Annotated in this window: 37 protein-coding genes and 2 pseudogenes; 7 read left to right on the top strand and 32 right to left on the bottom strand. The window is 59.1% G+C overall.

Features of this window, described 5'->3' with window-relative positions; all coding sequences use genetic code 11:
* From F561_RS0117850 to F561_RS27990, 5 genes are all read right to left on the bottom strand, one after another.
* On the bottom strand, positions 1 to 272 hold a 272-nt coding region (locus F561_RS0117850; protein WP_019011328.1), incomplete at its 3' end, for a transposase.
* A 366-nt stretch (positions 273 to 638) separates the two neighbouring features.
* Positions 639 to 1,274: a bis(5'-nucleosyl)-tetraphosphatase (symmetrical) YqeK gene (yqeK, locus tag F561_RS25895; RefSeq protein ID WP_019011327.1), complete on the bottom strand. Its 636-nt coding sequence runs from the start codon at positions 1,272 to 1,274 to the stop codon at positions 639 to 641.
* Positions 1,274 to 1,717, bottom strand: coding sequence for an NUDIX hydrolase (locus F561_RS0117840; RefSeq protein ID WP_019011326.1), 444 nt, complete (start codon positions 1,715 to 1,717; stop codon positions 1,274 to 1,276). Before F561_RS0117840 ends, yqeK begins: the two co-directional genes overlap by 1 nt.
* Before the next feature lie 352 nt (positions 1,718 to 2,069).
* Positions 2,070 to 2,480 (bottom strand): hypothetical protein, encoded by a 411-nt coding sequence (locus F561_RS0117835; RefSeq protein WP_157451982.1) that lies wholly within the window; start codon positions 2,478 to 2,480, stop codon positions 2,070 to 2,072.
* Between the two features lie 657 nt (positions 2,481 to 3,137).
* On the bottom strand, positions 3,138 to 3,515 hold the full coding sequence (locus F561_RS27990) for a cupin domain-containing protein (RefSeq protein ID WP_083922527.1): 378 nt from the start codon (positions 3,513 to 3,515) through the stop codon (positions 3,138 to 3,140).
* Positions 3,516 to 3,590: 75 nt separating this feature from the next.
* On the opposite strand from F561_RS27990, the gene F561_RS0117825 reads away from it, so the two are divergent.
* Positions 3,591 to 4,067 (top strand): MarR family winged helix-turn-helix transcriptional regulator, encoded by a 477-nt coding sequence (locus tag F561_RS0117825; RefSeq protein WP_040381120.1) that lies wholly within the window; start codon positions 3,591 to 3,593, stop codon positions 4,065 to 4,067.
* 122 nt (positions 4,068 to 4,189) lie between these two features.
* Here the strand turns inward: F561_RS0117825 and F561_RS0117820 are convergent, their stop codons facing one another.
* On the bottom strand, positions 4,190 to 5,497 hold the full coding sequence (locus tag F561_RS0117820) for an NAD(P)/FAD-dependent oxidoreductase (RefSeq protein ID WP_019011322.1): 1,308 nt from the start codon (positions 5,495 to 5,497) through the stop codon (positions 4,190 to 4,192).
* Positions 5,494 to 6,723 (bottom strand): semialdehyde dehydrogenase, encoded by a 1,230-nt coding sequence (locus F561_RS25885; RefSeq protein ID WP_211214833.1) that lies wholly within the window; start codon positions 6,721 to 6,723, stop codon positions 5,494 to 5,496. The genes F561_RS0117820 and F561_RS25885 overlap by 4 nt, the downstream gene beginning before the upstream one ends.
* An 866-nt stretch (positions 6,724 to 7,589) precedes the next feature.
* Here F561_RS25885 and F561_RS0117805 point away from each other — a divergent pair.
* Both F561_RS0117805 and F561_RS27985 read left to right on the top strand, forming a co-directional pair.
* Entirely contained in the window at positions 7,590 to 8,909 is a 1,320-nt protein-coding gene (locus tag F561_RS0117805) for a replication initiator protein A (protein ID WP_019011319.1), read from the top strand.
* 233 nt (positions 8,910 to 9,142) lie between these two features.
* Positions 9,143 to 9,334: pseudogene (locus tag F561_RS27985) on the top strand (methylated-DNA--[protein]-cysteine S-methyltransferase); the annotation flags it as partial.
* A gap of 237 nt (positions 9,335 to 9,571) precedes the next feature.
* On the opposite strand, the gene F561_RS0117795 reads toward F561_RS27985, so the two are convergent.
* The 18 genes from F561_RS0117795 to F561_RS0117715 form a co-directional block, all read right to left on the bottom strand.
* Positions 9,572 to 9,799, bottom strand: coding sequence for a hypothetical protein (locus F561_RS0117795; protein WP_019011317.1), 228 nt, complete (start codon positions 9,797 to 9,799; stop codon positions 9,572 to 9,574).
* Between the two features lie 8 nt (positions 9,800 to 9,807).
* Positions 9,808 to 12,114, bottom strand: coding sequence for a tetratricopeptide repeat protein (locus tag F561_RS0117790; protein WP_019011316.1), 2,307 nt, complete (start codon positions 12,112 to 12,114; stop codon positions 9,808 to 9,810).
* Entirely contained in the window at positions 12,114 to 12,833 is a 720-nt protein-coding gene (locus F561_RS0117785) for a carboxypeptidase-like regulatory domain-containing protein (protein WP_019011315.1), read from the bottom strand. The genes F561_RS0117790 and F561_RS0117785 overlap by 1 nt, the downstream gene beginning before the upstream one ends.
* 480 nt (positions 12,834 to 13,313) lie before the next feature.
* The gene (locus F561_RS0117780; RefSeq protein WP_019011314.1) at positions 13,314 to 14,051 is read right to left on the bottom strand and encodes an SDR family oxidoreductase; all 738 of its coding nucleotides are present in this window, start codon (positions 14,049 to 14,051) and stop codon (positions 13,314 to 13,316) included.
* A 107-nt stretch (positions 14,052 to 14,158) separates the two neighbouring features.
* Positions 14,159 to 14,839, bottom strand: coding sequence for an aspartate/glutamate racemase family protein (locus F561_RS0117775; protein ID WP_019011313.1), 681 nt, complete (start codon positions 14,837 to 14,839; stop codon positions 14,159 to 14,161).
* Complete coding sequence (locus F561_RS0117770) at positions 14,829 to 15,851, bottom strand: DUF4352 domain-containing protein (RefSeq protein ID WP_019011312.1); 1,023 nt, start codon at positions 15,849 to 15,851, stop codon at positions 14,829 to 14,831. The genes F561_RS0117775 and F561_RS0117770 overlap by 11 nt, the downstream gene beginning before the upstream one ends.
* 61 nt (positions 15,852 to 15,912) lie before the next feature.
* Positions 15,913 to 17,088, bottom strand: coding sequence for a glycosyltransferase (locus F561_RS0117765; RefSeq protein ID WP_019011311.1), 1,176 nt, complete (start codon positions 17,086 to 17,088; stop codon positions 15,913 to 15,915).
* A gap of 318 nt (positions 17,089 to 17,406) precedes the next feature.
* Complete coding sequence (locus tag F561_RS0117760) at positions 17,407 to 18,708, bottom strand: hypothetical protein (RefSeq protein ID WP_019011310.1); 1,302 nt, start codon at positions 18,706 to 18,708, stop codon at positions 17,407 to 17,409.
* Between the two features lie 538 nt (positions 18,709 to 19,246).
* Positions 19,247 to 19,372 (bottom strand): hypothetical protein, encoded by a 126-nt coding sequence (locus F561_RS30360; RefSeq protein ID WP_281166602.1) that lies wholly within the window; start codon positions 19,370 to 19,372, stop codon positions 19,247 to 19,249.
* Between the two features lie 275 nt (positions 19,373 to 19,647).
* The gene (locus tag F561_RS0117755; RefSeq protein ID WP_019011309.1) at positions 19,648 to 20,169 is read right to left on the bottom strand and encodes a DinB family protein; all 522 of its coding nucleotides are present in this window, start codon (positions 20,167 to 20,169) and stop codon (positions 19,648 to 19,650) included.
* Positions 20,170 to 20,457: 288 nt separating this feature from the next.
* Positions 20,458 to 21,099, bottom strand: a complete 642-nt coding sequence (locus F561_RS25875; RefSeq protein WP_019011308.1) for an HD-GYP domain-containing protein — start codon at positions 21,097 to 21,099, stop codon at positions 20,458 to 20,460.
* Between the two features lie 493 nt (positions 21,100 to 21,592).
* Positions 21,593 to 24,358 carry a glycoside hydrolase family 18 protein gene (locus F561_RS0117745; RefSeq protein ID WP_169389538.1) on the bottom strand — a complete coding sequence of 922 codons (2,766 nt, stop codon included), beginning with the start codon at positions 24,356 to 24,358 and terminating at the stop codon, positions 21,593 to 21,595.
* A 667-nt stretch (positions 24,359 to 25,025) separates the two neighbouring features.
* A complete protein-coding gene (locus F561_RS0117740) occupies positions 25,026 to 25,814 on the bottom strand; it encodes a hypothetical protein (protein ID WP_157451981.1) in 789 nt (262 codons plus the stop codon).
* Positions 25,798 to 26,292, bottom strand: a complete 495-nt coding sequence (locus F561_RS0117735; RefSeq protein ID WP_169389537.1) for an SRPBCC family protein — start codon at positions 26,290 to 26,292, stop codon at positions 25,798 to 25,800. Before F561_RS0117735 ends, F561_RS0117740 begins: the two co-directional genes overlap by 17 nt.
* On the bottom strand, positions 26,258 to 26,653 hold the full coding sequence (locus F561_RS0117730) for a nuclear transport factor 2 family protein (RefSeq protein ID WP_019011304.1): 396 nt from the start codon (positions 26,651 to 26,653) through the stop codon (positions 26,258 to 26,260). The genes F561_RS0117735 and F561_RS0117730 overlap by 35 nt, the downstream gene beginning before the upstream one ends.
* Before the next feature lie 305 nt (positions 26,654 to 26,958).
* A complete protein-coding gene (locus F561_RS0117725) occupies positions 26,959 to 27,891 on the bottom strand; it encodes an ABC transporter permease (RefSeq protein WP_019011303.1) in 933 nt (310 codons plus the stop codon).
* A gap of 80 nt (positions 27,892 to 27,971) precedes the next feature.
* Positions 27,972 to 28,997 (bottom strand): ABC transporter permease, encoded by a 1,026-nt coding sequence (locus F561_RS0117720; protein ID WP_019011302.1) that lies wholly within the window; start codon positions 28,995 to 28,997, stop codon positions 27,972 to 27,974.
* A gap of 78 nt (positions 28,998 to 29,075) precedes the next feature.
* On the bottom strand, positions 29,076 to 30,794 hold the full coding sequence (locus F561_RS0117715; RefSeq protein ID WP_019011301.1) for an ABC transporter substrate-binding protein: 1,719 nt from the start codon (positions 30,792 to 30,794) through the stop codon (positions 29,076 to 29,078).
* Positions 30,795 to 31,572: 778 nt separating this feature from the next.
* On the opposite strand from F561_RS0117715, the gene F561_RS0117710 reads away from it, so the two are divergent.
* Positions 31,573 to 34,965 carry an ATP-binding protein gene (locus F561_RS0117710; protein ID WP_019011300.1) on the top strand — a complete coding sequence of 1,131 codons (3,393 nt, stop codon included), beginning with the start codon at positions 31,573 to 31,575 and terminating at the stop codon, positions 34,963 to 34,965.
* A gap of 559 nt (positions 34,966 to 35,524) precedes the next feature.
* On the opposite strand, the gene F561_RS25870 is transcribed toward F561_RS0117710, so the two are convergent.
* Together F561_RS25870 and F561_RS0117695 are read right to left on the bottom strand one after the other, a co-directional pair.
* A complete protein-coding gene (locus tag F561_RS25870; RefSeq protein ID WP_245556565.1) occupies positions 35,525 to 36,229 on the bottom strand; it encodes a GNAT family N-acetyltransferase in 705 nt (234 codons plus the stop codon).
* An 870-nt stretch (positions 36,230 to 37,099) separates the two neighbouring features.
* On the bottom strand, positions 37,100 to 37,390 hold the full coding sequence (locus F561_RS0117695) for a hypothetical protein (RefSeq protein WP_019011299.1): 291 nt from the start codon (positions 37,388 to 37,390) through the stop codon (positions 37,100 to 37,102).
* A gap of 86 nt (positions 37,391 to 37,476) precedes the next feature.
* Here F561_RS0117695 and F561_RS0117690 point away from each other — a divergent pair, with 86 nt between their 5' ends.
* Entirely contained in the window at positions 37,477 to 38,550 is a 1,074-nt protein-coding gene (locus tag F561_RS0117690; protein ID WP_026299025.1) for an IS4 family transposase, read from the top strand.
* A 144-nt stretch (positions 38,551 to 38,694) separates the two neighbouring features.
* On the opposite strand, the gene F561_RS0117685 is transcribed toward F561_RS0117690, so the two are convergent.
* From F561_RS0117685 to F561_RS0117670, 4 genes are all read right to left on the bottom strand, one after another.
* Positions 38,695 to 39,489, bottom strand: coding sequence for a carboxypeptidase-like regulatory domain-containing protein (locus tag F561_RS0117685; RefSeq protein ID WP_169389536.1), 795 nt, complete (start codon positions 39,487 to 39,489; stop codon positions 38,695 to 38,697).
* Positions 39,490 to 39,946: 457 nt separating this feature from the next.
* A complete protein-coding gene (gene trxA, locus F561_RS0117680) occupies positions 39,947 to 40,282 on the bottom strand; it encodes a thioredoxin (RefSeq protein WP_019011296.1) in 336 nt (111 codons plus the stop codon).
* A 600-nt stretch (positions 40,283 to 40,882) separates the two neighbouring features.
* On the bottom strand, positions 40,883 to 41,920 hold the full coding sequence (locus tag F561_RS0117675) for a hypothetical protein (protein WP_019011295.1): 1,038 nt from the start codon (positions 41,918 to 41,920) through the stop codon (positions 40,883 to 40,885).
* Positions 41,921 to 42,511 carry a DUF2269 family protein gene (locus tag F561_RS0117670; RefSeq protein ID WP_083922524.1) on the bottom strand — a complete coding sequence of 197 codons (591 nt, stop codon included), beginning with the start codon at positions 42,509 to 42,511 and terminating at the stop codon, positions 41,921 to 41,923.
* A gap of 548 nt (positions 42,512 to 43,059) precedes the next feature.
* Here F561_RS0117670 and F561_RS0117660 point away from each other — a divergent pair.
* Together F561_RS0117660 and F561_RS0117655 are read left to right on the top strand one after the other, a co-directional pair.
* Positions 43,060 to 46,080, top strand: coding sequence for an Ig-like domain-containing protein (locus F561_RS0117660; protein ID WP_019011292.1), 3,021 nt, complete (start codon positions 43,060 to 43,062; stop codon positions 46,078 to 46,080).
* A gap of 278 nt (positions 46,081 to 46,358) precedes the next feature.
* Positions 46,359 to 46,901 carry a GNAT family N-acetyltransferase gene (locus F561_RS0117655; protein ID WP_157451978.1) on the top strand — a complete coding sequence of 181 codons (543 nt, stop codon included), beginning with the start codon at positions 46,359 to 46,361 and terminating at the stop codon, positions 46,899 to 46,901.
* A 499-nt stretch (positions 46,902 to 47,400) separates the two neighbouring features.
* On the opposite strand, the pseudogene F561_RS0117650 reads toward F561_RS0117655, so the two are convergent.
* Positions 47,401 to 47,731, bottom strand: a pseudogene (locus F561_RS0117650) (IS4 family transposase); the annotation flags it as partial.

Genomic DNA, 47,731 nt, shown 5'->3' with positions numbered 1-47,731 from the left:
AAGATATCCCTTTCCTGTCGCGCAATGTCCAGTTCCCGCTCCAGTTCTTTCAGACGAGCCTCCTGTGGTGAAAGGGCGGGGATCCCCCGCCCAGTGAAGGCAGGGCGGCCGGCGGCCGTCTGGTTGTCCTGCTGGTGCTTCCATCGCACGACATAGTGAGGGGGAACGCCAAGATCGCGGGCAATCTGGGCGCAACTCTTTCCGGTCGTGCGAACCAGCCGGACGGCTTCGTGTTTGAACTCAGCGGTGAATTTCTGCTTGGGTACGGACATGGTGTCCTCCAGTGTGAATCACACTGAACTGAGCCTCCATCAAACTCTACTCACATCACCCGCATCACGAACCTTCACCATCATTCCCGCACCAGCGTTTCCGCCTCGACCAGAAGAAAAAATCAGAAACAAGCGTTCCAGACGTGGTCAGCCGTCGCGGCAGGGATGGCCTGAAATTCAGGCCACCCCTGCCCTCCCCATATCCAACCCCGAATTAAGGCAACACCACCGTCTGACGTTGAACACCTGCAACGTTCGGCAACACAACCCTTTCTGAGCATCTGCCCTCTTCTCGCTGGATGCTTATCCCGATTTTGGTGACAGTCCGTGACTCCAGTAATCAGGCCACTGAACGGAGCCAACGTTTTACTGCATGCCGTGAGCAGGCGCAATCCCATAACTTCGCCAGGCCTCCCGCAGGTCTGGATGCGGGATCAGCAGCTTGGCTTCCGGCAGCGCCATCCAAGACAACATCCACCGTGTTCCTGTCTCCAAGCTCTCGTTCAGGGCCGCTGACAACGCTGCAAAATACGGCGGTTGTCCACCCTGATCCCATTCCAGCTTATCTGCCAGGAACACCACTTGATCCAAAGCAGTGGACTGACCATGCAGCGTCGTGTGATAACGAATCGCCTGCAGGACCTCTGGAGACGTGATGCCCTGCCATTCCCGTGCCAATACGACACTCAGCTTGGCATGAAGCAGCATGGGCACGCGCCGTTCCTCCGGCTCAACAGGCAGCCCCAGCGCTTCACAGAGCGGCACCATCTGGTCGTATCGAAACACCCCCCCGATATCGTGGAGCAGCGCGGCGGTGCGGGCGGCCTGCACGTCCACGCCAAACTGGAGTGCAAGTTTCTCTGCCAAACGAGTGACTCGCGGAACATGCTCCCTCGTGATCTCGCGGCCAAAGGCGGCCAGCAGGTGATCAACGTCCCCTGCGAGGTCCTGTGCTTTGGAGAAAGCCGAGAGGAGACTCTGGATCTCATGTGGAAGATTCATCACACCATCCTTTCCAGAGGAATGATGCGCTGAACGGTGCGGATCACGCCCTGTTTTTGCATCTGAAGGTCTTCAAAGGCAGCAGAGACATCCCTCGGCACCCAGTCGGGAAGGGCCTGAAGATCCATCCACCGCAACTCCGCGATCTCCTGCGGATTCATAATTCGTGGCTCATCGTCCAGGATGTGTGCTCGAAACACATAGGCCTGAATGTCTGGCCAACCACCCCCCTGCAGGAGGTAGAGCCCCAGCACCTCCTGCAGCGCAATGCTGATCCCGGCTTCTTCGTGTGCTTCTCGGATGGCGGCCTGAAGTGGGGTTTCGCCGGGATCGACGACGCCGCCGGGAAGGCTCCAAAATCGTTGGCCATAATTCTGTTTGACCATCAAGATCTGTCCGTCGCTATTTTGGAGGAGGACGGCTGCGCATTGACGCAGGGTCATGCGGTCTGTTGACCAATCCAGCTGATCTTCAAGCTCACGTGAGTATCTTACTCAAGCTGCCGAGAGCAGAGCGCGTTCGCCAGCTCACTCACTCTTGATACTCCCTTGACTCCTGCAAGCAAGCCACTGAGTACAGCGTCCTGCTGGTCTGCCTGACGTTCTTCACGCCCAAAAGGACGGCTGACAGGCACGATGGGAGTTCGTTCACACTCCAGCAAAACAATGTTCAGCGCGCGAGAGCAGCAATCTTCTCAACCGACGAAAACCTCGTGTCGGGAATTTCCTTCTGAAAAGTCAACGGAGTACCCCTACGCCCGTTGCAAGAACGCGAGTAGGGGAGAGGCGGTGCAACTCAATGGCAGAGGTAGCCTTCCCGTTGCGCCAGCACCCGCAGGGCGTAACTCACTGCCGAGAGCAATATTGCAGTGGTTGTTCCCCCATCCAAGCCCAGATACGCCGCAGAGTGCAGCGCATGGTAGGCCGCCAGAAGAGGTTCATCCCGTCCAACCACCAATCGCTTGTACCAGCCTTGCCCCAGCGCCGGCAAATCTAAGAATCGTTCCCCTCCCAGCGCCGTAATGTCTCCCGCATGCCGATCGATTTCAACGCTAAAGGCTAACAGGGTTTCACGGGTCGGCTGCGTGTGATGTAGCGCTGGCGCAAATTCCACGGCGGCTAACACCTGCAACGTCGTCGCCATACACGTCTCAAAGGCCTGCTGATTCCGCAGCCGGGCTTGTGGAGGCTGGGGCACGGCCGTCATCCCCTTCAGCATGGCGCGGCCATGAGAGGGGGTCAAGGGATCGCAGATAACCTGAGGATGAACCTCTCCAGATGAATCATGGTATTTACTGCTCTGCCACCTGCCTAAGTCCCGCAAATGGTGAACGGCTTGATCAGGTGCTTAGAGCTCATAATATGCCGCTGACAAAGGGAAAAACCCTCCTGACATAGGATGAAGCCACGCCAGATTGGAGGTCAACGCTCAGCAGGGCCCGAACAAATGGAAGGGCTTTTGCAGCAGAACGCTCGAGTGCGGCTCGAACCAGAGCTCCCTGCTGTGCAGTCCACCGTTGCAGCGACACCAAGGCCGCCCCTGAACGCGCCCGAATCCACCACTCAGCCCGCAAGCCCAGCAATACGCCCTGCGTCTCACGGGCATCCTGAGGGCCACGCAACTCCCCTCTGAGCCAAGGGGGAGTCGTTTGCTGCTTTGGAGGCATGCTCGGGGTTTCACTCGCTTCAAAGCCTCACTTGCTGAGGTGGCACACCACATCCACCACTGAAGCAGATAATGATCGAGGCCGCACCGGCGACGACCATTCACCCATAAGGCCTACCTGAGTGCGCCTTTTAGAACCAGTATGAGGAAGGGAGACAGGGGGTCATACTGCTCGTTTCAACCCACTCAGGCCGGGAATCACCTGATCCACAGCGGGCTGGCTTCTTCGCCCGTTTCACGGAACAATTGCATCCCAGCGGGAGAGATAATCATCCACTCGGCGTCGGTATCCCCAGTATTGTCGACGCGGTGCGGGGTGTGGGCAGGCACAATCAACGTGTCGCTGGGGGACAGTTCAATGCGCTGATCGCCGCTGGTGACCGTAACCTGGCCCAAAAGCATCACCATGACTTCTTCTCGGTTTTGAACGTGGATAGGATTGAAGCCGCCAGGGGCTTGACGTTGACGGACCACCGTTACCTCAGTGGCACCGAGCCGGGGAGTCGCGAGGCTGGTACCGTAGTTACCGTTCGGGGTTGCCATGGCCTGTGTGTCTCCAGCGCGAATAGTAATCATCTGAGCCTCCTGGTCATGCCTGCTGGGGCACAACCAACACTATAGTAAGGTAACCTGTCCATTTAGACAAGGGGGATGACTAGTTTGCGAGAAGTGCCCAATACCACGACCCTAGAGCAAGCCCGCCAGCAGCACATTGGCCGCCTCCTGCACCGCGCCGCCCGCGCTTACAACGTTCTTGCTCTCGAAAAACTTCATGCCCAGGGGCACACCGTCTTAAGCCTCGCCCACACCAATCTGCTGCCCCATCTCGATACGGAGGGCACCCGCATTGTGACCCTAGCTGAGCGCGCTGGAATGACCAAACAGGCGGCAGGACAACTGGTGACCGAGCTAGAAGCCCACGGTTACGTTGAGCGCCAACCTGACCCCATGGACGGACGGGCTACCCGCGTGCAGTTCACGGCAGCAGGATGGCGGTATCTGCTGGACGCACAGGAAGCCAAACGTGCGATTGAAGACGAGTATCAAGCCGAACTGGGACAGCCTCTGTGGGAGCAGCTCAACGAGGCGCTCCACCGCCTTTTGGGCGACGCCTCTCCTTCCCGCTGATTCCTGCATCCAGTCCCCGGCCAGATGGCAGCGCCTGAATCTCAAGCTGGACACCCCTAAACTCCCCGTCTAGCAAAGGACCCGTGTGCCCGGCAGCTCAGCCCACAGCGTCTGCCCACACCCTACTGTTCAACGCGTCCCGGCCCCCGCCGCTCTCCTCGCAAGAGCGCCGGTGCGCTTCTCGGCTTGACCCCCGAGTTGTTCAGCGTGCCTTCGCCGTCAAGTCGCCGGCCGCGTGCTGCCAGCTGCCACCAGTCGCGCAGCACCCGCACGCTCTGCCTCCGCGACGGCATGTACCACGCAAAAAACCCCAGCCGCAACACCCACCCTGGCAGACCCGTGAACTGCACGCCCTTCAGTTCCGTCACTCCCCGCCCCACCCCAACGCTCGCCGCCTGGCCCAGCCCGCCGTATGAAAAGCGGCGCAATGGTCGCCCTTGGATAGACCGCGCCGCGTTGGCCCCGGCCCACATTCCGTGCTTCATCGCCCACAGCGCGTTCGTTGGGCAGACCCCACCCGACGGGCGCGCCACGACCGCCGCGTCCCCACCCGCGAACACATCATCACGGCCACTCACCCGCAAAAACTCGTCTGTGACGAGCCGGCCCTGTTCATCGCGCGGCAAGTCCAGGGTGCCCGGCAACACGTCGAACGCCACGCCCGCCGTAAACAGCGTCAGATCCGAGGCCACGACCGCCCCCGACGCGAGGCGCACCCCGTCCGCCGTGACCGCCGTAGCCCGCGGCCCAAGGTGCAGCTCGACCCCGAGCGCCCGGAGTTCCCGTTCCGCGTACTCCGCGAGGCGGGCGTAGCGGGGCCTCAACTCGTTCAGCAGCCGCTCTCCGCTGCCGATCAAGTGAACCTGAACCTCGCGGCCTCCCCGCGCCCTCCCTAACTCGGCGATCGCGGCGGCCATTTCCACCCCGGCGAAACCCCCACCGATCACTGCAACGCGCAGAGCGGGCCTCCCCAGCTGGTCTGCGCGCAGCTCCGCGTGCAGTTTCGCGCGGAAGGCGTGCAGGTCACCTGGCGTTTTAAGACACCAGCCGTGCTCTCGGACGCCCGCAAGACATTCCAGCGCGTCACGTGAGCCTGTCCCGAGCAGGAGACGGTCAAACGGAAGGACGCATTCGGTGTCATCGGGCAGGTGCACCGTGACCTTCCGGGCCACGAGGTCAGCGCTTACTACCCGCCCATGCACGAACGATGCGCGCGGCAGCAGGCCCACAAGGGAGGTCAACATATGTGCAGGGGCAACAATCCCGCCAAGCACCTCGCCTGTCCAGCCGTGAAAGGCGTGATGCTCGCCCATACTGACTACGGTCATCTGAATCTCGCCGCTCCGCACCTCACGGCCCGCCTCCCGTAACACCGCCCGGTAGGCGTCTACTCCGAAGTACCCGCCGCCAACGATGACGAGACGCTTCATGCACGCTCCAGGAGGCGCGGCCGCGGCGCACTGCCCAGGGCCCCGTCGGGCAGCAGGCGCCCGAAGGAACGGAACGGCGCGAGATGAAAGCCGAGGTGGGCGTACCGGGCAGCGAGGTCGAGCATGTGCGCCGCCTTGTGTGCGCCGGGCGCCCCGATGGAGAAATGCCCTTCATGCCCGTCCAAGGTGAGCAGCATGGTCTCGGCAAGGCAGGCGTACGCGACCTTGGAGGCGAGGCCAATGGTGCCGCGCAGCTGCATGCCGGGCACCTGAACGAGGCCGCCGTCAATGATGGTGACGTCCGGCCGGGTTCTCAGCAGGGACGCGTCTGTATTGCGGGGTTGCGTGTCGTCGAGGACAATCGCGCCGGGCCGGAGGTGCTCGTCGCGCAGCAGCGCTTCTGCGGCGCTGGTGAGGAGCACGACGAGGTCTGCGGCGCGTACGTCGTCCATGCGGGTGCTGGTGGTCACCCGCAGGCCTGGGCGGCTTACATCGGCCGCCAGAGCGTCCAGGCGGCCCTGATGCCGTGCGATGAGCATCAGGGCCGCGTCCGTGCGAGCGGCGAGGAGATGGGTGAGACAACTGCCGACGCTGCCAGTCGCGCCAACAAGAGCGATGGTGGGATGGGCAGGCAGGCTGGGCAGGAGGCGTTCAACGGCGAGGTGCGTCATGGCAGCGGTAAAGGCGTTGCCATTGGTGACGCCGATGTCGCGGCGTTCCTGCAAAACTTGGCCGCCGAGGGTGGCAGGGGCAGTGAGTGCACCGAGCCCGACGACACTCGCGCCGAGGTCACGGGCCCGGTCGACAGCCTGGTTAATCTTGCCGTGAACGTGCGCGCGTGGAAGGCGCAGCAGTTGGGAGGCACTGAGCGGCACGGTAATGAGCCACCCAGCCTGCTGGTCAGGCGCGTCGTCGTAGCGAATCCCGCCGGTGATCAGAGGTGGGAGGGGAAGGTGCTGGAGGGCACCTTGCAAAACACGGTCGGGGATGAGCCCAAAGGCGGGGTGGAGCAATTGGCGCAGATCGTCGCGTAGGGTGTCACGGGGGTGCAACAGAAAGGCAAACTTCGTTCTCATGGCATCTCCTTGAAGGCGGCGGGCGCTGCCGTGCCACATTCGTAAGGTGATGCTCTGCGCGTGACTGAGCTGTGACATGCGGGTTCGCGCAGCGTAAGAACTTCCGGTCAGAGCAGGTATGTGTTCGGCTGTGAGTGATTCCTCGCTCATCAGCGGCATCAAGCTTTACTGAGGTACACCTGAAGGCCCAACTGTTCTGAAGACTGCCCGGCCTCTGCCAAATGAAACGTAGAGTGATATACAACTCTTTACTTTGTGGATCTCGATTAATTTTTATCTCTCCATCTCGTTCCACACAGAAGCAGGACAGCAGTGAGGGACAGCTTAGTTTCAATTGCGCAGCGCTCCGAAACCGCTCCGTCTTGTGGCTGACGAGGCCTTCAGTTCATCGGTTAAAGCCCGCGGACGAAGATGTGGCAAAGCACAGCTGCTCTTCTCGCTTGCACATTGAGTTCATGCTGGTTACATGACAGCCAATGTCATGCAACGCAGGGTTCCTTCGGTTGGCAACGTGAACGCTCAGATCTCCAGCGAAGCTCTTCTGATTGTTGTTTTCTTTTATGGGTTTCTCTTTTAAAGATTGATACGAAAAACATCATCAGGCTACAGGGTTGAGGCGTCATACACGGGGTTTTTCAAGCATTTCCCCCCATTCAGAACGGTATTTCCCCCCATTCAGAACGGTATTTTCAGCTCATTTCCCCCCATTCATAACGGGGGGTTTGAGCCAGTTCCCCCCATTCAGAACGGTATGGATGCCCCATTCAGAACGGGGGTAGATCACCCATTCATAACGGCATCAACGGCTCAAACCCCCCATTGGGAACGGCATCTTTCCCTCTGTTTCCCCCATTCATAACGGCATCTCAACTTCAAACAGAGGATTCCCCTTAAACACGCGGTTTTCCGCAGCTTTCCCCCATCCATAACGGGATGCGGTGTCCAGACTTCCCCCATTCATAACGGCGTGGTGATCGTGTCCCTTTGTCGTTACACTGAACGCTCTGGGAGGAGCCGTGACAAAGCAAGCCGAGCAGGAATTGGTCCTGAGAGAAGATTTGAACGTCGGTCATCTCGGGCTGATCTCCATCCAACGCAAGATCGCTGCCGACTACGCCTCCTGGAAGGTGAGTTTCAACCGGGCGGGCATCCCCAGTGAAATTGAATGCAACGGCGCACAGAAATACGGCGTGCCTCACGGGATCGACAACGATTCGTACCTGGCTCTTCAAGAGTTGTACATTGAGCAGGGGTGTCCGGAACATGGGCTGATCGCTTTCACCATGTACCGCCTGTTGCAGATGTGTGGCCTGGACGACACCGGAGCCAACCGCCGCATGATGCGTGAGAGCCTGGAGCGCCTCAGCGCCACCCAATACTGGATCAGTGGCGCTTGGCGCAGTCATGAAGAGGACGATTGGGTCACTGTAGGCTTTCGTTTGATCGAAAAATTGGTCTTTACCCGGTCGCGGCGGGACATGGAGGGGGCTAAACTGATCTCCGTCACACTCCCCCGCGAATTGACTCGCAACATCAGAAACGGCTACTTTAAGCCGGTCAGCACAGCCCTCCTGCGCCAGCTGGGTCAACCGGCCCGGGCCGCGTACCGGGTACTTGACGCATTGCGGCATGATCCGGTTCAACATCAAGACCGCGCAGCGACGTTGCAAATCACTTTGATGGATCTGGCGCAGCGCTGCGGCATTGCCAGCGACAAACCGGACAAGATTCGCCGAACCCTAGAGCCGATTCACGAGAATTTGATCAAGGCAGAGTACCTCAGTGAGGTGAAAGTGACTGGGCGCGGCAAAAAGCAGCTGCTCAGCTACGTGTTCGGTCAAGCGGCGCCCGAGCCAGACACTGAACTGGTGGCCTTGCTGGTTGCTCTGAACGTCCCATTGGTGGCCGCGAAGAAGGCTGCAGCAGATTACCCGCAGTCTGTACAGGACGGCGCCGCGCAGGCGAGGGCCATCCTGGCACGGGGGTACAAACCGCAAAACCATGTGGGTTTTGTTCTGGATGTGGTGCGCTCTTACGGCAACGGCAAATACGCCTGGCCAGACGCTCCACCACAGATCAAGGGTGCTGGTGTTACCGGCGCCCCTCAAGCGAAGGTGAGGATTCAGGACCCTGCTCCTGAAGATCTGCCCGTGTCTGCTGGTGATCTGGCCCGAACCTTGGCGTTTTTGCTGCGTTCAGAAGGGGTGCGGCGAGAAGACCTGGCGCAGTTGCCCTTGGGAGTGCTCCAAGACATGCATGGCCGCATTCTCGGCCGTCCTCAAGACGAACGAACCGAAACGGTGGCCCACCTGAAAGCACTCTTGGCCCTGTCCTGACTCTGTGTCAGATGTTGATTCTGTGCACCGTCACGAATGGGGCGTATGAATCTCTGGGGCCCCAGAGGGCAGGCGGTCAAGCTGTGGAGCCGACTCGGCTAAGCCAGGGTGAACCACTGGGCGGAAAGACGTTCCGGAATACAAGGCCGCCATCGGCTGCGAGTACATTCCTGACAAGTTTGCACACGCGGGCCTGACCCCTCTCCCTGCAGAGCTGGTGAGGGCGCAGCGAATCTTGGAGTGCCCCGTCCACCGCCATCAGGCAGCCGACTGCCGTTCACGCTGTGGCCCCCGCCTGTGCCGCCAACCGCTTGGCCCTGCCCATCACCTGTCACCGCGTCGTCCCCAGCAAGGGCGGCAACGGCGGTTACCGCTGGGGAACCGAGCAAAAAACCAGATTGATCGCTTACGAACGTCAGCTGTGATCGAGGGCGCTGGACACCCTGACCGTCTGTTTGCAGCAAGGCCACCTCTGCCATTGAAGCGCCTCTCCTGACGTGGAGAGGTCTTCACTGCGGATGACGGTCGCCGTGATTCCTCCAGTCATCTGGCAACCACTGTGGATGACGTTCAAAAACTACGCCATTTCTTCGCGGTGAGTAATAGAGTCTTCAACTCTCAAGACGCAGGGGGCTGTGTTCTTCACTCCCACGGCCTGAGAGTCAGCGGCGCTGTGATTTTCGTTGTTTGGCTGCCCGCTCCGTCTCGCTGGAACTCAGGCCAGGCTCACTCCCAAAACCAGCCAACAGCAGGGTCAGCCAGTCCCAAACGCTCAAGCGGTCAGAGCGCTTCTCCTGATGTCCGGGCATGCGGCGCCGAAAGGCCTGCCAGATAAAGCAGCCTGCCACGATCAGCACCCACAGCAGTATCCATGCGCTTTCAAAATTCACGCCGCTCCTCAAGTTCCTGGCGCACTGGGCAGGAGGCTGATGGCGCCGCCTATGCCCTCAAATTCCAGACCGACCCCGACTTCTCCGATCCCCAGATCCATCTCGGCCCCTACAGTTGTCGACGTTTCGCCTTTCACGCCGTAGTCCACAATTTTGCCGGTGCTGTCCACCGTCAGGTACACGCCGTCTTTGGCCCCCACACCGTTGCCGGCCACCGACGTACTGGTGGATACGCCCGCTGTGACGGTGAAGATGCTGATCTGGCCTTTGGGTTTGTCGAAATCTGGAAGCTTTTCCGGACGTACGTTACCTGCGCCCAATGCTTTGATGAACCGGTCGCGAGCCGTTGGCGGAGTTTGCGAACCTGCCGACGCCTTGCGCTCCACGCTGATAAACGCGCCGATGTCCAGCCACGGAATCTCCTTGGCAACTTCTACCGAGACTTTCTCGCAGTTCATGCCGAACTGCACCAGCATGACCTTCACGGTCGCAGTGGCCACGGGCGCGCAACCGTTGGCGGTCAGTTCGGTAAAAGAGCCCATCTGGTCGTCCGGCACCGGTTTGGGCGGCGCGGTGCGGGCAATATACAGGCAGGGCTCGTTGAGGCGATCCAGATCTGAAAGGTGATTGACGAAGTATCCGGGCACGGTACCAATAAAAGCCTTGCGAATGATTCGGTGGTTCAAACGCAGCTCAGCCAACAGCCGGGGTTCAGAAGCGTAAGAGATGACGGTGGTGTAAAAGCGGTCGGTCTCCTCAACGAGTGGCCGAACGCTCTGCGCCAAAAAGGATGAGCCGCCGCGCCAGGTATTGTTCCAGGTCACCAGACTGGAACACTTCCTGAGGTTCTTGTCATACTCCGCTTTGTCACGGCAGTACCGGCCATCGCTATCGGCGTCGCAGGCCCGGTAGGCCTGGTCATACTGCACCTGGGCATTGGCAAACTCCACGTCTTTGAGGTGCCGCATGGCGTCCTGCTCATTTTTCTGATAGGTGGCCAGATCTTTTCCCAGTTGGGCGTAGAGCGCCTTGAACCGGGCCTCTCTGAACAGTTGGTATTGTCCGGTATTCAGTAAGCGGATTCGCGGCCCACTCAGGGCGTCGTTCCGCACGCTCAGCAGCAGGTCGCTGACGCCCTGACGAACCTTGGGCAATTGCTGCGCTTCATTTTTGATGTCAAGACTGGCCTGCATCGTGGCGTATTCCGCCTGCCGACGATCCAATTGAGCCTCGTCATAGGGATTGAAGATGGTCGCCCAATACGGCCATTTTCCGACCTTGCCACGAGAAAAATCCAGCACATCGCGTAAGTTGTACTCGGTGTCGCTGCCCTGAGGGCCGGAAGGAAGTGGGATGGGCAGCGTGGCAGGAGACGGAGGAGGAGAGGTGGTGGGAGGAGCCGATTTCTGCGGCACAGTATGACGGCTTTTCGAGCGCGCCACCGCTGTTTTCGCCGCCCCACACTTGCCTTGATTGCCCAGCGCTGCCGCCAGATTGCGCTGCGCTTCAACCAGCTTGGGGGCCAGCTTGACCGCCTGGGTCAACACTTGCTCAGCCTCCTTGTTGCGGTCGACCAGCATCAAGGCGTAGCCCTTGGCCGTGAGCAGTTGTGCAGTGGGCGAGTAAAAGGTGTTGCGCGGCCCGCCCTGCAGCTGTGAGGCGTCCAGCAGGGCCAGCGCTTCATTGGGCGCGCCCAGTGAGGCGGCCAGTGAACCCAAGTTGAACAGCGCGTTCGCGTCTTTGGGGATCTGTTCGAGCACCTTGAGATACGCGGCCACCGCCAGCAGCGGCTGCCCTTTGCTCACGGCCACCACCGCCGTCTTGTCTGCCTTGGTGCGGTCGGCCAATTCGGCATTGTTCACCCACGCTTTCCAGGCTTCCGGGGAGAGGTGGTCTGCAAGTGAGACGTACAGGTTGGCCAGGGCCTGCACCACGCTCATTTTCTGGTATTTCAGCAGTTTAAAGGTAGGCTGTGCCGCTTGCTCCTGCTTGACGCCCTGCTTGATGGCGTCCAACGCCGCCTTCATTTGCTTGTAGCCCTCAGACTGCGGCGGCAATTGGGCCAGCTGCTTTTCGAGCAGGGCCAGTTGCTGCTGGAGTTGTGGATTGCTGGTTGAGGGCACGTTCCCCGTCGCGGGCCGCTTGGGGAAGACCGGACAGGGCAGTTGCTCGGTGGACAGCGGCTTTTGCAAATCCATCAGGCCGCGAACAGTAGAACTGGCGTGGGCCGGAGAGGTCAGCAGACTCCAAATCAGCGCCTGGGTCAAGGCTCGGGCAGGCAGGCCCGGCACTCCCAGCTTCGCTTGCAGGCCCATCAGTGCTTGACCTCCAGAAACAACGCAGGCTTAAGGAGGTAAAAGCCTTTCACGAAGGGGCCGGTGTAACTGCTGCCCCACACATAATCCTCGTCTTCGCCGGGACGTGGGCGACGGCTGATCTGGAGGGGCCGGCCTTCATAGCTGGCGGTCACGCGGTAAGTGCCCCACATGACATTGGCCAGCAGGGCTCCTTCTGCGGCCTTGAGCGGCCGACCCTTGATCACGCGGCCTGCGCTGCCATCGGCGAGTTTGCCCACTGGAGTCAGGGTCAGTTCAATCTTGGTTTCGTCAATGTCATAGACGCCGACGGCTGAATTGACGATCACCCACCCCAGGCTGCCGTAAGGCTGCGCAGGAGTGGCGGGCTGGGGCTTGAAGGTAAAATTGCGAACGCCGCCTTGTGTGCCGGCCAGTAAGGCCGGATTGGTGGGAATCATCTCGATGTCGACGGTGTAGTCGCCGTACTTGATCTGCACCGTCGCCGTGACATTCCAGGTTCCCACTGGGCGACTGATGTCCAATTTGTATCTGCCGTTCGAGTCGGTGTACCCGATCACGTTGGTGTTGTAAAACAGCGTGTTGTCGGCAATGACTGTGGCATGTTTGACCGGCTGGCCCGCCGTATCTACGATCTGCCCGGTCACGCTGGCGGCTCTGACCACTGCGGAGGAGAGGGCGGTGAGAAGGACGAGGAAACGGAACAAGGTGGGGGTCATGGTGGCTCCTGTGGTCACGGTCTGGCCGGCGAGAAAGGGCAGAGGTGGCAGCGCGTCTTACCGACAGCAACGTTACGCACCAGGCTGTGACCCCCGTGTGACAACTCCGGCCTCAACCACTGCAGATGGATCAAGCCCACTGAGGAGCGGACGGATCAGACCGTTCAGTTGAAAACGGTGTGAATCTGAAATTTCACTGGGCTGAGAATTCTCGGCTGCCTCATTTCAGTTCTTAGCATTTGGGCCAGCAAACGTCCGACTCCGCCCAGCGAGCCGGGTGTTCTTTCTACAGAGAAAAGCTCAATTTAATAGACCGCCCACATACGGCAGAGGGTCAAGGTGAAGGCAGCCTCACTGTTTGGGCAATTCGCAGCCGCCCATACGGCGCTGAGAAGGGTTTGTACGAACCGGATTCCAATCCCGCCATGGCCTCAGGCACAGGCGGCATGACCAATTCAGGGGAGATCCAAGGCAGGGACATCACCATGGAACTTGGCCTTCATCATTGAAAAAACCGCCGTTGGGGCCGTCGTTGCCAATGGTGGCGAGCTTGATCGGCATGACTGCGCTGTCTGCAGGCGTGAGATCCCCAGCGTGCCCGGTCATGTCTGTCCGGGTGTATCCGGGCGCGACCGCATTCACCTTGAGGGCCGTGCCGCGGAGTTCATGTGCCAGCTGAACTGTAAAGACGTTGAGGGCTGTCTTTGACGTGCTGTAGGCGAGCATCTTGAATGAAGCGAGTTCCCACTCCGGGTCGCTGTTGTGGGTCAGGGATGCCAGCGGACTGGAGACATTGACGATCCGCCCCTGCGCCGCTCGGCGCAGCAGTGGCAGCAAGGCCCTGGTGAGGTTGAGGGCACCGTAGAAATTGGTCTCCATCACGCGCCGGATCACGTCATCCGGGACGTCGCTGACGAGGCCGTCCCGTGGATCGGTCATGCCCGCGTTATTGACCAGGATGTCCAGACGATTGAAGTCCTCGTGGACGCGGCGTGCCGCTTCACGGATGCTGTCCACCTTGGTCACGTCAAGGACTTGCAACGAGACATCAAGCCCTTCGCGTTGTAAAAGACGGACGGCGTCCGTACCGCGAGCGACGTCGCGTGCGCCGAGCAGCACCTGATGCCCTTGCTGAGCGAGTCCGCGCGCGATTTCGAAACCGATACCTTTGTTGGCGCCCGTCACGAGGGCAACTTGAGGTTGAGAGGGGTTCGTCATGGGGTCTCCAGAGTGCAGCAACGGCGGAAAAGCCGGAGCCGGGGTGGCCTGATAGGAACAGGACGTGGGGGACAGACCGGTGACGGTGGCCGTCACGCGCGGATCCGTTACCGGGAGAAGAGTTGAAGGACGCTTTGTACGGCGAGGCGTGGACTGCTAAGGATCGGCACGGGGGAACTGGCCCGTGCGGCGGCTCCGGCCATGCTGGCCTGCGCGAGCACCACCACCTCCACTTGGTCATTGACCTGGTCTACATGCCGGGCAATCGTGTCGAGGTAGGCGTCCGAGTGACCCTCCAGGAAGGCCGCCCAAGCCCTCAGTACCACGGAGGAGGTGATCTGGACGTCCTTTCCAGCACGGGCGCCCTCGTCATGCAGCAGCGACATCGTGGCGGGGAGGGTCTCGGGTAACGCTGCAACGACGTGGATCCGGCTGGCGCGCTCGACTGCGTGCCGCGCCATCGCCCGGTCGACCCGCACGACCCGTGCGCCCGGCGTGCTCTCCGCGTACGCGCCAATCGTCGAACATGTGCACAACACCACTGAAGCGCCCCGGGCCAATCTCGTGACTGCGTCCTGGACCTTCAGGGCGACAACATTTGGATGGTTGGCTTGCTCGACAGCCAGATCGAGCAGCTGCGGTTGGGTGGCGTGCTTCAGGGTCAGGTGCGGCGCAAGTTCCGTGAACAGCGCGGTGAACGTCGGCTCGTGAACGGGGGAGGTATGCAGCAGCGCGACGTCCCGCCGCTCGCTCACGTTTCCGGACGGCCCCCACTGTTCACCGGACACTTGGGTTCTCCGGGCGTGCGCTGAACGCGTAAGTTCGGGCCCTGCGGTCGTTCAACATGATCTGGTCGGCTTGCACGCCGTCGGCAATCTCAAAGTAAAACCGGATACGGGCATTCTCTCCTGGACGCAGCGTCCCCGTGGCGCTTTCGTCTTTTGTGGCTTTGAGCATCACTTTGTTGTAGGCCACGGTGTCGCCGTCCGTGTCTCTCAGTGTGGCGTCGAAGTTTCCCCAGTAGTAGTTGATGGGACGCTTGAGCGGGTTCTTGAGCGTAAAAACGGCGGTGAAAAATGTGTATCCCGCTTTGGGGCTCTTGTTCTGGATCAGGTCGCCCGTTGTCTCCAGGGTGTCCAGCCGGACGTCGTATTCCCCCAGGGGAACGAAGGTTCCGGGTGTCACGGGAACCGTCTCGAGCGCTGTCGCGCCGCTCAGGTCGGTAGGATCCGCGAAGGGGGCCGTGAGGCCTTTGACTGAGCCGTTCAGAGCGTACCGAAGGACGCCCGAGTCGGTGCTCCGCTGAACGATGAGTTTGGGGATGGAACCGGCCGCCGGAACCACGAGTACCGTCGTGACGTCGACCTTCTGTGCGGGCTTCAAGGTCACTCGGAGTGCCTCGGTGGTGCCTGAGCGCGCGATAGCTGAAGCGCCCTCGTAATTCCGATCCTGCGCGTCCACTGCCGTGAACTTCACGTCCCCCCAGTAATACCCGACCTCCCGCGCCTGTGGGTTCTGGATGGTAAACCGCAGGATCAAGAGCTTTTCATTTGCTTTTGGCAACCAGACATTGCTCCCGATTTCAAGTCGGCCCACGCTGTACTCAGCGGAGGTCAAGGTGAAGTTCAGCGGGGACGTCTTGCCAATCGTGAACGTCTGACCGACGCTGGCATTCTGTCCACTCAGTTGCGTGGTGCCCTGAACCGTGGGCGTTGCTGTGGGATTGGCGCTCGTAGCGTTGCCCGTCACGTTGAGTAGACCGGCAAGCGTGAGCAAGCCGAGAACGGATAAATGCTTCATGTGAACTCCTCTGTTGGACACCGCTTCTTAGGAACGGCGCAGGGTACCCGGCCTGATCAAGTCAGGTCGGAACGAATCTGCTGATGTGCTGCACCCACTCAGCGGCCGCGTCCTGGCCAGGCATCTGTTCAATCTCGCGACAAATCTTCCAGGCGCGCCTGCGCATTGCCGTGTCCTCTAGGGCTTGCCGTACGGCCGCCCTCACGCCATCTGCGCTGAGGTGGAGGTGGTCGAGGGTGATGCCCACGCCAGCAGCATTCAGAGCCGCGGCATTCATGGGCTGATCTGCCGTGAGAGGCACGAGAACCTGGGGCACGCCGAAGGTCAGTCCAGAGATGACCGTGTTGTATCCCGCGTGGCTGACGAGGACATCACACGAAGACAGCACGGCCGGTAACGGAACATACGGCTCGACGCGGATATGGGCGGGCAGCGATCCGAACGAAGCCGGATCAACATTGCGGCCACAGGTCGCGACGACGTTGTACGGCTCTCCCGCAAGTGCTTGCACCAGCCGCTGGAGTAAACCGTCTGCACGGTGGAAGACTGTTCCCAGAGTCACGAGCACGGTGCGGTCGTGCGGCATCTGGTGCCACCAGTCTGGCCGCGCGTCCACCCCGGCGGGTTCGGTACTGTCAAAGACTGGTGGACGGGCGGCGAAGACCTGGTCAAGCGCTGGAACTGGGGCGATGCTGGGGGGGAGGAAGTGCAGGTACCCCTGCCCGAGGAGCTGCGTCAACCCGGGATCCTCGGGCAGTCCGAACGATCTGCGGAGCTCGTCGAGCGGCCGTTGAATGCGTGTACTCAGGTAGTCTGGAGAAAAGAACACACCAATCCCGGCAGTGACATGCGGAATGCCGAGGTGTTGCGCGGCGACGTATCCGCCGAACTCGTACGGCTCACGGACAATCAAGTCGGGCTTCCACACTTGTGCGTGGTGAACGATGTCACGCGCCATGACGCCTGAGGTGACCGAGGCAAATACATGATCGAAGATGTACTGCTGAATCTCTACAAGTGACATTGTGTTCATTTCGGGAAACGCGGCGCCAGCTTCGGATTCCAACCAATTGGAGCCGAGTTCGAGCACATCAAATCCGTTGCGGGCGACGACGGAAGCGAAGGCGGCGGAGGTCGCAAACTTGACGTCGTGACCAAGGAATTGAAGTTGCCGGGCAAGCGGCGCGAGCGGATGGTAATGGCCATACGCGGGCTGAATGGGAAACAAGATCTTCACAGTGGACTCCTGCGCTGGCGACCTTGCCTTGGGTGACGACCGACCCGGCCGAACGTTCCCGTCGGAGTTCACGAGCTCGGCCAGTCTCCTGTGTGCGGTGTGACGGTGCTGTGACCCTCTGTGTGGACAAGCGCGCTGCCCATGACCTGACAGCGGGATAGAAACGTTCAGGGAACGACAAGGGCAACCGTTGTTCACGCAACTTCCCCTCGCTCAATCAAATTTCCACTTGTCAGTATTTCGTCATCAGAGCAGAGGGAAAGAAGTGCTTCTAGGGAGCGGCACGTTTCAAGATGGTGCGCTTGCTCCCGTCAGCACTCAGTTGACGATTTCGAGTTTGAAGGCCAGGCTGGCTTTGCGCCCCGCAGGCACGCTTACCTGGCGGTTCAGGACGACCTGCCCGTTCTGTGGAGCCTGTCCATCCACTGAGACGTTACGTCCATCCAGTTGCTCGCGAACATTGACCCGCGTGGCCGTCGTTTTTGTACTGACAAAGTTGTATGTCACCTGATAAGTGCTGCTCACCACCTGGCCTTTGGCATCTTTCTCCAATGCGGTGCGCTTGACGGTTTTCTCGTACCGAAGTTCGGAATCAGCTCCCAAATTCAGATCAACTGACTTGCCTGCCTGGACGGCTGGGAGCAGGACGCTGCCCACCAGTAAGCCGCTTTCACGCACGTCGACCAGCCCCGTGGGGAGGGACTGTGAAGACGTGAACTTGTACTGGCGGCTGGCCTGTCCGGAGCGGTTCTGGGCGTCAAAGTACGACTCGACATTGGCGTAGCGGATGAAATCTCTGACCTGCGGCGTTAAAAACGGCAGTGTACGGCTTTCGCCCCGGCCCACAGTGAGGCCGCCAGGCAGCGCGTAGCGTTGCAGTCCCTGAACCTCGCCCAAACTACGAATTTGATTGGGCGCGCCAGCAGTAGGAGCCACCATGACCGTTCCGCCCCCCACATTTCCATTCTCTGGTGGCACGTTGCTGGCGGGGATTGGCATCATCAGCTCAGGGGACGGCTGGTACTGCTGCTGCACGCTCCCGCCAAAGAGATCCACCCTCCCTGCGGTAAACACTTGATCACTTATGTTGGTGATGTGTGCCAGCGCCGCCAGATTTGCTGCCGCACCATTCAGGTTCAGTTCATACCGCGGTGTCCAGAACAGTGCCTGTGTGCGGTACAGCAAGGTGGAGTTGTTCGCTGGATTCACGCTGCTCAACCGCAGAGTCACGCTACCTTGAACTGGGGGTTTCTCGCTAAAAGCCAAATCACTGCGCTGGGCGTTGACATATTCGCCCGTGCTCAACTGGAGCAGCAGATCGTCGGCCCGCTCCAGGACAGCCTGGACGGCGGGCTGACCGGCCTGAACCCACGTTACCCTTTTGCCTTCTTGAGTGCGTAGCCAGTCGAGTTCCGTAGGTTGCCAAGAAATGACTGCCGGAGTCTGGCCGCTGACCGAAAAGCTATTGGGCTGAATCCAGCGCCACTGGGCAGAGGGAATGGTGATGGTTTGGCTGGCAGGCTGCTGCACTTCCGTAAAAGCTGGATAGATACGCAGGTCAGTTGCGGCAGCAGTGGAAGGAGCAAAGAGGAGCAGGAGGGCTAAAGATGTCCGGTGCATGCTTTACCTCAGGAGAAATGAACGGGTTGTAGGGTGGCAGATCAGTCGAACCGCTTTGTGCCCCAGGCGACTTCAAGAGTGAAGCAATTATCAGACTGGATACTGGGCGCCCAAAGCAGCCAAGAGATGATGATCCATGCACCAACGCATAAGGAAAAACAAAATGGACCGCCTTTGGGGCAATCAAAATTGAGTTGGCCCAGAAGGTGGGTTGAGCCTTGCAAGCCTATGACGCTGACAGGCTCTTCCTAATCCCCTCCGAGGATTTTTCTCAACGAATTTGACTGGGTAGATTTGGAACTGGGCAGAGCGGAAGTCCGAACCGTCCCCAAAAGTGATTAAAGATCACTCAACATCCTGTATGACTGCCCCCTTCCTTTAGGTGCGGAAGGGGGCAGTCATAACAGCCTAAAATTCTGCGAATACAATTCTGCAACTCCACGTGAAGCCTGGAGAACACCAAGCTATCGAGACCTGAATTATTTCAGAGCATTAAAGGCGGATGTTGGAGGGCGACTTCTTTTTGTCAGAAGTTACTTCAGTCAGCAATAATGCCGATGCAACCAGCATTGCTGGGACTGCAAATATTGACCGGCTTGGCCAGCGCAGCTGTGGAGAGGCCCAAGAGAACCGAAGCAAAAGCCAGACGAAGAGCTAATTTCATAATAACCTCCTGAAAACCTTTCTGGTTTTCGAACGGTAATGTGTCATCTCAGGTGTGACCCTGGTGTGACACAGTGGCAGGTCTGTTCGGAAGATCTCCTCAAGTGGAGCCGACGTCAGCTGGAGCTGCCCCGCTGTTGCGGCTCTTCCGCATTCCCGATACCGTTGGCTTACTGAGATGCTTCTGACGAATCGGACCTTCCATAGACAAAGCTTTCCCTGTTGGCCCTTCATGGATACAACGGTGCGAGTCAACCAGCGGGATTCCTCTCAATGCTACTCGCGCCAGATGGCCCAGTGTTCATCCAACTCATCCATCTGTCCTTTGGTGCGCCCGCCCTGACGCAGCAGAGCCATCACCTGTCCCCGGTGATGGCTGTCATGCACGATGGTGTGCTGCAGAAAGTGGGCAGGGCTGGAGAGGTAGGCGGCTTCACGAGAGGAATTGACGAAGGGCTCCCCAGAAGCCAGATGAGCTTGCACCGCCTGAACGGCGGCTCTATCGCCCGCCACGAGAGCGTCTGTCAGCTCACCTGGTGGACTGTCCTGCCAGCGCCACTGGGAGTCGCCTTCGGCATCTTGCTGGGTGTGGTCAAACAGTGGGTGTGCGTATTCGCGGGCAATGTTCCACAGCCAGCCCGACCGGAACCTTGCCATGTGCCGCAGGTGACGCTCGACAGTCCAGCCGCCGAGACCATCACTGAGAACAAAGTCTCCCGGTGCCAGGGCTTCGAAGAGAACTTCATTCACGCGAGCATTGCGGTGAAAAGACTCCAGTAAAAAATCGATTTGAGACATTGGCCTTCCTTATAGTGTGGTGATTGAAAGCAGAGTTTTGGTGCACACCATCGAGATTCAGGTGAATGGTTCAAGCTGCCCATCTGGAGACGCATCAGAAAGCGCTCAGTCCCCGAGCCTGGTAGGTCAAGTCGGCGAGGCTGCAACCCGGTGAGCGATCCTTGAAGCCCCTGACGTCGCCGACCGAAACCAGTCGAGACTTGCTGACTTGGTGACGCACGAGTTCGAGAGCCAAGTAGGGGTCACTTGACGAAATATGTGCAGAATCAATTTGACCCCAAGGCAAGCTCATAGCATTCTTGACCTCACTTGGGAAAGGAAAATCTCTACCAAGATTGAATCCAACTTCTGGTTCTTCGCCATCGCGTTGAGGGTGTCGGTCACTGCCTGAGGCTGCCACGCCTGCTTGTAAGGGCGGGCCGTTGAGAGAGCGTCAAAAACATCAACGACTCCCAGAATTCGACCACACAGCGAAGTGGATATTCCACGTAGGCCGGAAGGGTAGCCTGAACCGTCCCAGCGCTCATGATGATGGGCCACCGCCAAAATGATGTCCGGCGGTACTTGAAGCTGCTGGAGCTGTAAGACGCCTAGTGCGACGTGAGACTCCACCTGTGTGCGCTCTGCAGTTGACAGCCGTTTCGGAAGACACAGTAGTTCAACAGGGAGAGCGAGTTTACCGACATCATGGAGGAGTCCGCTTAAGGCGGCCGACAGTTGAGCGTCTTCATCCAGTCCATAGGCCTGAGCCAACAAAAAAGCATATCGTGCCACGCGCCCAGAATGTCCCCACAACTGAAGATCGACCTGCTGCATCTGCATCATGATTTGAGCAGCAGCCTCCGTCCAATTCAGGCCAGGTAAATACCCTTTTTCTTGCTGCGTACCGTGAGACGCTGAAGGGAAATAGGGAATGACAGCTGAAGCCATGGCTGAACCTATTCATTGAGCTGTGATTAAGACGTGACATTGGGGCACTGGCTCACCATTATTTGTCCTACAGTGGTTGATGTCGGCAGTCTGAGGCTAGAAGAGACGTGATGGAGGCAAACTCCCGAATCCTACCGGAGAAGCTGCGAAAAGAGCTTTCCCTGCGTACTGTGCCTGTACTCCGTTCTTGGAGTTGCCATTTTCAGCGGCGCAGGGTCGATCCGAGGAGCTCAGTCCACCATCTGTTCTGCCTTTTGGAGGAATTGTTTTCTGTGATCTTGGGAAGACAGGGCTTGCTCAGAGCAGAAGAAAGGGGATTGACCTTCAGCAGAGGAGATCTCAGAGCATATGTCCCCGATGAGCCTGCCAGACTTTATCGACCAGAGCATTTGTCCTAACGCGTTTTCCCACTGCAGGCTGCAACAATACTGCGGCCGTGTGGCCGCTGTTGCAGGAACAGCGGCCACACGGCTCGAACCCGACGGCAGTAGGGTTAGGGGAGGCGGAAACCCTGCCGAGTAGCGGTCAAGAGTGGGTTGCGGTCACCGTTTTGCGGTGCAGGTACGCCCGCAATGTCCGGGATGTAGGTTTGGCTCACTGTCCAGACGATGGTGCCGCCCAGTCCTTGATCAAAGACATAGTTGCCTTTGGCGGTGATGCTCTGTGCGTCCTCATACGACACGAAATCACAGTCCTGCAGATTGAAGGGCTGCTCTGTTGAATAACCGTTGTTGAGGTGACGCTGACGGTTTTGTGCGTCCCGGCCCAGGGGCAAAGAAGTGAGATAGGGGGCTTTGGCCAGGTCGTCCCAACGGCGCAGATCATTCAGCGTGCGCTGCACTTCCGGATGCTGTCCGTAAAACGAGACGATGCGCCAGTAAGCCATTTCACCGTCACCGTTGCCCGGCCAGATTCCTGAAGGCGTTTCACGGGGCGCGTAGTTCTGACGCTGGCACTCGCCATAAAATCCGATGCCAATCCCTACCTTGTTGGCAGGAATCGCCAAGCCCAGATCCTTGTAAACGCCGTTCTGCCCGAGGTAGGCCTTGACGGTATGGTTGACCGAGGTGGGGGTGGCTGGATTGGCTTCATCGTCGTACAGGGCACTGGAATGCCACGTGACCCAGCCGGGGTTGGGGCCGCCCATGTTGTAGCTCATCATATTGATCTGGTCGAACAGGTGGGCCTGATGCGGCACCCAAGGATCCAAGTCTGGGGTGTTCTTGTTGACCCAGTTGCCTGCAAAGGTCAGCAGCAGGTCGGGGCGGCGGGCGCGCAATTCCTCCGCCAACCGGGTCAAGCCGTCCATGTCCATGGCCGGGCCGGGCGACTCGTAATCCAGATCAATGCCGTCAAAGCCGTGCTTGTCCACGAAGGCCAGCAGGCTGCTGACCGTGTCTTGCAGGCGGGCCGGACGCAGGGCCAGCGTGAGCCCCCAGTACTGGTAACCTCCTGATCCGCCGACCATCATCACGGCCTTTTTGCCTGCAGCATGGGCCCGGCTCACCGCCTCGGTCATCACGCTGGCGTCCGCATATTTGTTGTCAAACACGCCTTTGTACACCCAGTTGCTCTCTGCCTCGTTGCCTTCATTCCCATCCCGCGGCTCGGCCCACGGCATGACTGCCCCAACGAACAGGTGGGTCAAACCCTGGAATCCAATTTTGTCTGAGCTCTGAAAGTTGGCTTCGTAGAGCGGATAATAGCCGCTGACCCATTTGTTGGGGTTGCGCCCCACAGTCACCACGGCCGCGCGCCGCACACTGTGGGATCCGTCAGAGACCCGGACTCGCGGCACGAAGCGGGTGAAGGGGCCAGTGGCGGTAAAAGTCTGAACGACTGTTTTGACTGAGCTGCAATCGCCCAGACTGGTTTCGTAGATGTCGTCACCATTTGCATCCAGCTCACAGTTCAGAGGGTCATTATCAGCGTCATGGGCCTGGACGGCCAGCCGGATGGCGACACTGCTGTTCAAACTGCCGGAGAGGGGCCGATTGTTTTGGGGATCCAGCAGTTCCAGGGACAGGCTGGGGGCAACGCCGTTGCCAGATGGTGTGAAAGGAATCTGAATGGTCTGGGTGTCGGCGGCTGCAGTGAACTGAACCGGCGTCCCAGTTTGGGGGCCGCCGGCCGTGTAGACGCTCGGCGTGACTGTGAAGGCGCGGGTTTGATTCAGGCCCAGGGCGGCGCTCCAGCCGCCCTGCCCGTCTGGAACCAACTCGGTCAGGTATTCCGGTTTGAGGGCCAGAGGATTGAGGGCCAAGTCCCGGATCTTCGCCGTGACCCGAGTGCTGGTGTTGGGCACGCCGGTGACTTTCAGCGTCACGTTGGTCACGTCTTCAGCAGAGGTCACCATCACATTGCCGGTGGTGGCGTCGATCACATTGACGTGTAGCGGGACGGAAGAGGTGCTGACACCTGCCGTGGTGAAGACCGTGGCCGTCACGTCAACCCCGCCGCTGGGAGCAGTGGCAAACGTATGGCTGACCTGCCCCGTGTGGCTCCGGCCTGAGACATTCACGCTCTGGGTTTGGCCATCACCCCAGTCCAGGTCGATGCGCGCCAGATCAGCGTCCCCTGCGGGAACGTTCAAGGTCAGGGAGTAGGGCGTCCCCCGTTGAACCGAAGCTGCCCCCGTGAGCAGTGGGACGGCTGGCGCAGGCGATCCGACAGCCGTCAAGACCACCTGCGCGAGATTGGCTGCATTGTCCTCGTTCACAGGCACCGTCACTTGTCCCCGGTGCGTGACCGGACCACCGGGAGTGGCGCGGCCTTCGACCACCACCAGGCGGTTGGCCCCCGTATCGATACCCTGAAGAACACCCGTGGCCGTCGTTCCTGTTTTGAGCAGCCCCACGTATTTTCCGCCTACGACGGCCTTCAACTGCTGCACGGTGTTGGGAACTTCACTCACCTCGACCCGCAGGTCGCTGGTCAAGCGGCTCAGCTTCAAGTTCAGGGTGTCGCCAGCAAAAGTGTGACTGGCGACCTCACCTTTGTAGAGGGCGACGCGGGGGGCCACCTCACGGTCAAAGGCACGGGCGGCAACGGCATAGGGTGAGGAAACCAAGTTATCGAAGGCAAAGGACACCGCCCCCGACGGGTCTACCGTGCCGCTGCGGGAGAGGGTGGAAGCTCCAGTCAGATCAAGCGTGACAAATGAGCCAGGGGCCAAGGACAGGAGCTGCACTTTGTTGTCCTTGACCTCCGTAGATGGTGAAGTTCCGCAGGCGGCAAGCCCCAAGGCAAGACTGATCATGACAGACATTCGGCGCATAGCTCTCCATGAAAAATCCCGGATACACCGGGCAGAAACAAAGGCGATCCTCTCAACCGGAGCCAGAGGGAAAGGAGGGCATTCAACCAGCGGTGTCTTGGCCTGGAGAACGCCCTGTTCGGTTCATTCTGTAAGACGTGGCGGAGGGGACGGGCAAGCGGATCACGGCCCAATCAGCGCCGACTCTCTGCCGACCCGGAGCTACCGGTAGTTCAGACCATCCTCCTTGAGTTGGTTTTCAAGAAGACTTTCCTGCAGCTGCTGTGACCCACATGTGACGGGAAAGAAAAGACCCTGTATTCGGGCGGTTCCACTGTGATCCAGCCTAGATCCAGCTGGCCTTAAAGCTCTGGAGTGGCCGGAGCCGATTGCACACAGCTCAGCGGCTGGCTGAGTCTTGTTGCGATCCGCAGGTGGGAAATGACCCGTCCCAGTCAATCTGGATTTCAGGCGAGGCGTATGTGGCAGCGGCGCAGTGAAGTTCTGCCCTCCAGCCGGAGCCCGGCCATTCCTGTCTCTGCTTGTCGATCTCGCTGCGGCGCAACCGGAGGTGCGTCCCTCCTGCGCGCGGTCAATGTTTAACCCCACGCACACGGTATCCCGGGCCCTTGAGCTACTCTCAGACGGGCCGCTCACAGCCACCTGTGGTTCAGTACCAATGTGCACGGGCGCGGCGGGCTGAGGGCCGGGGGTCGGACAATTCCAGCTTCAATTTGATCCGGCGAGCTTTCAGCGACGCCCGCACCTGATGAATCTGTTCTGCCAAGAGGGGCGGCGCCTGTTCCGGATGGTGCCACAAATAAATGGTAAACGCTGGCACCCCTTTCACACGGCAGGCTGTCCCCTGTGGCAACTGCGGCGCAAGTGCCAGGAGGGTGTGGAGCGCAGCATGCAGGCCAGGCGGTTCATGCTGCCTGACCCCCACACCATGGGCACTCACGCCTTGGGGGGTCACTTTGAGATGCACCGTGGGTACGGGTGACTGCACATTGTTTCCCCTGTTGCGGACGTCTTGAGCGTGGCGCAGTGCCAGACCCACCGCCCGGTTTTTCTGGCGGGAAACCTGCCCAATGGTGACCTCAATGCCGCGATCTTGCCCCTCCTGCAACATCGCGGCAACCAGCTTGTGGTACGGCGTGGACTGCTGCGGGTGCTGCACGGCCTGAACGGTGAGCTGGCTGGTGACACGCAGATGAAGGGCACCCGGCGCCGCCTTCTCGATGGCCAACTGAACCGCCAGCAGGTCAGCGTGAATCAGGTTTCTGCCTGTGACCACAGCGGTGTGGTGGTTCGATCCGACCACGGCGGCAACAACAAAACTGTCACGTCCCTCCGGCAAACAAGCAGCGGCGTAGGCCAACTGGAGGGGGCGTGGGGGTGGCCCCGCCAGAGAGGGCAGAGAGTCCCTTGGGAGCGTGGTCTCAGGACTTGCCGTCACGCTGGGCCTCCAAAACCCGCTTGAGCCGCTGCAGATCCCGGTTGAGCCGGCGTTGGTACAACCAGCGCAGGGGGCGCACCGCGATGCGGGCAAAACCAGACACATTGATATGTAAAACGCTGCTCACCAGCGTGCCGCCGTCGACGGCCTCCACCTTCCGCAGGCCCCATACCGCGTTGGCCGCTTCAATGCTGCGAAACTGGTAGCTGTGACTGGCCTGATGCTCACAGATCAGGCAAGACGTCGTATAGGTAGTGCCCAAAAAGGTCAGGACCTCGTAAGTCTGCATCCCGTTCACCACAGGCCCTGGCCGGTCTGCGGTCATGACCTGCACCTGCTCACGCCACAGAGGATCATTGCTGGGAGTGGCCACAAAAGCATAGACCTCTGGCGAAGTGTGATCGATCCAGATGCGGCCATGCATCCGCATCTGCGCGCCGAGCTTAAGCCCAGAACTGGTTGACATGGTCTTGGTCATAGTTATGCATGTGCAGCGAGAGCAGCTGCCCCCTCTGAAAGCGCATGACATAAGCCACGTCGTTGTGAAGGCTGCGGTCGAGGCGGGTGGCCGTGATGGTGCACAGAGCCACGGCGTGATCCGGGCTGGCCAATACGTCCTTGACGTTCACGAGGACGGTCTGCTCACTGCGCTCAGCCATGCGCGCGAAAAAGTCAAGAATGGCCGGAAGACCCCGCTTCTCACCCGCGATGGCGTGTTGACCAGGAACGTGAAGCACTGCCTCTGGGGCGATCAAGGCCTGCAGGGTGGGGAGATCTCGCTGCTTGAAAGCAGAAAGTAGGCGGAGGGCCGTCTCGCGGTGGGGTTCACTTGAATTCACAGTTTTTCTCCAAATACCGTCTCATTGGGGGGTTCGGCGTTGCTTGCTTGACCTGAACGGGCCAGGCAGGGCAGAGGCCGTGCTGAGACGGGTCTAGCGTGCCAAGTGCCCTGTGATGGCGATGTGACATGCTGCAGGCAAGAAGTTCTCTCAAGTTCAGCCCGCTTCAACGGGGAGCGCCGGCCGGGGAGGACAAAATAGGAGGCCCCCTGAGATCAAGGGGCCGGAGCAGTTGAGCAGCCAAAAAGCTCAGGTTGAGAGCAACACTGCATCAGGGCCGGAACAGCCTGAAGCAGGTATCCCCTTCAGTTGTCGCGGGGATCAAAGGCGTCCCGGGCGCCGTCCCCCACCAGATTCCAGCCCAGACTGAAGCACAAAATCGCCAGCGTCGGGAACAGCGTCACGTACCAGTAGGCCAGCGGCTGACCCGGCGGCCCCTGAATCCAGGCTCGGGCAAAGTTCAGCAGTTGGCCCCAATCTGCGTAGCCCACGGGAAAGCCCAGACCCAGAAACGAAAGGGCCGCAATCCCCAGCGGTACCGTTCCCAGATCCAGCACCACCTGGGTCAAGAGGGACGTCAGGCTGTTGGGCACGATATGCACCAGCATCAGCCGGAGGTCGCTGGCCCCCAGGCTGCGGGCGGCGTCCACAAATTCCAGTTCGCGTACCCGCAGCACGTCCCCCCGCAAAATGCGGGCGTAAGACGCCCAGCCCGTGGCCACGAAGGCCAAGATAATGGTTCCCGTGGACGGCTTGAACAAGGCGACCAGCACCACCGTCAGAATCAAGCCGGGAAATGCGAAGATCACGTCAATGACGCGCTGAATGACCAGATCCACTACGCCCCGGTAAAAGCCGCTGATCAGGCCGATGACGGTGCCCAAGATCAAATTGATGGCCACGATAATCAGCCCCATGCGCAGCATGGTGCGGGTGCCCCAGACGATCCCGTAGAAGATATCGTACCCCTGACTGGTGCCGAACCAGGCGGTGCGGGAAGGTGGCGCTGGCACCGGATCAAAGGTCACGCGGGTGATCTGGTAGCAGGAGGGAGGCGCGGCCAACACCGCTCGCCAAAAGGCGCTGCGGGCAGGATGATAGATCGACGACCCGGCAGGGATGCCCAGATCGCGGGCGCAATTGCCCTGTGGTGGGGCAATCAGAGGAGCCAGCAGGGCGATCAAGGCAAAGGCCAATACCAGGGCCACGCCCGTCATGGTGGCCCGGTCGCGCCGCATCCGTACAATCGGCTTGGACGTCCACCAACCGAACCGCCGACTGGAAGGTGCAGACACTGTTTTAGGCAAGGTCAGCGACATCAGGAAAACCTGACCCGGGGATCCACAATGCCGTACAGCACGTCGGTCAGGGTGCTGACCACCACCACCACCACGGCATTGAGCAGGGCAAACCCGATCACGCCAGGCACGTCGAAGCGCAGCGCCGCCTGGCCGCCCCATTCGCCAATGCCGGGATAGCCGAAAATGGTTTCGGTAAAGAGCACGCCTCCCAGCAGGCCGATGAACACGAAGCCGCTGAAAGTCACGATCGGCAACAGCGCATTGCGCCGGGCATGCTTGCCGATCACTACGCGCTCAGCCAGGCCTTTGGCGCGCGCGGTGCGGACGTAATCACTTTTCAGCACCTCGAGCAGCTGCGCCCGCATGACTTTGAGGATGACGGCGCTGCTGGTCAGAATCAGCGTGAGGGCGGGTAACACCAGGTGGTGCAGGGCGTCCAGCCACATGGCCCACTGTCCATTGAGCAGGCTATCAACCGTGACCATGCCGGTGTAGCGGTGAAATTCAGGGCTGGCCAGGGTGATCTGATAGAGCACGCTCAGGTTGCCGTTGCCTGGAAACCAGCCCAAGGCGCCGTAGAAAATTACCAACAACAAGATCCCCAGCACGAAGGTGGGCAAGCTAAATCCCGCGGTGGCCATCAAGCGCAGGAAGCGGTCAAGAAAACGATTTTTGTGCAGTGCCGCGGTGGTTCCCAGCCAGATGCCGCACACGATGATGGGGAAGGCAGCGGCCAGCGCCAGTTCAGCCGTGGCGGGGAGCCGCTCCCGAATGGTCTCGGTGACCGGTTTGTTGGACGCCTTGGAAAACCCCAGGTCACCCTGCAGGGCGGCGGACAGCCAACGGCCGTACTGGATGGGGAAGGGTTGATCCAGGCCGCGGTCACGGATGATCAGGTCGAGGTTGCGGGCCTGTGCGTCTGAAGTCACGTACGCACTAGCACGTTCAGCAGGGGAGAGGAACTGCAGCAAACCCACGATCAGCAGGGTGAGGGTCAGCATGACGACGGGGAGCTGCAACAGCCGCTTGAGAAAGAACACCATAGTCTTTGGCCTCCAAGAAAGTTCAAACAAAGGAGCGGGCCCTCTTACAGGGCCCGCTCCACCCATGCGGGCCGGGGCTTATTTCTTGCTGAGTTCCCGCCAGTAGGTTCCCGTGAAGCTGAAACTCAGCATGGGGTTGTAGCCGGCTTTGCTGACGCCCTGCAGGTTGTCCTGCACGACGGTGAAGCCAGTGCCCGCCGGCAACAGGATGAAAGGGGCCAGCTCGAAAGCCCGGTTGCCGATCAGGCTGTAGAGTCGGTTGCGCTTGGACGCATCGGTGGTCACCCGCGCCTGTTGGATCCAGGCGTCAATGCTGGCATCTTTGAAGTTCAGGCGCGGCGAGTAATAACCGGATGAGCTGTAAAAGGGAGAAATAAAGTTGTCGGGGTCAGCATAATCAGGCACCCAAGCGAGTGTGATCATAGCCTCCTTGCCATCTTTGGCTTCCTTGAGCATTTCTGACCACTGTTTGGCTTCCACGTTCAGTTTGAACTTGGGATTCAGGGCCTCCACGTTCTGTTTCAGCAGCTCAAGCATGATTTGCTGAGCGACGTTGCCCGCCCGGTAATGGGCCGTGAATTCAAAACCGTTCTTCCAGACCTGCCCCCCGAAAGCGCGCTTGAAGTAGGTGGCCGCCTGCTTGGCATCGAAGGTGTATTTCCGAACCTTGGCGTCGTAGCCGGGGAACGTGTCGGGGAGCGCCATGGTTCGCTGCATGCCCTTGCCCTGTTGCACTTCCCGGATATAGCGGCTGTAGTCGAAAGCGTAGGAGAAAGCCCGGCGCACGTTGACATCCGCGAAGAAATTGGCGGGGATGCCTTTGCCGTCCAGCTTGCCACTGCCCAGCGTTTTGGGATCGGCGATTTTTTCGTTCATGAACACCACAGACGAGGTGTTGTTGCCGAGATCGTCAATGATGTTCAGGCTCGCAACGCCCCGCAACTGCTCCAACACGGACCGGGGGCCCGTCTCGACCAGATCCGCGTCGCCGCGTTTGAGGGCTTCCAGCCGGGTGGCCTGCTCGGCGACTTTTTGCACGACGATGTTTTGGAGGGCGGGTTTGCCCCCCCAGTATACGGAAAAGGCTTTGAGCAGAGTCGTATTGGCGTCGCGTTTGACGAGTTGATACGCCCCGGTGCCGCTGGGGGTTTTGGACAGGGCCGAATCATTGAGATCTTTGCCGACCCACTGCTTCCAGGTTTTTTCCGTGCCGTCCCATTCGCCCAGTTTGATGGCGTGGGCTTTATCCACGATGCTGGCACCGACGAAGACCAGTTTGGCCAGGAAGGCGGGGTCTGCTTTGGGCAGAGTGAAGACCAGCTGACCATTGGCAGAGCAGTCCACGGCCTTGCTGATCTTGGCCCAGGTCACGCTTTTGTCGTCGTTGGCATTCGAAGGTGTGCCGAGCAGGGATTCGCTGATAAACCAGGTCCAAGAGTCAGGACTGTTGACCACCAGCGCGCGTCGGAAGGAGTATTCCGCATCGGCGCAGCTCATGGGGTTGCCGCTGTGAAATTTCACGTTCTGCCGCAGGTTAAAGGTGTAGGTTTTGCCGCCGTTGCTGGCTTTGTACTCCGTGGCAAGCATCGGAACGAGTTCGCGCACTGAACTGCCTTTGTACTGCAGCAAGGTTTCGTAGATATTCTCGACGTATTGCCCAGAGCCGGTGTCATAGGTCATGACCGGATCGAGGGTGGGATAATCGCTGGCCCCCTGGATCACCAGGGTGTCTTTGGGCGACGCTGCCAGGGCAGATAAGCTGAGGCTGAGACTCAGGCAAAGCAGGGATCGGTGCATGGGTGCAACTCCTAGGACAAACGAGATTTGACACGGGAAGGGTGGGGTGACGGTGGAGTGAATACCGGAGGCCCAAACAGGTTGGTGTTGCCGCTATTGGCCTGAGGCATCACCTTCCGGGAGCGCAGAGGTCTCCAGCCAAGTTGACTTGGAAGACCCTCCGCTCGAATTCAATGGGGCTGTGGCCATGAAGAGCACCCTAAGTTCAAATCTGTGACTGGGCCGTGACACGGGTCTGGGCAGATTGCCCAGCGTTCGACTGCGCTGTGGAAGGCAACCTCACGGATGCGCCAAGGGTATGTGTTGAACTCGTCGCACTGGGCTCAGGGCAAAAAACGCCACCTGGATGGCTTTTCAAGGGCGGTGCGCACTGAGAACTGGTGGCGCAGACAAAACAGGAGAGATGGCAGACGTGGGCATTGACTCAGAGCCCAAGACGAACTGCCTCACGTCCCTCACGCCTACATCTATGAATCACAGCTGCGTCACAGTGCCTGAACCATCGTGAGGCATGATGGTCTTGCAGGCTCGCCCACACCAGGGGAAATCCCATGGTGCCTAAACCTCAGGTGTATGTTGTGCGCGTTTGGTACGAAACATCTCATGGCAAGCGCATTTGGCGCGCCAGTGTCCGCCATGACCTCACTGGGCAGAGGATCTATTTTGCAGATCCAGTTCTCCTGATCGACTTTCTCTCTCAGGTGCAGCCTGCGTCCTCTGGCCAGGCGTGAGCTGCGACCTCTTGCCGCTGCCCCCTACCCCGTACACTGGTGAGTCTATGGGCAGTTCTTCGCTTGCCACGCCAAGCTGGTATCTGAAGCTGTTGGGCGGCGTGTATCTGTTGGAGGGAGAAGTGCACCGGCGCATTGAGCCCCGAATGGCGGCGGTGCTGGCCTATTTGGCTCTGCAAGGGGCAACGCACAAGTACCGGATCGCGGGGTGGCTGTGGCCAGACGCGGGTGAGACGTCAGCCCGCGCCAACATGCGCCAATTGCTGCGCCGGGTCAGGCTCAATCTCCATGCTGACTTTATTCTCGGCACCGAAGAAATTCAGCTCAATCCGGCCGTGACCGTTGATGTCGTTGAGTTGCAGCGTTGCCTCGACCACGGCCATTACGAAGACGCCCTAGCGTTCAAGGGGGAGCTGCTGGAGAGCTTGATCTTTGATGATGCACCTGATTTTGCCGAATGGCTGGAGAGTGAGCGCGAGCGGGTGCTGCAGGTACGGCTGCGCGGCGCCCTGCGCGCTGCGGCCAGCCTGCACGCTTCTGGAAACGCGGCAGACGCTTTGTTACACGCTCACCGCGCCCTGACGCTTGAACCGCTGAGTGAGGAAGCCCACCGCTTGGTCATCACTCTCAATTCCGCGCTTGGGAACCGGGGGGCCGCTCTGCAGGCCTACGAACGCTGCCGCGCCGTCTTGTTGGAACGGCTGGGGGTCGAGCCGCTGCCTGAGACCCAAAGTCTGGCTGCACGCATCCGTGAGGCGCTCCCCGAAGACACCGCAGTCAAGCACCGTCCAATTCGCTTGGAGTCGGCAGCCCTGGTTGGCCGGGACGCTTTGCTGGTTCAGATGGAGCAGGCTTGGCTCCAGCGGCAGACGCTCTTCCTCACTGGAGAAGCAGGGATCGGCAAGACGGCGTTGGCGGTAGCGTTTGCCCAGAGCAAAGGCTCTTTCGCCTTGTTTCAGGCCCGGCCTGGCGATCAACATGTGCCGTACGCCACCACGTCGCGCTTGGTACAGGAGATGCTCAAACTCCAGGCAGACCTCCCGCAACGCTTGCCCACTTGGGTGGCTCAGGAATTGGCGCGCCTGCTGCCAGATGAGTTTGGTGACGTTGTCCCTGCACCCGGCTCACGCCCGGACAAGCTGCAGTTTTTTAACGCGCTGGCCTATTTCACGGATGAGGCGACGCGGGATGTGGCGGTATGTGTGATGGATGATGCCCATTACGCTGATGCAGCCACCAGTGAATTCGCCGAATTCTACCTTCAGCGGAACCGTCAAGGAGGTCAGCACACCCCCCTTTGGGTAGAGGTCCTGCGCTCTGGGGAACTGAAGACGCAGGCCGCCGTCACCGTTCAGCAGCTGGTCAACTCGGGTCGCGCCGTCAGTGTACCGGTTGCAGGCCTGCAGGAAGCAGATGTGATCCCGTTGCTGGAGGCACTGGACGCTCCGGCGCAGCTGCATGCCCATACGGCTTGGCTGCACACCTACACGGGTGGGCATCCGCTCTATTTGAAGGAAGTCATTGAGCATCTGATCACCCAGCAACTCCAGTTGCCGGATCTGGCGGGAACCCCGCCCCCCAAGCTCGCTCAACTGATTGATGCGCGGCTGTCTCAATTGTCACCGATGGGGCTGCAAGTGGCGCGGGGGGCCGCCATTCTCAATGACCGAGCTCACCTTCACCTGCTGGCCAGAACGCTGGACGTGAATGTCATGGCGCTGGCCGCCGCGTGGGAAGAAGTGCAGTCGGCAGGCGTGCTGTCTGACGATGGAGTGATGCATGACCTGATGCGCGAAGGACTGCTCCGGGCCATGCCAGACGCCATTCGCAAGTTACTGCATCTCAACGTTGCGCACGCCTTGACAACCTACGGAGGTCAGGGGGTGGTGATCGCCCAACACTTTTTGGCGGCAGGCCAGCCCAGAGAGGCAGCCCTGACCTACCTGAAGGCGGCGCGTCAGATGATGGATCTGATGGAGTTTGAGCGGGTGATCTCCCTTCACGATGAAGCGGCTTCCCTCTATGACCATGAATTGGAGTTTGATTTGGCCTTTGAGGCCAGGGCGCAAGTGTTCCACTATGTCTGGACGCGGGAAGAGTTTCCCGCGTTCGCAGCAGGGGCGCTGCTGGGCAAGTTGACCTCGTCCGCTTTGACCCGCGAGCAACGCGCGGAGGTGGCGCTGGCCCAAGCGACTGTCAGCGCCACCCAAGGGGCCGCTCCGCAAGTGGTCAGCGAAGCTGTCCGTGAGGCGAAGGCCAGCCTGTGGCCTGGCGAGTCCTCTCCTCTCCTGCTGGCGCTACTGAATGTGGAACTGGTGGCCTACCTTGATCTGGGAGAACTTCAGCAGGCGGACCGATTGGCCGAGACAGCGTTGGCCGTGGCGGCCACGGCTTCCCCCTGCGCTACGCTGGCCAGCCTCCAGGTCAACATTGCCCGGGCACAGTTGGCGAACCACAAAGTGCCGCAGGGCCTGAGCCTGCTGCGGGCCGCAGGTGAACTGTTCGCCCAATGCGGTGAACGGTTTGGACATCTTTCCGTTCAGACCCTGCTGGCGCTGCATCTGGAACGGTTGGGCATGGGATTGGAAGCCCGGGAGGTGCGGTTACAACTCAGCGCGCCCGGTTCCGCCCCCAGCCGGTTAAGCCGGTTGACGCTGTACAACCAAATTCGGTTGGCCATCAATTACCTGCACCGCCATGAATATGCCATGTGTTGGAAACTGCTCCACGCGCTGGGCACTGCCCGGGATGAGGTGGCAGAAGAAGGCGTGTATCAACGGGCGCTGACGGACTTTTACTGGGTGATGGGTGAATTGGACGCCTGCGAGCGGGCGGCTCAAGCGGCCTTGGCTCGGCCTACCGCCCGCGATGAGGCTGCCCAGGTGCCTTGGATCCGGATCGGCCAGGTGCGCGCCCAATACGGTGACGTGCTGGGTACCCAGCATGCCTTTGATCAGGCGGCACAGGCGCTGAACACGGCCCGCGGGCTGACCTATTCCCAGGCCCTACTCCAACTGGCCCACAGCGAGTCTGGCTTGCTGGAACCGGGCCGCGCCCTCGGGCACGCTGAACAGGCGGTGGCCCTCGCTGCCGAGCACCGACACGCCTCCCTCCTCACGCATGCCCGCACGGTGAGAGCCCGGCTGCAGTTTGCAGTGGGCCAGCCACTGGCTGCGTTGACAGATGCCCGGACCGCGTTCGCAGCCCTCGATACGGCGCCCCCACGGGACGATCCAGCCTTACCCCTCGTGACCCTGCTGGGGCTGGAACAAGCGCTGTCGGGCAATTGGTCGTTTCAACAGGGCCAGATGGCCCGCAACTGGTTTGCCTTGCTGACTGATCCCTCCAATGTGCCTGTGCAGTTCAGGGCTGCCTTTCTCGCCCGCCCCTCAATTTCGGCGCTCGAACAGTGGTCGACTGCTCTCCCGCTGCTGGCCTAACAGCTTCACGCGGCGCGCGCGCCTTGTATCTCGGAACGGCGAAGGGGGTGCCGTGAGTCTGTCAGCAGGAGGGGTGTTGCCCTCACAAGAACCGCCCCGGTGATGCTCCGAATTTTTTGCACCACTTCCTCCGCCCCACTCTTGGCCTTCCAGAGACGCCGTCTGCCATCGGGTAAGCAGCGAAAAACTTGGTTGCTAGAGGGCAGATCATTGCCGCAGTGCTGTGCAGCGGGTCGTCGATCGCAGCGCTGGCCCGTCACCAAGGGGGAGCGCAGAGCCGGATCCATAAAGGGCGAACATCGTGTTTAGAGGCGGCCACTGAAGAGGAGGGTGCTGAGCGACAGGGCTGCAGGGAGCCGTTCCATGCTGGGAGGGGTCAGCGAGGGGATGCTGACAGAATGACGCGCCCAGCAGACAAAAAACCTGTCTCGTTCATCGTGCCCGGCTGTGGCGCCCCAAGGAGGCAGATTCAAGTTCACCTTCCTAGATGGAGCAACAGCTGCTGGCATTCCGCGTCCTCAAACCCTACAGAGGCATGACGCGTTTGGCAACGTCATGGTCATCGGCCACGATCACCAACTGCTCGGCATGGAAGTGTGCGCGGGAAGAACGTCAGCGTACCGCACAGGCCCTGCCTGCGGTACGCTGGGTCGGTACCGACACGCTGATAGCGCAGTAGCCCCTTACTGTCCGGGAACACCCCGTGATCCGCTACCAGCTGCCCGTCCACGAAAGCTCCATACCAGAAGCCCCGTCCGGCACGGCACAGCTCCCGCAGGCCGTGAAACTGCGATTCCTTATAGCGGCGGTAGCGCTCCTCGTCGTGCCCGTCCTCTCGGCTGACAACCTGATTCTCTAAGGCCTGCGCCCATTCCTCAGCAGTGTCGGCCAGGGGCCGGTACTCGGCACGCGTGTTGAGGTGCGGTGGAGCATGAAGCCTGGCGGCGGTCATGACGACATTTTGTTCGGGGCGGTAGCCCGCCTTCAGGAGTTCCTCCAGGTCGGCGTTTCTTCTCGCTGGAACGTCCCAAGCGAACAGGCGGTGCGGCGTGGCGGGTGGATGGCCGATATGCTCGGCGAAGAGTGCCTCCCAGCGCGGCAAATCTTTAGGTTGTGGCGGTTTGCGGAAGATCAGCAGATTGCCGAAGTCATGGGCTGGACTGCGGGGGTTGGCCACGGCGAGAGCTTCACCCAGGTCGGTCACCCAGCCCCCAAAGTGGGCGAAAATCAGATCGGTGCGGTACCCAAGAGACTGAAGGCGCATCGCTTCATCCTTTGCAGACGAGGAGATCGCGCGTCTGGACGCTCAATCAAAATCCAGTCGTACCGGGCGCCGCGGGCCGGCGATCCGGCGCATGGTTGGGACGGGCGGGTGAGGCTTTTGGGCCGTTGTGTTGCTTTAACCGGGTGAGTGAAGCTGAAATCGCCGTAGCCGACCCGAAACCCTACCGCTACCATTTTCCCAGCACCACCATCCATTACGCCGTCTGGCTTTCTCACCCGTTCCCGAGACGTGCAGGAATTGCTGTACCAGCCCGGCACCTTGGTCCGTCACGACACCCTCTGGGAGTGGTGCATTCCATTCGGTTTGCTGTCCGGGGAAGAACTGCGCCGCCGTGAACCCCGACGAGGCTCACAGTGGACTTTGATGGAGGTTTGCACCGGTGTGGACGGCGTCCGGTATCGGTTGTAGCAGGGAGGAAACGGGTATGGCTCCGTGCAGGGTGGCTTCCTTCAGCGGCACTGCGACACGGAAATTGTGAAGGGCCTTCTCACCGGCCTATTGGGGGAATACGCTGTCCCGGAGGCCATCCACACTGACCAATGCCGCAGCGATCCGAGAGATCCCGAGTGTGGCGGATGTCGATCATCAGGTTATGTCCACGGCACCCTGTCACACTCTTTTCGAGCAGCAATGCCGCCTCACACAGGGATAATCGCGAAGTCAGCGCGGGTTTAGACAACGGTAACGCAATCAAGCACTCCCCAACCTGCACGTCCAGATGACTCTCTCTAGGGGTCAAAAGTCGGAGGTAGGCAGCAGAAGTCGGCTCCGATAGGGTGTTTCCTGCAATGAAAAATCCTCGGAGCCGACAGCCACAAGATACCTCTCCGTTTATCTCGCCACCATCCTTTACTTGTCGTGATCAATAAGATTACGAAGAGCTATGAAGCGATTGCTCAACGGGAGTCCTAAGCGATTGCGGTATGTCTCTATATCATCGAACTCACTGATAGTTAAGTCAACGTTGTAATTATTCACTCGTTCAGCCATAAACTCTAAAGCTAGAGCTGGCTCGTTAAGTCTGATGTAATCCTCCATGTCTGACGTCAAATCATAATCGTCGCCATTCTGTTGGGCGGCTAGGCTAACTCTTTCGTCAAGCGCCCTTGCGAAACCCAAAAACTCGTCTTCGTTGAGCATTATTTCCTCTATGAAACTGGGTAATAATTCTTAGTAACTGTTCCTGCGTCAGCTCTCTAGCCGGCTCCTATAGGGTGTTTTCTGCGATGAAAGCTACCTGGAGCCGACACCCACAAGATACCCTGTCCACTTACCTTGGTACTGTGCTTCCTATCGATCCCCGCCGTCTCACGGTACTGGCCGCGCTGATCCTCGCCATCATTGAGAAGCGCACCGTATGCCTCGCTCAGTTGGTGAGCTGCATCCGCCTGGTCGGCACCGACGAGACCATTTACCAACGCCTCAAACGTTTTGCTCAATTTGCCTGGACAGATCAGCAGCTCTTGACCGCACGAATCGTGTTGAGCCAGTTCCAAGATGACCCCGAACTCGTGCTGATCCTTGACCGAACGAATTGGAAGTGGGGCAAATCGGATCTCAATATCCTGATTCTCAGCGTGATGTGGAAATCCTTCAGTTTTCCGTTGGCGTGGCAGGTCTTGCCACACAGTGGCAACAGCAATACGGCCACCCGAATTGCTCTGCTTGAATCCGTCCTCCCGTTGATGCAGGGTAAGACTCTTGCCCTGCTCGCAGATCGAGAATTCATCGGCAAAGAGTGGTTTGAGGCGCTTAAACGACTGGGAATCAAACCCACGATCCGGTTGCACGTCACCACCAAAGTTGATGGGGTCCAGGTGTGGGCCTATTTCAAAAAGCTGCAACCGGGAGAACTCCGCATCTGGCATGCCCCCACGACTATTTACGGGGTGCGCCTGCGGGTTCTGGCTTGCCAGAACCTCCATGGACAGACGCTTTATCTGGCCTATCACGGGTGGGGCGCTCAAGCCATCAAACGCTACGCTTGGCGCTGGAACTGCGAAAACATGCACCAAGCCTTGAAGGGAAGAGGATTTGATCTCGAAGCAACCCGCTTGACCGACGGCACACGGGTGAGCCTGCTGTTTGGCGTCGTGTCACTGGCGTTCATCTGGTGCTGCTTGAGTGGGGACTTCGTTGCGACGAAGTCCCCACCAAAAATGCTCAAACACGGCTACCCTGCAAAAAGTCTTTTTCGAGTAGGCCTTGATGCCCTCCAAAACGCACTGTCGAGCCGACCCAAGAAAAAGAGTACGTCTAGGCCGTCATTCCAACGACTTCTGGCTACTTTTGACCCCTAGAGAGCAGATGACTAACCTCCACCAGCATTCCCGAACCAGACCTTCCACCGTAGAGAGAAGGAACAATCAACAGTGCGAGTTCCAAATGCGGTTCAGCCCCACTGTTCTCAACCTACCGGGACGCCAGTCAAGGGGACATAACCTCTACTGACACCGCTCCAAGATAGGCGGACACTCCACGTCGCTGACCTCCAGAAACATCGTGGGCCTGAGGGTGTAAAAATCTCGCCAGAAGCCCCCAGTAAAGGTTTTGCTGTACGCCGGAGAGGTACCGCTGCTCACCGCTTTACGCACGAAAAGATCCTGTCCTTGGTAAGAAACTGTTGCATTGTAGGTGCCGTACATCACGTTCTTGATAATGTACCCATCGCCGGATTGTACGGGCTTAGCGACAATGGTTTGGTTGGAGCTGCCGTCAGCAAGCGTACCCACAGACTTCAAGGTCACCGTCATCTCACCCAGATCGCCGTAAAAGGCTATTCCTGTGCGGATATTGACCAAGCCTAAGCTGCCGTACTGCGTTTGGGCTGGCTTGAAGGTGAAATTTCTGACTCCACCTACTGTTCCCGCCAAGAGATCGTCAGTCTCTGGAACCAGATCGACTGGGATGGTTTCCCCCTCGTAATTGAGGTTCATTGTTGCGGTGACGTGCCACGTACCGACGGGTTTACGAATATCGAGTTTGTAGGTTCCCGCAGCGTCCGTATAACCGATCACGTTGGTGTTGTACAGCAGCGTGTTGTCGGCGACCACCTCTGCATGAACGACTGGACGTCCCTGTTCGTCGACAATCTTCCCGGTAACGTACCCGCCCCCCGCTGGAGGCGGTTCTTCTACGCCGGGAGGTGGGGTTGCGCCCGCACCCCCACAGCCAGTCATCGACAGGCTTAAGCCCAGCAGCGCTGTTAAGAGCAGCGCGGATTTACGAATTCCGTTCATGATGTTTCCTCCAATGACCAGGGGCAAGGCACCAAGCAATCCATACCCATTCCTAGCTGATCGCATGGGCACGTTAATCCCCCGTGTGTGACTTGGCTGTGACGCTTGCAAAACCAACGCCCGCGCACCTCAAGGGGCAGCAGCGGTCCTCTGCAGCCGCTCAAAAAGCACTGTCAGCGTTCTTGACATGAATTCCCCGCGTGTTCGTTCTTTGCCCTCTCATCTGGTAGCCGACACTTCGGCAGATCCTGGGCTCTCTGTTGCAATCCCGGCTGAGTTCGCGTGGCTGAGAAAATGACGTCTGTTGATGTCGCGCGAGCAAAACAGCCCGACTCCCCGGCGCCAACAGGGGAAGGCCGTCCCGACTCAAAAAAGACGGAGCGGCCTCACGGTGGACGACTCACTGCAGAGTGCAGCGCCCCCAGCCTGACGGGCGATTCTTCTCAAGCGTTGCCGATCAGATCAAAGCGTCCCTGGACAATTCAGTCTCCAGCATAGCTTGGAAGTTGCGCTTGGGTTGCGCACCGATGGTGGTGCAGACTAGCTCGCCATCCTTAAACAGGATCAATGTTGGCAGGCTCATGGCGTGGTAGCGCATTGCGGTTGCCGTACTTTCGTCGACGTTCAATTTGGCCACCGAAATTCGGCCCTGGTATTCCTCAGCCAGCTCCTGGACAATAGGGGCGATGAAACGGCAGGGCGCGCACCAGGGGGCCCAGAAGTCGACCAAAGTGTAGCCCTCGGCAATACCGGCGGCGAAGTTCGCGTCGTTCAGTTCCTGCGTGTTGTTCATGGCTTCTCCTTTTGCGAGGTCGAGCGTGGACTCGCCTCACCGTCACCTTAATTGGGTCGGTTCTCAATCAACGTTCTGTAGGGATGACCCAGGCCTCTGCCATGCTCGCGTTTGCTTCCCGTGAGTCTTAGCCTGCAGGTTAGATTTCTTGGGAGGGCTGCTCAATACCTGTATTCACGTACGGCAGCGCATTATCGAAGTTGACAGACATCACCACTCACTTGGAATTGCGTCCCCAGCGGAAATGCGGGACACCTGGCGTTCAGCACACTGTCCGGTTCAGACGTGCAGAATCAACCCCTCCTTCAGCAGCGAAGACCGCTCAGTGAGGATTGAGTGCCTCGGCGGGGCGCACCTGCCCTGACCAGCCGCCTTATAGAACAAGGCGAAGGGTTGTGGTGTGCCGCATTCAGGGGATCATGGTCAGGCCGGAAGTGACGGGCGACTGAATATCCGTAGCCTCACGGGTGTGAACGTCAGGGGATTTCACTGCGGAAGTCAAAACGTTGTGTGCCTGACCACTTTGCCGGTGTGGACCACTCTGCCGCTCTCAGTCCGCATCTCAAGCAAAGGGGCGCAGCTGACACCCTTAGTCTTAGCCTATTGGAAGGGGAGGCAGTGGGCCTCTGCCTGTGGGTGAGCTTGGTGCACTTCAGGACTGCTGGCCCAGGGGCCAAGCACCAGCGCCCGCAGTTCGTTTGGCGGGACATCCACTGCGAGATTTAAGGTATGCCACATCTGTGGAAGCGTCAAACGACGAAACTGAACGCCGCCAAAGCTTGCCTGTACTGCCGCTGCCATGGGCGCCTTGAGCGAGGCATTGAAGGTGTGCGGTTCTTGGAAATACTCGTTTTGGAATCCGAGGCCTTGATGCCGCAAAATGCTCTCCCAGTCTGCCATGGCCATCAGCCCCACCTGCACTTCATGCGGGAGATCGGCCCGGATCAGGTGACCAGTGCCTTGGTAGTCATGAGAACCCCAGCGGTGTTGAGGCTCTAGCTGCGTGAACGTCCATTCGCCTCCCGCAAAACGGTGCAACGTCAAGACAAGTGCTCCCAGACGGGCCAAGCACAATTCCACCCAATCCGCTTTGCTGCGGTACGTTTCGAGGCCCGAGTGCCCTTTGGTGGTGGTGGTAATTTCGATGGCTGGTTCATAGCCTGAAATACCTGAAGCGATGCCAGACGCATGAACCACGTAGTTGTCGTGTTGTCGCTGCCACTGCGGCCGGCCGCCCTCAGCGGGCACCCTGATCATCAATCCAGCCAAAGAACCCAGGCGATTGGCAAAGTGCTCACCGACATCCACCCGCACACGGGTTTTCACCGCGAAGTCACCTGCCACCAACTTAAACATGAATGGGCCCCGGAGAGGGGCATACCAGACGCTGGGCCGCACCCACCATTTCAGCACACCCTGAGCTTCGACAGTTTCACTGCGCAGCACCTGATCGGGCCAATCTTCTAGAACTTCGTAGCGTTGCCAAGGTAGGCGTGAGGTCTCGCCCGTAAACAGGTCATCCAAACTGTGCAGGTCATTCTCAGGCTCAATGTCGTGCGGGGATACGGATGGTTCTCTGTCAATCACCAGGGTTTCCTCCTCTGGATGCGTCAACTGGGTACACAATGGCGGGGTCATTTAAGACAAGGCGGCGGTTCTGGTGCGTTTTGGCCAGCCTCCCCGGATCAACCCCCCCACCACAGACACGATGCCAATTCCAACCCCTTCAGGCCAGCCTGGTTGAGCGAGCATCAAGAGAAAAACCCAAGTCAACAGCGCAAATTTAAGAGTGCTGCCGAGCACCAATCGCCGGGCCATCAGTTGCTCTTTGGCCTGCTGAAGTCCGGCTGCCCCCTGTCTGACGTGGGCTTCGAGGTTCTGGGTGGCCGGAATTTCCATCAGAACCGTCAGGCCTGCGATCAACGCGACGCCAATCAAGGACAGAACAATCCAAGCGGTTTGCATCAGGTGGCCTGTACTGGCCATCCAAAGCCCGGAACCAATCAGCAGCGCTGGAACCAGCCGGAGTCCTGGCCTGAGTCGCCGCATCGTCTGCAGGGTACCGGCGAGCTGGTCTGCAGTTTCAGACCGCCGGGCGGCTGACCACAGGGCCAATGTGGCCGATTCCAGACTGAAGAGGGTCAGGGCACTTAAAACGTGCACAGCAAGCAATAGTTTTAACGGCGGAGGTTCCAAATCCTGACTCCTTTTGAGAGAGTTGGACGTCACTCAGACGGGCTCAAGTGAAGTTCTCTCCAGTGAAATGCAGAGAGGGCGCTCGGTAGCCCTCCCCTCCTGCTGACAGTTCCTACAAACAGATCAACTCTGTGGCTTACAACGCCGTACCGAGTTGCCCAGCCATCCTGACGTTCTCCCTGTGACTGTCATGTGATGCTGCGGCTCTCGGAACCCATCAGCAGTAGAGTCTGGCCCGTTAAGGTCAGTCTTCTGCCGAGCGCCCCGGTGAACTGATGGATGTTCAGCTGCTCTTCATGCTGATATGGATAGTCTTGGTGTTGGCCGTCTTCATCTGGACTCTGCAGTTGCCAAAGTCTAGACGCCCATCAATGAAGGTGTGGGATTGGATGGTGGCCCTGCTGGCTGCCTTTGGGAAGGAGCCAGCTGCGGGATCCGACGAGCCAAGAACGAGGCTGAAGCAGCAATATGCGAAGCCTCCAATACAAACTCCAACGCGTAAACGCTAGGCCCAAGTCACAAGGGCGTCACACCCTTCATCCCATGCTCTCTCCTATGCAGATTTTTTCTTGGGGAGCAGGATGAAGGGCCGGCTGCTGGCCCTGATGATGATGGGAATCTTGGCAATGACAGGCTGCACGCCAGTGGATCCTCCACCGCCGGCTGGTGTGGATCATGTAGAGATTTCGAGGGCAGCCCTCATCTTAAAACCCACGGAACGGATTGAGGTCAAGCCGCTGGCCTATGACATCAGGGGGAACGCCCTGCCTGCGCCGGTGGGCCAATGGTCGACAGACGATCCCAGTGTTGCCACGGTCGACAGCGAGGGCCAGGTCACGGCTGTCAAACTCGGCACCACCCGGCTGCACTACCGCGCGGGAGCATGGGAAGACACCAGTGAGGTGACCGTCGCTGAGGTGGCGGTGGAGGTCCATTCTCTGGAAGCCCAGCAGGTGGTAGGCAAGGTGGCCCCTCTCGATGCCGCACAACTCCCGCTTTCTGGGGCACGGTACCACGTCACCGTACGGGACAGCGACGTCAAGGTGGGTGAAACCATCCTGTCGCGCGGTGAAGAATTCTTTGCCGGCCGGGTCATTCAAGTCGAGCAGCAATCCACAGGCACGCTTGTGACGTTTGAGCGGGTTTCTCCTCAGACTGTGTTTAGTGCTTTCCATTTTCAGGCCAGCGGGCGACTGGCTCCAGCTGCCGCTGCGGTGGGTCTCAAACCACAAGACGTCCAATTGGGCGATGACGGCTCGGTTCGTCTCTCCTACGCTGTCCCAGCAATTCAGGCCCTCGCTGAGAAAAGTTTTCCTCTGGGCCCATTCACCTGCACCGCGTCCACCGACATCGTGATCAATCCGTCGAGCATCGAGGTCAAGCTGCAGCAGGTGGTCGACTTTGACATGGTGCTGCGCGATGACGACCAAGGACAGGGACGACTGCGTTTTAAAACTTCGGGTCAGCTGAACGGCACCCTGACTGGCGGGCTAAAGATCGGTGCGAATTTCACAGGAAAGATCGAGTGTAAAAAACCGGACCTGCTCACCATTCCTATTCCTGTGACGGGGCCGCTCGCCTGGTTTGCCAGCCCTGTCCTGTCGCTAGGATTTACCTTGAGTGCCGGCGGCGCTTTTGCGGTCGGTGCCGCTGATCTCGGCTTCCAGGGGTACGCGAAAGCCAATATGGATCTGGGCTTCGAGTACACCGATCAAGGCGGATTGACCAACCTGTCTACGCTGGACGGCAGTGCCGATCTGGTACCGCGCATCGTCTACACGGGTACGCCGGAGGCCACTTTCAAAGCAGAAATTTTCGCTGGGCCGACCGCCTCTTTGGGCCTGGGCAATACCGTACTGCACGCTGACCTGTTGGCGCTGAGTCTCGGGCCAGTTCTGGAAGGAGATTTCGCCTCTCCTTCGTTTCAAGTGGCTGATGCGACCTACAGCTCTGGGTACAACTTTCGGCTTCAGGGCAAAGTGGAGCCGGGTTCAACCGTGGCTGACTTCATCAAATACGTGATGAGTAAGGCCAGCACGGCCATCAAGGAAACGGCTTTGGCCCTGACCTATGAGGTGCCGGTCAGCACCTCTCCTACCGGGAGTGCCCAAACTGATGTTCGTGAGTTCAAGAAAGGAGAGACGGTCACGGTGACGGCTGCCCTTGATGCGGCCAATACCGACTTTCTAGGGCTCTACAACGTGGATGCGGTCGAACTGTACCGGATGCGTGTCAGTGAAAGCGGTGCCCGGCAGGCTCAGTTGCTGGGCACACAGAGTGCTGCTAAAAATCAGGAAAACTTTTCGTTGACTTGGGTCGCTGAGGAGGACGGCAAGATTGGCAAAGATTTTTTCTTGTTCGTCAGAACTACACTGTTGCCGTTCCTGCCACTTGAGGTGGCCAACGTTCAAGCGAACCCCCTGTCCATTGCTCCTAGAGGCAAGGTCATCAGCCTCAACCAGACAGTGCAATTCACCGCGTCGCTCAATGACGTGCCTACCACTGCCGTAACTTGGAAGGCCAGCGGCGGCAGCATCGATTCGGCAGGTGCTTTTCAATCCAGCGTGGCTGGAACATTTACGGTTGACGCGGTTGCAGCCAATGGCGGCGCGACCGCGTCGACTAGGGTTATTGTTCGAGACTTCGAAATCAGGCCAGCCCCAGCCACCTTAAAGCCGGGTGAGCAGGTACAATTTCATGCCTACTTGGACGGCAAGCAGACGGCTGAGGTGGAGTGGAGTAGCGTGGGAGGCGATATCACTGCAAACGGCCTATTTACCGCACCCCAAAAGTCTGGTTCTTACGCGGTTCAAGTGAAGTTGAAAGGGGACAAAAATCTTGTCGCCGAGCATTCATTCAAGGTGAGAAGCGAAACGACACGGGTCACCCTTAAATTTAACATTGTTAAGCAAACGACGCTTGGTGTAAGCCGTCCTATTGAGCCGTATGGCGGTGTTACAGGTGGAACTATCACTGTCACAGTGGTTAATGCGGAGCAGTGGACAGGATCAACTACTTTCGAACCCAGGCTGAATGTACTGGGTGGCTGGCGTGCTACACGTCTGATCGAAACGTCTTTTAAGCACGATTATTCCGAAAACTTTAGTTCTTTCGCAGAGATTGAGGCGCGCTGCTTCCGGCAGGAAAACAACGTATGGGACTGGAAACCCTTGCAGTATACGAGCAGTAGTTCTTCAGATTTTAGCTACGAGACTATTCACTTTGCCGAAAGCTTCGCTAATTACCGGGTTGAAGATACTGGAAGTGATGGCCGAAGTCTTGAGATCATGTTACGAGAAGATGCGAGGCGGGGGAGTGGATCGAGATTTGAAACCTCGACTCTCAATGCGAGTGAATTTTATCAATCTGACTATCCTCATTACTGTACGAATGTCGTTCCACCATCTGAAAGTCGTACCTCTACCTCTGAATATTTATACGTCTTGCCACCCTCTAAAACCTTGACTGTGGATTTGAATGATTTTAGTAAGGGAGAACGCTGGATGAAGAAGATCCCTGCGGCAGAGATTGGTTACGGTTTAAACCTTGATGGTCTGACTGGCGATGTCGAGGTCATTGTCGAAAGGGTGTTCACTGATTAAGTACCTCAACACTGATATTTGAACTTTTCAAGTGGCATCGGGAATTATCTCCTACCGTATTCAGCGCACGTTCTCTGACATTTGCTCAATTGATCCGGAAGACGCTTGCGGGGAGCTTATGCTGTAGGCATGTGATGGGGTTGTGCAGTTTGTGGGCCCTGCTGCCCAAGCTGGGGCACCACTGGCAAACCTGATTCCGTCCTTCAGGGTGCGCTGTTCCAATCAGATGCCTGTATGACCACCGAGAAGGCATTAGGACTGCTTTAAGGGTGATTTACATGACAAGAACATCTGCACCCGTCTTGCATACAGAACGTCTTATGCTTCGCGGGCATCAGGAGACAGACTTTGAGGCCTGTGTAGCGTTGTGGGGAGATCCCGTAGTTACGCGCTATACCACCGGACGGCCCGTTGCTCGACAGGACGTCTGGACGAGGCTGCTTCGTCACCTCGGGCATTGGATGCTTTATGGGTTTGGATATTGGCTGGTGTTCGAACGCTCAACAGGGCGATTTGTGGGGGAGATGGGTATTGCCCGATTCAAGCGGGACGTCTTGAGCAATCATCCCGCGTTTGACGCGCTACCGGAAGCCGGCTGGGTGTTGATGCCTTGGGCTCAGGGGCAAGGCTTCGCGTTTGAGGCTCTTGACGCCATTTTGCAGTGGCGTGACCTGAATCTAGGCCAGGGAGCCACCTTCTGCATGATTGACCCTGCGAATCTGCCGTCATTGAGGCTTGCTGCGAAGGTGGGCTTTCGAGTTCATCTCACAATAGACACTGACCATGAACCTCTTGAAGTGCTGCTGCGTCAGGGAATGTGAACTTGTTTCAATGCCGCTGCACAAAATTCGATTACCGTTCATGATTCAGCAGCCGATAAATTTTCAATGGAAATGAGTTCAGGGTGAAAATAATTTTTGGTGTGCCATCCCGACTTGAACCGTACCCGACACAAACAGGATAACCGTAGGAAGCGCATAGAGAGTCTCACCCACGTTCAGGCAGTGTAACGCAGGTTTCAGTGTGGATTCTGCTCTTTATGGGATTCAACACGGGCAGGGCCTAAGAACGGATACGGGCTCCGCGTAGTGAAGCCGCCTGTAGTGCTGGCCGTATTGCGACGGAGCTGAAGCGGAGTACGTATGGAAACTCTTGCGCCTTGAATCCTGTTATGCCTGACCTTGAGAGCATCGAGCCGAACATGGACGACCCTCGAGAATCCCTCATCACCAGGCTTTTCGGCTCAATATACAAACTTGCCATCTCCTGTCGCCACTGGGAGACTCGCATGTAAGGTATGCAATTTTCGCCATCATCCCCTCAGCACCTGACACTTCGGGAAACTGACGTGCTGGCGGTCGGGAACGGCATCCCAAGGAGCCGCAGGTAGTCCCAGAACACGTCGCCGCCCCACCGCGCCGCCTGACTCAGGATCTGCCACCCGATCCGCGCCTGACTCACGACCGCTCGCCCGCGCTTGTCCCGCCGAGGGGCGTGGGTCTCTGTCCGCTGCGCGCCGATCCGGGTCATCCAGGCCAGCGCGATACACAGCAGCCCAAAGAGCCGAGAGATTCGCTCTGGGGCCGTCATGTGCGTGGCCTCCAGATTCAGTCCGCGAGATTTCAAAGCGGAAAATGCCGATTCAATCGCC

The organism is Deinococcus aquatilis DSM 23025, assembly GCF_000378445.1.
Lineage (GTDB): Bacteria > Deinococcota > Deinococci > Deinococcales > Deinococcaceae > Deinococcus > Deinococcus aquatilis.
The sequence above is the reverse complement of the archived record's forward strand: the minus strand, read 5'-3'. Positions and strand labels throughout refer to the sequence as shown.

Bases quoted from the DNA above. Each gene is read 5' to 3' on its own strand.
- yqeK (WP_019011327.1), bottom strand. From the start codon at position 1,274: ATGAATCTTCCACATGAGATCCAGAGTCTCCTCTCGGCTTTCTCCAAA.
- F561_RS0117840 (WP_019011326.1), bottom strand. From the start codon at position 1,717: ATGACCCTGCGTCAATGCGCAGCCGTCCTCCTCCAAAATAGCGACGGA.
- F561_RS0117835 (WP_157451982.1), bottom strand. From the start codon at position 2,480: ATGACGGCCGTGCCCCAGCCTCCACAAGCCCGGCTGCGGAATCAGCAG.
- F561_RS27990 (WP_083922527.1), bottom strand. From the start codon at position 3,515: ATGATTACTATTCGCGCTGGAGACACACAGGCCATGGCAACCCCGAAC.
- F561_RS0117825 (WP_040381120.1), top strand. From the start codon at position 3,591: ATGACTAGTTTGCGAGAAGTGCCCAATACCACGACCCTAGAGCAAGCC.
- F561_RS0117820 (WP_019011322.1), bottom strand. From the start codon at position 5,497: ATGAAGCGTCTCGTCATCGTTGGCGGCGGGTACTTCGGAGTAGACGCC.
- F561_RS25885 (WP_211214833.1), bottom strand. From the start codon at position 6,723: ATGAGCGAGGAATCACTCACAGCCGAACACATACCTGCTCTGACCGGA.
- F561_RS0117790 (WP_019011316.1), bottom strand. From the start codon at position 12,114: ATGGGCCTGCAAGCGAAGCTGGGAGTGCCGGGCCTGCCTGCCCGAGCC.
- F561_RS0117785 (WP_019011315.1), bottom strand. From the start codon at position 12,833: ATGACCCCCACCTTGTTCCGTTTCCTCGTCCTTCTCACCGCCCTCTCC.
- F561_RS0117780 (WP_019011314.1), bottom strand. From the start codon at position 14,051: ATGACGAACCCCTCTCAACCTCAAGTTGCCCTCGTGACGGGCGCCAAC.
- F561_RS0117770 (WP_019011312.1), bottom strand. From the start codon at position 15,851: ATGAAGCATTTATCCGTTCTCGGCTTGCTCACGCTTGCCGGTCTACTC.
- F561_RS0117760 (WP_019011310.1), bottom strand. From the start codon at position 18,708: ATGCACCGGACATCTTTAGCCCTCCTGCTCCTCTTTGCTCCTTCCACT.
- F561_RS30360 (WP_281166602.1), bottom strand. From the start codon at position 19,372: ATGAAATTAGCTCTTCGTCTGGCTTTTGCTTCGGTTCTCTTGGGCCTC.
- F561_RS0117755 (WP_019011309.1), bottom strand. From the start codon at position 20,169: ATGTCTCAAATCGATTTTTTACTGGAGTCTTTTCACCGCAATGCTCGC.
- F561_RS25875 (WP_019011308.1), bottom strand. From the start codon at position 21,099: ATGGCTTCAGCTGTCATTCCCTATTTCCCTTCAGCGTCTCACGGTACG.
- F561_RS0117745 (WP_169389538.1), bottom strand. From the start codon at position 24,358: ATGATCAGTCTTGCCTTGGGGCTTGCCGCCTGCGGAACTTCACCATCT.
- F561_RS0117735 (WP_169389537.1), bottom strand. From the start codon at position 26,292: ATGACCAAGACCATGTCAACCAGTTCTGGGCTTAAGCTCGGCGCGCAG.
- F561_RS0117725 (WP_019011303.1), bottom strand. From the start codon at position 27,891: ATGCGGCGCGACCGGGCCACCATGACGGGCGTGGCCCTGGTATTGGCC.
- F561_RS0117720 (WP_019011302.1), bottom strand. From the start codon at position 28,997: ATGGTGTTCTTTCTCAAGCGGCTGTTGCAGCTCCCCGTCGTCATGCTG.
- F561_RS0117715 (WP_019011301.1), bottom strand. From the start codon at position 30,794: ATGCACCGATCCCTGCTTTGCCTGAGTCTCAGCCTCAGCTTATCTGCC.
- F561_RS0117710 (WP_019011300.1), top strand. From the start codon at position 31,573: ATGGGCAGTTCTTCGCTTGCCACGCCAAGCTGGTATCTGAAGCTGTTG.
- F561_RS25870 (WP_245556565.1), bottom strand. From the start codon at position 36,229: ATGCGCCTTCAGTCTCTTGGGTACCGCACCGATCTGATTTTCGCCCAC.
- F561_RS0117695 (WP_019011299.1), bottom strand. From the start codon at position 37,390: ATGCTCAACGAAGACGAGTTTTTGGGTTTCGCAAGGGCGCTTGACGAA.
- F561_RS0117690 (WP_026299025.1), top strand. From the start codon at position 37,477: ATGAAAGCTACCTGGAGCCGACACCCACAAGATACCCTGTCCACTTAC.
- F561_RS0117685 (WP_169389536.1), bottom strand. From the start codon at position 39,489: ATGAACGGAATTCGTAAATCCGCGCTGCTCTTAACAGCGCTGCTGGGC.
- trxA (WP_019011296.1), bottom strand. From the start codon at position 40,282: ATGAACAACACGCAGGAACTGAACGACGCGAACTTCGCCGCCGGTATT.
- F561_RS0117675 (WP_019011295.1), bottom strand. From the start codon at position 41,920: ATGACCCCGCCATTGTGTACCCAGTTGACGCATCCAGAGGAGGAAACC.
- F561_RS0117660 (WP_019011292.1), top strand. From the start codon at position 43,060: ATGAAGGGCCGGCTGCTGGCCCTGATGATGATGGGAATCTTGGCAATG.
- F561_RS0117655 (WP_157451978.1), top strand. From the start codon at position 46,359: ATGACAAGAACATCTGCACCCGTCTTGCATACAGAACGTCTTATGCTT.